Origin of the sequence: Streptomyces sp. DvalAA-43 (genome assembly GCF_900091725.1) — a bacterium.
Taxonomy (GTDB): domain Bacteria; phylum Actinomycetota; class Actinomycetes; order Streptomycetales; family Streptomycetaceae; genus Streptomyces; species Streptomyces pulveraceus.
Genome location: NZ_FMBW01000087.1, coordinates 170,463 through 225,905, shown reverse-complemented (window position 1 = coordinate 225,905; position 55,443 = coordinate 170,463). Strand labels below are relative to the sequence as shown.

The window sequence follows — 55,443 nt, the reverse complement described above, 5'->3', positions numbered from 1 at the left end:
CCCGACGCGTCACTCCCCAGCCCCGAGCCTCTGACCCCCGCGACCCCCGGAGCCCTTCATGGGACGTTATGTGATCCGGCGGCTGCTGCAGATGATCCCGGTCTTCTTCGGCACCACGCTGCTGATCTTCCTCATGGTGAATGTGATGGGCGACCCCATCGCGGGTCTCTGCGGCGACCGCCAGTGCGACCCGGCGACCGCAGCCCAACTCCGTGCGGAATTCGGCCTCGACAAGCCCGTCTGGCAGCAATACCTCACCTACATGGGCAATGTCTTCACCGGCGACTTCGGCACCGCGTTCAACGGGCAGAAGGTCACCGAGCTGATGGGCACCGCCTTCCCCATCACGATCCGGCTCACCGTCGTCGCGATCGTCTTCGAGGTCGTCATCGGCATCAGCCTCGGTGTCGTCACCGGTCTGCGCCGCGGCCGCCCCGTCGACACCACCGTGCTCATCCTGACCCTGGTCGTCATCTCCATCCCGACCTTCGTCACCGGCCTGCTGCTCCAGCTCCTCCTCGGTGTCGAGTGGGGCCTGATCAAACCCTCCGTCTCACCGGAGGCCCCCTTCGACGAACTGCTGGTCCCCGGACTCGTCCTCGCCTCGGTCTCACTGGCGTACGTCACCCGGCTCACCCGGACCTCGATCGCCGAGAACGCCCGCGCCGACTACGTCCGCACCGCCGTCGCCAAGGGGCTGCCCAGGCGCCGCGTCGTCATCCGGCACCTGCTGCGCAACTCACTGATCCCGGTCGTCACCTTCATCGGTACGGACGTGGGCGCCCTGATGGGCGGGGCGATCGTCACGGAGCGGATCTTCAACATCCACGGCGTCGGCTACCAGCTCTACCAGGGCATCCTGCGCCAGAACTCCCAGACCGTCGTCGGCTTCGTCACCATCCTGGTCCTCGTCTTCCTGGCGGCCAACCTGATCGTCGACCTGCTGTACGCCGTACTCGACCCGAGGATCCGCTATGCCTGAGCAGACACCGGACGAGGCGATCTCGTCCGCCGGAGCGGGAGGCGTGATGGACCTCGCCCTGGAAGAGGGCACGACCCTCGAAAGGCCCCCGGGCGGCCCGGACGGCGCCGGCCCCGCCGAGAAACCCCGCAGCCTGTGGTCGGACGCCTGGCGTGACCTGCGCCGCAACCCGGTCTTCATCATCTCCGCCCTGCTCATCCTCTTCCTGGTGGTCATCTCGATCTGGCCGTCCCTCATCGCCGACCAGGACCCCCTCGACTGCAACCTCGGCAAGGCCCAGGAGGGCTCCCAGCCCGGACACCCCTTCGGCTTCGACGGACAGGGCTGCGACGTCTACACCCGCACCGTCTACGGGGCCCGGAACTCGGTGACCGTCGGCGTCTGCGCCACCCTCGGCGTCACCCTGCTCGGCGGGGTGCTCGGCGGGCTCGCCGGATTCTTCGGCGGCTGGTCGGACTCGATCCTCTCCCGGCTCACCGATGTCTTCTTCGGTATCCCGGTGGTCCTCGGCGGTCTGGTCTTCCTCTCCGTGGTCACCAGCTCCACCGTCTGGCCGGTGATCGGCTTCATCGTGCTGCTGGGCTGGCCGCAGATCGCCCGCATCGCCCGCGGCTCCGTGATCACCGCCAAACAGAACGACTACGTACAGGCGGCACGGGCGCTCGGCGCCTCCAACACACGGATGCTGCTGCGCCACATCACCCCGAACGCCATCGCACCGGTGATCGTCGTCGCGACCATCGCGCTCGGTACCTACATCTCGCTGGAGGCGACCCTCTCGTTCCTCGGCGTCGGCCTGAAACCGCCCGCCGTCTCCTGGGGCATCGACATCTCCGCCGCCTCCCAGTACATCCGCAACGCCCCCCACATGCTGCTCTGGCCCGCCGGAGCCCTCGCGGTGACCGTGCTCGCCTTCATCATGCTCGGCGACGCGGTGCGCGACGCCCTCGACCCCAAGCTGCGCTGAGGAGCCCGCTGCCATGTTGCTCGAAGTGCGCGATCTGCACGTGGAGTTCCACACCCGCGACGGGGTGGCCAAGGCCGTCAACGGGGTCGACTACTCGGTCGCCGAGGGCGAGACCCTGGCCGTCCTCGGCGAGTCCGGCTCCGGCAAGTCGGTCACCGCCCAGGCCGTCATGGGCATCCTCGACATGCCCCCGGGAAGGATCAGCGGCGGCGAGATCCTCTTCAAGGACCGCGATCTGCTCAAGATGAAGAAGGAGGAGCGCCGGAGGATCCGGGGCCAGGAGATGGCCATGATCTTCCAGGACGCGCTCTCCTCCCTCAACCCCGTGCTCAGCGTGGGGGAGCAGCTCGGCGAGATGTTCGTCGTGCACCGGGGGATGTCCCACAAGGACGCGAAGGCGAAGGCCGTCGAGCTGATGGACCGGGTCCGCATCCCGGCGGCGAAGGAACGCGTCGGGAACTACCCGCACCAGTTCTCCGGCGGCATGCGCCAGCGCATCATGATCGCCATGGCGATGGCGCTGGAGCCCTCGCTGATCATCGCGGACGAACCCACCACCGCCCTCGACGTCACCGTCCAGGCCCAGGTGATGGACCTGCTCGCCGAACTCCAGCGCGAGCTGAACATGGGCCTGATCCTGATCACCCACGACCTGGGCGTGGTCGCGGACGTCGCCGACAAGATCGCCGTGATGTACGCGGGCCGGATCGTCGAATCCGCCCCGGTCCACGAGATCTACCGGGCACCCGCCCACCCGTACACCAAGGGCCTGCTCCGGTCGATCCCGCGCCTGGACCAGAAGGGCCGGGAGCTGTACGCGATCAAGGGCCTGCCGCCCAACCTGCTGCACATCCCGCCCGGCTGCGCCTTCAACCCGCGCTGCCCGATGGCCCAGGAGATCTGCCGGGGCGAGGTGCCGCCGCTGTTCGAGGTGACCGAGCACCGCGAGAGCGCCTGCTACTTCTGGAAGGAGACGCTCGATGCACGCTGACCACTCGGGGCGCAAGGAAGCGCGCGAAGAGGGGGAGAAGGCCCGCGCGCTGCTCGCCAGGGCACGGGCCGGGTCCGCGGCGGCGGGCGGCGATCCGATCCTGGAGGTCCGCGATCTGGTCAAGCACTACCCGCTGACCCAGGGCATCCTGATCAAGAAGCAGATCGGCGCCGTCAAGGCGGTCGACGGGGTCTCCTTCGACCTGGCGGCGGGCGAGACGCTCGGCATCGTGGGGGAGTCCGGCTGCGGCAAGTCGACCGTGGCCAGGATGCTGGTCCATCTGGAGCAGCCGACGGCCGGCGCGATCAAGTACAAGGGCGAGGACATCACCAAGCTGTCGGGGCGCGCCCTGAAGGCCGTGCGCCGCAACATCCAGATGGTCTTCCAGGACCCGTACACCTCGCTCAACCCCCGGATGACCGTCGGCGACATCATCGGGGAGCCGTACGAGATCCACCCCGAGGTGGCCCCGAAGGGCGAGCGGCGCCGGAAGGTCCAGGACCTGCTGGACGTGGTCGGCCTCAACCCGGAGTACATCAACCGCTATCCGCACCAGTTCTCCGGCGGCCAGCGCCAGCGCATCGGCATCGCCCGCGGCCTCGCGCTCAACCCGGAGATCATCGTCGCCGACGAGCCCGTCTCGGCCCTCGACGTCTCCGTACAGGCCCAGGTCGTCAACCTGCTGGACCGGCTCCAGGCGGAGTTCGGGCTGAGTTACGTCTTCATCGCGCACGACCTGTCGATCGTCCGGCACATCTCCGACCGGGTCGGGGTGATGTATCTGGGCCGGATCGTCGAGACCGGCTCCGACGAGCAGATCTACGAACATCCCACGCATCCGTACACCCAGGCGCTGCTCTCCGCCGTCCCCGTGCCGGACCCGACGGCCCGCGAGCACCGGGAGCGGATCATCCTGCACGGCGATGTCCCCTCGCCCGCCAACCCGCCCTCGGGCTGCCGCTTCCGCACCCGCTGCTGGAAGGCGCAGGAGCGGTGCGAACTGGAGGTGCCGCTGCTGGCGGTCCCGGCCGTCTTCCGGCTGACCGAGTCACCGGCCGGGCATGACTCGGCCTGCCACTTCGCGGAGGAGAAGCAGGTGGTACCGCCGGAGGGGCTGCTGGATGAGCGGGGGGAGCAGGGGGAGTCGGGGGGATGCGGACGGGGACAGTGGGCCGGCCCCGTCGTCCGGGACCACCCCGGCGGGCTGAGAGCCGACCGGCCCCGGGCACGTTAACGCGGGGGCAACCGGACCGTCGCACGTCCGATATACGAACCGGCCAGCATGGACGGCGTACGGCCGTGCGGGTGCCGTGTACCGGCCGGGAGGCCGTCATGTCCTCCCGGCCGGCTGCCCGTTCGAGCACCACGCCGACGAACCCCTTGTCCGGTGGGCGGGCGCGGTGGAGGATCGCTCGGGTGATACTCACTCGGGGGGCAAGGATCGCCGGTGCCGTTCTCTGCGCCGCGCTCGCGCTGATCGTCGCGGGCTGGCTCGTACGGGACCTCAGGGCGGCCGACGACATCGGGGCGCTGTGGCGCTACTGGGCCGGCTACTACGACCTGCGGCGCCCGATGATGCCCGTCACCTCGGCGTACGACGTGGTGCTGTTCGTGGTGTATCTCGTCGCCGCCGTCGCGGCCCTGCGCTCCTCTGCGGCCGCCGCGGTGCTGGTCGCGACCGGAGCGGTCACGATCGTCCTGCGGCTGCCCGGTCTCTGGAACATCGGTGAGTCCCGGATGGACGCCCGGTTCAGCGACGACCTCCGCACCCGCGCCCTGCTCTGCTTCTTCGCGGCGCTGGCGGCGGGCATCGCGCTGATCATCACCGCGGGGGCGGGCCGCAGGCCGGCGGGTGACTTCTCGGAACGCCTCCCGGCCCGGCCGGGGCAGGGCGCGGGGATAGTCGCCTTCCTCTTCCTCGGCGTGGCGGGCGTGGTCGTGGCCGCCTGGGAGATCCGTCAGGCGGTGCGGCTCCCGGAGCTCTACCCCGACTGGATCGTGGGCGGGGACCGGATCATGCAGGGGCTGATCGACCCGCCGCCCGGCTGGTTCTCGGCGGTCCTGATACTGCTCTGTCTGTTCGCGGGCGTGAGCGCCCTGCTGCGCGCCGTGCACGCGCGGCCGTTCGGCCTGATCGCCGGGGCGCTGCTGCTGGTCGGCGGGGTGCTGGGGGTGGCCCGCACGGTTCATTACGAGCTGCTGGACCACTTCGGTGATCCGCGGGTCGAGGACCAACTCACCGTGCTGACCTGGTTCTTCGAGCTGATCGCCGGAGCCGTGGTGCTGCTGGTGCTGGCCAGGCCGGGCCCGGAGGAGCCCCCCGGCCCGCCCGCGTTGGGCTACGGGCAGGGGTACGGCTATCCGCGGCCCGGCGTCTTCGGGCCGCCGCCCCCGTCCCAGCCGCCGCCCGGCTGGTGACGGGGAAGCCCCGCCCGATCAGCCGGTGAGCCCCAGCGACCGCTTCAGGAAGTCGACCTGGAGCAGCAGCAGGTTCTCCGCCACCTGCTCCTGCGGGGTCATGTGCGTCACCCCGCTGAGCGGCAGCACCTCGTGCGGGCGCCCCGCCGAGAGCAGCGCCGACGACAGCCGGAGCGAGTGCGCGACCACCACGTTGTCGTCCGCGAGGCCATGGACGATCATCATCGGCCGCACCTGCTCGGCGACCTCCGAGAGCCCCTCGTCCGTGATCACCGAGTTGTGCGCGTACACCTCCGGCTGCTCGGCCGGGTCGCCGAGGTAACGCTCGGTGTAATGGGTGTCGTACAGCCGCTGGTCGGTCACCGGGGCGCCGACCACCGCCGCGTGGAAGACCTCGGGCCGTCGCGTCACGGCCAGGGCGGCCAGATACCCGCCGAACGACCAGCCGCGGATCGCGACCTTGCCGAGGTCCAGCGGGAACCGCTCCGCGAGGGCGTGCAGGGCGTCGACCTGGTCGTCCACGGAGAGCACCAGATTGTTCTTGACCTCCTTCTCCCAGCCCGGCGAACGCCCCGGTGTGCCCCGGCCGTCCGCGACCACGACCGCGAAGCCCTGGTTGGCGAACCACTGCGACGTCAGATGCGGATTGTGGGCGGCGACCACCCGGCGGCCGTGCGGCCCGCCGTACGGGTCCATCAGGACCGGAAGCGGTCCGTCCGACTCGTCGTACCCCTCGGGGAGCAGCACGGCGCACGGAATTCGCCGTGCGCCCCCCTCGGTGAGCCGGACCCGCGCGGAGAGCACCGGCTCCTCGGCATGGCTCGCCACGGTGGCGATCGGCTTGCCGTCCCGGTACACCTCGGTCCGGGCCCCCGGCCGGTCCGGAGCGTGCGAGACCAGCACCGTCACCCCGCCCGCGCGGACCGCCGAGTGCACCCCGGCGCCCTCGGAGACCCGCTCCACACCCAGCTCGTTGACCCGGTAGACATGGGTCTCGCCGATCTCCGGCTCCGCCGCCTCCTCACCGGCCGAGGCCGACACCAGGATGTCCGACGCACCGATGTCCAGCACCTCCCGGAGCTGCAACTGTGCCCCGGTCAGCAGCCGGTCGCCGACCGCGAGGACCCGCGCCCCGCCCTCGTCCGCGATCCGCACGAGCCGTCCGTCCGGGGCCCAGGCGGGCACCCCGGGGAAGATTTCCAGCCAGACCGGGTCCTCGTCGACGTGCACCGTCCGCGTCGTACCGCTCTCCGGGTCCACCGCGAGGAAGAGGTTGCTCCGCTGGTCGCGGGACTGCACCAGCAGCAGCGGCGCCCCGTCCGACGACCAGTGCACCTGCGCCAGATAGGGGTGGCGCGCCCGGTCCCAGACCACCTCGGTACGGGTGCCGTCCAGGTCCAGGACGAAGAGCCGCACCTCGGCGTTGGGCGTCCCCGCCGCCGGGTAGGCGACCTCGGCGGGCCTGCGGTCCGGGTGCGCGGGGTCCGCGATCCACCACCGGCGCACGGGGCTGTTGTCGACCCGGGCGACCAGCAGCCGGTCCGATTCCGGCGCCCACCAGAAGCCCCGTGAACGCTGCATCTCCTCGGCCGCGATGAACTCCGCGAGACCGTACGAGACGTCCTCCCCCTCCGGCTCGGCGAGCGTCCGGTCCCCGTCGCCCTCCGCGCCCACGACGTGCAGCGCGCCCTTGGACACATAGGCGATGTGTCGTCCGTCCGGTGACGGCCTCGGGTCGATCACCGGGCCCGGGACCGGCAGCGCCCGCGCCGTGCCCGCCCGCAGCCGGGCGACGTACACCTTCCCGGAGAGGGCGAAGGCGGCCAACTCGGCCGCCGCGTCGACCGCGTAGCCGACGATCCCCGAGGACCCCTCCCGGCTGCGCTCGCGCCGGGCCCGCTCCTGCGCCGACAGCCGCTCCTCCGAACCGCCCAGCAGGGCCGCCGGATCGGCCACCACGCGCTCCTTCGGCGTTCCGTCCTTCGGCAGGTCGAGCACCCACAGCCGGCCCGTGCGGTCCGTACCGGAGCCCGAGCGCAGGAAGACCACCCGCTCCCCGTCGGGCGAAACGGTGAACGACCGGGGGGCGCCCAGGGTGAACCGCATGGTTCTGGCGTGCTGGCGTGGAAAGGAGATCGTCTGCGAAGTCATGGGGCGAACCTAGTCCCCGACCGCCCGGTCGTGCGCCCCTCGTGCTGCTGTGCCCCGATCAATGCGTTGCGACGGATAGTTATGATCCGTAGCGCTCGGTGGGTATGAACCTGCTGGCTCCATGTGTGCTGCCCGTCCCGACCGTACTGATGGAGGTGAACCGCCGTGGCACTCTCGATTTCGGCGGTGGTGCTGCTGGCGATCGTCGTCTTCCTGCTGATCCGGAAATCCGGACTGAAGGGCGGACATGCGGTGGTCTGCGCACTGCTCGGTTTCTATCTGGCCAGCTCGTCGATCGCGCCGAGCATCTCGAACCTGACCTCGAATGTGGCCGGCATGCTCGGAAGCCTCAAGTTCTGAGGCCCGGCTCGTCGACGACAGGTGTGCGGGCGGAGACCGGTGCGCCCGGCTCGTAGGGTGGACCCATGACGGACCTCCCCGCCCGGCGTCTCCTCCTGGTGCACGCGCACCCCGACGACGAGTCGATCAACAACGGCGCCACCATGGCCAAGTACGCGGCCGAGGGTGCCCAGGTCACCCTGGTGACCTGCACACTCGGTGAGGAGGGCGAGGTCATCCCGCCCTCCCTCGCCCATCTCGCCGCCGACCGGGACGACACCCTGGGCCCCTACCGCCAGGGTGAACTCGACGCCGCGATGAAGGAGCTGGCGGTCACCGACCACCGGCTCCTCGGTGGCCCCGGCCGCTTCCGCGACTCCGGAATGACGGGCGCCGAGCAGAACCACCGGCCCGGCGCCTTCTGGGCCGCCGACGTGGACGAAGCCGCCGGACACCTGGTGGACGTCATCCGCGAGGTGCGCCCGCAGGTCCTGGTCACCTACGACCCCGACGGCGGCTACGGACACCCCGACCACATCCAGGCGCACCGCGTCGCGATGCGCGCCGCGGACCTCGCCGCCGATCCCGCGTACCGCGCCGGGTCCGGCGCCCCGCACACCATCGCCAAGATCTACTGGAACCGGGTGCCGCGCACGGTCGCCGAGGCGGGCTTCGCCCGGCTGAGGGAGACGGCGCCGGACGCCTTCCCGGGCATCGCCGCCGTCGACGACGTACCGGGCGTGGTCGACGACGCCCGGATCAGCGCCGAGATCGACGGTTCGGCCCACGCCGCCGCCAAGAGCGCGGCGATGCGGGCCCACGTCACCCAGATCGCCGTGGACGGCCCCTTCTTCGCCCTCTCCAACGACCTCGGGCAGCCCGTCTTCGTCACCGAGCACTACGAGTTGGTGCGCGGCGCTTCCGGAGCCCCTCAAGGGGCCCGGGAGGACGACCTGTTCGCGGGTGTGGCGGGGGCGGAGCGATGAGCGGCGGCAAGCAGCGCGCACCGCGCCCCCCGGCCCCCTCCGGGGGCGGTGCGGCCACCGGCCTCGCCGCACCGCTCAACCCCGGGCGGATCGCCGCCTATGTGGGCCTCGCCGTCCTCGGCGCGCTCGTCGGCATCGCCGGGGCGCTCGTCCAGGCCGCCTGGTTCCCCGCCGGGCTGCTGCTCGCACTGGTGGCCGCCGCCGGGCTCTTCCACGGCGGACGCCTCGTCTTCGACACCCAGCTCGGCGCCCTGGCGCCCGCCGCAGGATGGCTGATTTCGATCGTCGTGCTGCTGGGCGGGCGTCCGGAAGGCGACTATGTCTTCGGGGACGAACTGGGCCTCACCCTCTTCATGCTGGGCGGGATGGCCGTCGCTGTGATCTGTGCCACCATGTCGCGGGCGCCCCGACCGGGCGCCGACGGCGGTCGGTCCGGCAAGTAAAGTGCCACGTCCGATCCCGTAATGCCCTGTGTCCGTTCGGTGGTCGCACAGCCGTTTCCCCCGGTCGCGGGGTGTCCGTCGGCGGCGGCCAGTATGGTGGTTGGCGCGCCGAGCCGTCCCCTGGCCTGCGGCATGGGGGAAGTACGGGCGGCGGAGCCAATCGGGAGAACCTGCTTTGAGTCGTGAAACTGACAGTTCGTCCTCCGGACCCCAGGGGCGTGGAGGAGCCGCGTACCCCTCGGGGACGCCGCCGTACGGATCCCGCCAGTATCCGTCGCTGCACCCTTCGCAGGACGCCCCGGAGGGTGCCCCGGAGCCTGCGGGACCGTCGCCGTCCGACGAGCCGAGGACCGAGACGACGCTGACGACGCGCATCCGGATCAACATCCCGGGCTCGCGTCCCATCCCGCCCGTCGTCATGCGCACGCCCGTGGGTGACGCCGACGTCGCCGATGTCGAGCGCACGGGCGGCATCCCGCGCCCCGGCTCGCCCGCGGCGGACGGTGCGCCGGCCGGGTCCGACGCCGCGTCGGCCGCCGAGGCCCGGACCGGTGCCGCGACCACGGAACCGGCCGCCGACAAGCCGGCCAGGGAGAAGAGCGGCAGCGACTGGTTCGCCCCGCGCAAGGCCCCCACGAACACCTCGGTCGCCGGTGGCGGCACGGCCGGTGGCGCGGACGGCATCAGGGGCGCCGAGGGCGCACCGCCCCGCGCCGACCTGCCGTACTTCTCGGACGGCCCGCAGCGCACGGGCGATCACGGTGCTCCCCGCCCCGACGACTTCGGCCCCGGCGGCTCCGCCGGGCCCGCGTCCGGCGACTCGCGCCCCACGCCGGACCTCGGCATCCGCACCCCCGGCCCCTCCGGGCCCACCACGGGTCCGGTCACCGGCACTTCGCCCCTGACGCCGGACCTCGGCGGACCGGGCGGCCCCGGCTCCGGGCCGATGGGTTCCGGCCCCGGCCCGGTGGCCCCGGGCGGTCCCTCGGGTACGAAGGGGGCCGGTGGCCCGGTGCCCCGGATGTCCGACGACACGGCGGTGCTGACACCGCAGTTCGCGGCCCCGGCGCCCGCCGGCCCCGGCGGCAACGTCTCCGGTGACACGCTCACCAGCGGCATCCCGGTCATTCCGCCGGAGCGGCGAGGCCCGTCCGCGTTCCCGAACGGGCCCCGCCCCGGGTCGGGCGCGGGCGGCAGCGCCGACCCGGCGTCCCGGGTCCCGGGCGACCCGATGGGCACCGGCCCGGCAGGACCCGGAGGTTCCGCCGCGGCCCCCGCCCCCCGCAGCGAACCGGCGCCCGCACCCGCGAAGAAGAAGGGCCGCTCCAAGCTGGTCCTTCTCGGCGCCGCCGCCGTCGCGCTGCTCGGTGTCGCGTACGGCGCCGGGCTGCTGATGAACCACTCCGACGTCCCCAAGGGCACCACCGTCCTCGGCGTCGACATCGGCGGCGGCACGAAGGAAGAGGGCGTCACGAAGCTGGACGCGGCCCTCGGCAAGCGTGCCGTGGCCCCCATCCAGTTGTCCGTGGACGGCAAGAAGACCCAGCTCGCGCCGGACAAGGCCGGGCTCGCCCTGGACAGCCAGGAGACCGTGCGCTCTGCGGCGGGCAGCGACTACAACCCGGTCTCCGTCATCGGCTCCCTGTTCGGCGGCAAGCGCGCCGTCGACCCGGTGATCCCGGTCGACGAGGAGAAGCTCGGCGTCGCGCTGACGGACCTGGCGGGCGTCTCCGGCTCGGCCAACGACGGCACGATCAAGTTCGAGCCGGGCAAGGCCGTCGCCGTGCCGGGGAAGTCGGGCAAGGCGCTGGACGTCAACCAGTCGATGACCTCGGTCCGCGACGCGTACCGCGCACAGGTGCAGACCGGCCGGTCGAAGGTCGTCCAGCTGCCCGTCACCACCCGCGAACCCACCATCGGCCAGGCCGAGATCGACCGGGCGATGAAGGAGTTCGCCAAGCCCGCGATGTCCGGTCTGGTCACCATCAAGGCGGGTGCCAAGCAGATCCAGTTCGGCCCGGCCAGGTCGCTGCCGCAGATCCTCTCGATGGTGCCGGTCAACGGCCGGCTGGTCGAGCACTACGACAAGAAGGCCATCGAGACCCTCTGCGACGGTGTCTTCGACGGCATCATGATCACCAAGGGTGACGGCAAGAAGCACCAGCTCAGTGCGGACGACGTGGCCCAGGCCATGCAGACCGCACTGCTCGGCAAGACCCCGGCCGAGCGGACCACCGTCATCGGCCTCGACGGCAACGGCTGACCGCCCGCCGATACGCACCACACAGCACAGCACCACACCGCCCGCCCCCGACCGGACCCCCGGCCGGGGGCGGCGCCGTGTCCCGGCCTCGCCCTCCCCGGCAGCGGAACCGCGTCCGGCCTCGCCCTCCCCGGCAGCCGGGTCATACGCCCGGCATGACATCTGTCATCCCGTTTCCACGACCCACGGCCCTGCCGGAAGCTCCCGCCCTCCGCCACGCTGGAGGCATGACGACGACAACCGCCGAGGCCACCGGGGCGAAGACCGCCGCGGTCCGCTTCCAACAGGTCAGCAAGGCATACGGAGCCGTACGCGCCGTCGACGGGCTCACCCTCGACCTGCACCCCGGCGAGACCGTGGCGCTCCTCGGCCCCAACGGCGCCGGGAAGTCCTCCACCCTCGATCTGCTGCTGGGCCTGCGTACCGCCGACTCCGGCACGGTCCAGGTCTTCGGCACCACCCCGCAGAACGCCATCGCGGCGGGCCGCGTCGGCGCGATGCTCCAGACCGGCGGCCTGATGGAGGACGTCACGGTCAGGGAACTGGTCGGCCTCGCCTGCGATCTGCACCCCAGGCCCTACCCGGTGACGGAGGTGCTCGCCCGCGCCGGCATCACACAGATCGGCGACCGGATGGTCAACAAGCTCTCCGGCGGCCAGGAACAGCGCGTCCGCTTCGCCCTGGCCACCGCGGGCGCCAACGACCTGATCGTCCTCGACGAGCCGACCACCGGCATGGACGTCACCGCCCGGCAGGCCTTCTGGGCCACCATGCGCGAGCAGGCCGAGCAGGGCCGTTCCGTCCTGTTCGCCACCCACTACCTCGAAGAGGCCGACGCGATCGCCGACCGCGTCCTCGTCCTCCACAAGGGCCGGCTGCTCGCCGACGGCACCGCCGCCGAGATCAAGGCGAAGGCCGGAGCCCGCCGGGTCTCCTTCGAGCTGGAGGGCCCGGTCGACGAAACGGCCCTGCGCGGTCTGCCGTTCCTCGCCACGCTCGACGTCAACGGCAACCGGGTCCGGATCCAGTCGCACGACGCGGACGCGACCGTCCACGCCGTCTACGGACTCGGCCTCTACCCGCGCGCACTCGAAGTCGCCGGACTCGGCCTGGAACAGGCCTTCGTCGCCATCACCGAGGCCGAGGAGGCCAGGACCGCATGAAGACCCTCATCAGACTCGAAGTGACCCGCACCCTGCGGAACAAGAAGTTCATGTTCTTCTCGGTCATCTATCCGTCGGTGATCTATCTGCTGATCTCCAACACCCAGAACACCTCCGACCGGATCCCGCACACCGATCTCACCTTCCAGGCCTTCTTCATGGTCTCGATGGCCTCCTTCGGCGCGCTGACCGCCGTCCTCATGGGCAACAGCGAACGCATCGCCAAAGAGCGCGAGAAGGGCTGGGTCCGCCAGCTACGGCTCACCGCGCTGCCCGGCCGCGGCTACGTCCTGGCGAAGATCGCCAGCGCGGCGATGGTCACCCTGCCCTGCATCGTGGTGGTCTTCCTGGTCGCCGCCGCCGTCAAGCACGTACGGGTGGAGACCTGGCAGTGGTTCGCGCTGGCCGGGGTCATCTGGGCCGGTTCGCTGGTCTTCGCCGCGCTCGGGGTCGCCATCGGCTACCTCGCCAGCGGGGACGCGGTCCGTCCGATCACCATGATCATCTACTTCGGGCTCTCCATCCTCGGTGGTCTCTGGATGCCCAGCGCGACCTTCCCGCAGTGGCTCCAGAACATCTCCGAGTGGCTGCCCACACACGCGTACGCTTCTCTCGGCCAGGCGATCGAGATGGGCGGTTCGCCGCACGCCAAGGACGTGGCCATCCTCTGCGTCTACTTCCTGGTCTTCGCGGGCGGCGCGGCCTGGCTCTACCGGAAGGACACCCTGAAGGCGTGAACGGCGTGAACGACGACGAGACGTCCGTGGGCGTCGGACGCCCGCCCACGAACCGCAAGCAGGTCTGGATCAAGCTGTTCTGGGTCGGTATCTGGCTCGCGTTCATGAGCGCCCCGGTCAAGGACCTGGCCGACGGCAACCACACCCCCTGGGCGACGGTGCTCGGCACGCTCGGCCTGCTGACCTTCGTCGGGGCCTACCTGCTCCTGGTCTTCCGCCACACGGCCAAGCCCCTGGACCGCCGTCTCGTCCACTCCACGATCGCCTTCCTCGGCGTACTCTCCGTCATCCTCACCCTGACGCTCGGCACTCCGTGGCTGGTCCTCTTCGTGTACGTGGCGGTCTCCGTCGGCGCCACCCTGCCGCTGCGGACGGCACGTTGGCTGATTCCCGTCGTCACGGCCGTCCTGGTCGGCATGGGGCTGACCGGCGACCACCCCCGCGAGGTCATCATGGCGCTGGTCTTCCCGGCGCTGCTGGGCGGGTTCTCGATGACCGGCGTACGGCAGCTGATCCGTACGACGATCGAGCTGCGCGAGGCCCGCGCCACCGTCGCCCAGCTCGCAGCCAACGAGGAGCGGCTCAGGCTCGCCCGCGATCTGCACGACCTTCTCGGCCACTCGCTCTCCCTGATCACGCTCAAGAGCGAGTTGGCCGGCCGGATGCTCCCCGACCACCCGGAACAGGCGGCGGCCCAGGTCGCGGACATCGAACAGGTCAGCCGCCAGGCCCTGATCGACGTACGGAGTGCGGTCACCGGCTACCGCCGCCCGACCCTTCCCGGTGAACTCGCGGGCGCCCGCACCGCGCTCGCCGCCGCGGGCATCAGCGCCGACGTCCCGGCCGAGGCCCCCGAGGACCTCCCCGAGAAGCCGGAGGAGGTGCTCGCCTGGGCGCTGCGGGAGGCCGTCACCAACGTCGTACGCCACAGCGGGGCCCGCCGATGCACGGTCACCCTCGCCCCGCGCCAGACCCTGGACGGCAGGGTCCTGGAGCTCACCGTCTCGGACGACGGCGTCGGCCCCTCGGGCACGAAGCCGGGCAACGGCCTCACCGGCATCGGCGAACGCCTCGCCGCGGTCGACGGCACCCTGGTCACAGCGGCGGGTCACGCCGCTTCCGGCTCGGGCTCCGGCTCCGGCTCCGGCTCGGGTAAAGGCTTCACCCTGACCTTGACCGTTCCGCTCGATTCCGGCCTAGGATCCACGGAATGAGCATGATCAGACTTCTCCTGGCCGAGGACCAGTCCATGGTGCGCGAGGCCCTCGCGGCCCTTCTCGGCCTGGAGCCCGACATCGAGGTGGTGGCCCAGGTCGCCCGTGGTGACGAGGTGCTGGCGGCCGCTCACGCGCACGACATCGACGTGGCGCTCCTGGACATCGAGATGCCGGGCATGACCGGCATCGAGGCGGCGGCGGCCCTGCGGCGCGAACTCCCGGCCGTGAAGGTCGTCGTCGTCACCACCTTCGGCCGCCCCGGCTATCTGCGCCGGGCCATGGAGTCGGGCGCCGACGCCTTCCTGGTGAAGGACGCCCCGGCCTCCCAACTGGCCGAAGCGGTACGGAAGGTGCTCGCCGGCGAGCGCGTCATCGACCCCACCCTCGCGGCAGCGGCCCTGGCCGACGGAGCGAGCCCCCTCACCGACCGCGAGCGCGACGTACTGCGCACGGCGGCGGACGGCTCCACCAACGTGGAGATCGCCGCCGCGCTCCACCTCTCCCAGGGCACGATCCGCAACTACCTCTCCACGGCCATCCAGAAAATGGCGGCCCGCAACCGCGCGGAAGCGGTCCGCATCGCGCGGGAGAAGGGCTGGCTCTAGCGGGCAGCCGGGCAGGGTGCAGCCGGGCAGGCGAAATTTTCTGGACTTGCAGGTCCATTTTTGTCGTCGCACAGTGGCACTCGCCCCGGTGCTCCGGGGCTCCGACCGGTCGGACGCGGTAGGCGGTACGCGGTCCGGCCGTGCGGGTTCCTGGTGGCGAACCAAGCGATGGAGTGGACCATGTCAACGCGCCTGGAGGGCAAGACCGCTCTGGTGACCGGAGCGACCAGCAATATCGGACGGGCCATCGCGGAGGCGTTCGCCGCCGAGGGGGCCCATGTCGTCGTCTCGGGGCGCAGCACGGAGCGTGGCCAGGAGGTCGTCGACGGCATCCGTGCCCTGGGCGGTCGTGCCGACTTCGTGCGGGCCGGCCTGGACGGCAGTGCCGCCGCCTCGCGGGCGCTGGCCCGGGAGGCGACGCGGGTGCTCGGCGGCCGTATCGACATCCTGGTCAACAATGCGGGCGTCTACCCGGGCGACACCACGGCGGACACCGATGAGGAGACCTTCGACGAGGTCTACGCGGTCAATGTGAAGGCCCCGTTCTTCCTCACCGCCGCCGTCGCGCCCGCCATGGTGGAGGCCGGTGGCGGGGCGGTCATCAATCTGGGCTCCTGGATCGCGCGCCTGGGCGTTCCGGTGGGTGCCCTCTACAGCTCCACCAAGGGGGCCATGGAGACCCTGACCCGGTCCTGGGCGGCGGAGTTCGGGCCCCGGGGCGTACGGGTGAACGCGATCTCACCGGGCGTCGTGCTCACGCCCGCACCCGGCGAGGCCCACCCCGGCGAGGTCATGATGGAGGGGACCCCCGCAGGCCGGATGGGAACCCCCGACGCCATCGCGAACGCCGCCGTCTACCTGGCCGGTGACGAGTCGGCCTTCGTGCACGGCATCACGCTCGACGTGGACGGCGGCCGCACCGCCGTCGCCGTCATCGCCGGGTGACACTCGGCACCGCTGACGTCCGTCATGGACCTGTTTCGCCCGCGCGGCGCAGGTCCGCGATCCCCAGATCCAGCGCGGCGCGCAGATGGGTGGACCGCCCCGTCGACAGCAGGATCGACACACCGCCCTGAATCGCGGCCAGCAGGGCGGCGGCCCTGGCGTCGACGTCGAGCCCGTCGGGGAGCCGGCCGGACGCCTGGAGCGACCGGATGCCCGCCGCCAGGTTCTCCTGCCAGCGGCGCATCAGCTCGACCACGATCGCCCGCGCCCCGGGGGTCGAGCGCCCGACCTGGAAGAACAGCGAACCCAGCGGGCACTCGTCTCCCTGGGCCTCGTAGCGCTTGATCACCACATCCCGCCACTGCTCCCAGGCCTCCCACGAGTCGAGACGGCTCAGATACGGCTGCTGGTCCTCCAGGACGCGGTCCGCCTCGAACTGGGCGACTGCGAGGAGCAGTTCCTCCTTGCCGTCCGGGAAGTAGTGGAACAACTGGCTCTTGCTGGCGCTGGTCCGCACCATGATGTCGTCCAGCGTGGCCGAGGCGACGCCCCTCTCCCGCAGCACCTCCGCAGCGCCCTCGACGATCCGGCGCCGCGTCGCCTTCCCCTTCGCCGTCAGCTGCCCGCGCACGATCCGCCTCCTCGTAATGGAGTGGTAATGGACTGTGCGGTCCACTGTAGTCGGGCCGCCCCCAAAGGGGCGCCGTGCGGCAACGCCTCCGTGCGCCTGGGCGCCGTTCGTCGTGGCCGTCAGGGGCGACCGCCTGGTGTGACGGCGGAGTACCGACGTCGGTGGGGCCCGGTCGCGACGACCGGGCCCCACTTCGTTGCCGGGTGCTACGGGAACGACACCACCTTCGACGGAACGGTGTCCGACCCCGACGTGGGGGAGCCGGTGCCGTTGATGACGTGTTCGTACTGGCCCTTGCCGCCCAGCGAGACGACCAGCAGATCGTGGAACCGCACCCCGGGCTTCACCGGTGCCTGGAAGCCGTGGTCCTGGCGGATCGTCGGATCGACGTTGAAGAAGCAGTAGCTGCCCAGGCCCCAGCCCTCGTGGGCGGTGACGGAGTCGTCGACCTTGTAGGCCGCGAAACCCTTGGTGCTGCCGTTCTGGATGGCCGCCTGGTTCGGGGCGTCGTACGACTTCTCGTTCTGGAAGAAGATCGTCCGGCCGTTCTCGCCCGCCCACTCCACGTCGTACTTGTTGAAGTGCTCCACGAACAGTCCGGTGGCCAGCACACGGTCGCCGTTGACCCGGAGCCCGTAGTCCGCCCGGTTGGTCTCCCAGCCGACGCCGTCACCGTGGTCCGCGCGCCAGAGCCAGGTGTGGTCGATGATCGTGTCGTTGCTGTTCACGACGAGGCTGGTGGTCGCCTTGCCGGGACCGGCACCGCCGATGCGCACGAACACGTCCTGGAGCGAGGTCGGGTTGTCGGCGTGGCCGGCGGACGATCCCTCGGGGCCGATCTCGATCAGGGTGTCCGAGTTGACCGGGCCGGCGTCGACGAGCAGACCGGCCAGTCGTACGCCGTCCACGTCGCCGACCTTGAGGGCGGTGACCCCGTTGTCCGGGATGATCGTCGCCAGCCCCAGACCGAGCACGACCGTGTCGGCGCGGTCGATCTCGATGGGCCGGTCGACGTGGTAGACGCCGGGCGTGAAGAGCAGGTGCAGGCCCTGCTGGACCGCCGCGTTGATGGTCCCGGCGCTCGCACCGGGCTTCACGACGTAGAACCGGTCCAGCGGCAGTGATTCGCCCTGCGGTGCGCCATTGCCCCACGACGTGCCGCGCGCGTTGGTGCGCTTGGCGGGGACGAACACCTTGTACGCGTCGCCGTCGAGGTAGAGGAACGGCTTCTCGCGCGAGACGGGGGTGGTGTCGAGCGTGGTGTACGGGGGCTCCGGGAAACTCTGCGCGGGCGCGCCCTCGACGCCGGAGAACGTCATGTTCCACACGGCGTTGTTCCAGCCGCCGACCGAGCTGTCCCGGGTGTACCACTGCTGCTGCGAGTACGGTGCGACCTGGCCGTCGATCCTGCTGTCGGCGATGTAGCCGCCGCTCGCCCAGCCGTATCCGGCGGGTGCGAGATTCAGCCCGCCCCTGACGTGCATCCGGCGGAACGGCGCGGCCTGGGCGACGGCCCAGCGGTCGGTGCCGTTCACCGGGTTGAGGGCCAGGTTCTCCGCCGACCGCCAGAAGTTCTGGGTCGCGTTCCCGCCGAACCACCCGGCGTCGACCGTCACATCGCCGTTGAACGTGGTGTCGTCCGGGTTCAGCCCCAGCCCGGCGATCGAGGTGTAGAAGCCGATCTGCGCATTGATGTTGTCGTACGTGCCCGGCTTGAAGAACAGCGCGTAGCGGCCGTCGCCGAACTGTGCCGACTCCTGCTTCCGGAAGACTTCGTCGACCTTGCCCTGGATGTCGGGGGTGGTGGGGTCGAAGACCATGACGTTGGGGCCGAGATCGCCACCGCCGACCACCGCCCGGGTGTCCTGACCGTGAGTGGCCGGGGCGGTCGAGGCGGTCGAGGTGGCGGGGAGGGCGGCGACGAGCAGCGCGGCGGCGGCGAGGGCGGCGAGTCCGAGGGCGCGGGCCCGGCGGCGTGGAGGTGCTGTGGGGGGAGCATGCATGAGAACACTTCTCCTGAGTCGTGGTTCCGAGTACACGACGAACGGCCGGGAGAGCGCTCTGAGAGCGCTCTCCCAGCGGGCTTCGATGGTTCCGCCGCCGTGTGGGGGACGTCAAGAGGTGTGCGCCGGCGGCTCCTCCGGATCGCCTTGCGCACAACAACTAACGTCAGGAGAAAGGCAATTGACCCGTTCTGGGGTCAGTTCGCAGGGGCCGTGAATTCAGGAATCTGATGGGCTGTGCGGTCGGCCCGTCGGCCCGTCGGCCCGTCAGCCCGTCAGCGCCTCGCTGAAGCGGGACGGGCCGGTCGGGGCGCCGATCGTGGCCGCGCCGAACGAGACGGAACCCTCGGCGATGATGCCGGTGGCATCCGTACGGAAGATCCACAGGGCGCCCCTGCTGTTGTTCTCCGTCGGGTCGCCGACCACCATCTCCGCACGGCCCCTGCCGTCGTAGTCGCCCAGTGCGAGGGCCTCGCCGAACTGGTCGCCCGCCTCGGCCGCCCCCGGGACCCCCGCCGTGTACTGGCCGAACTCCTTGGAGCCCGCGCCGCTCACGCCGTTCGGCCCGCCCTTGAACACCAGGACCCGGCCGGCGTCGGCGATGCCGTTGATCTTCTCGCCCGGCAGGCCGGTGGCGATGTCGGGGTAGCCGTCGCCGTCCGTGTCGCCCAGCGCCAGGCTGTAGCCCATCCGGTCGTGGAACTCGGCCGTGCCCGAGACGCCCTCGGTGTCCTGGTTGATCCAGACGGGCCCGCGCGTGGTGCTCTGCCCCTTCGGGCCGCCGTACGAGATGAAGAGCGCGCCGCCCTTCTTCGCCGGGGTGTCCGCCTGCGACCATTCGTCACCGCGCCCGATGACGATGTCCCCGTGGCCGTCCTTGTCCAGGTCGGCGATGCCCACGGCGGTGCCGCCGACACCGGCACCGGTCGCGTCCTTGATCTCGACCGGGGCGGCGAAACCGGTACGGCTGCCCTTGAGCAGGTACGTGTGCTGCTGCCACGGGTCGTCCGGGCCGAAGCCGAGGATCACCAGATCGCCCACGCCGTCGCCGGTCACATCACCGACGGCGATCTCCGAGGTGTCCAGCACGTCCGTGCCGTCGACCGAGAACGCGCCGGCCCTGCTCCACTGGCCGGCGCGGCTGACCGGGCCGTGCAGGACATGGCCGCCGCGCCGTACGTCGCCCACCGCGATGTCGGCGATGCCGTCACCGTCGACGTCTCCGACGTCCAGGTCGCCGGTGCCGTCGGTCTGGTCGCCGGGGACCGGCTTCAGGAGCGTGGCGGCGGCCGAAAGTCCGGATGGGCCGCCCCAGTTGACAGCCAGTACCGTGCCCTCGTCTCCGTCGGTCCGGTACGCCCAGAGGCGGCTGACGAGATCCGCGTAACCGTCACCGTCCAGGTCGGCGCTGCGCAGGTTCGTGCCGTAGCGGGCGTCCCCCGGGTTGGTGATGCCCGGACGGTCCGGCCAGGTCAGCACCTGCTTGTGGGTGGAGGACAGGCCTTCGGGGCCACCGAAGAGGACGCTCACGGCGCCCGCGCCGCCGTCCGGGTCGCCGAGGACGGCCATGGGGGCGCCCACGGCCACGTCGGGGTAGCCGTCGCCGTTGAAGTCGTCGTGCAGCCGTTTGCCGCTCGGCGCCTTCACGGTGGCGGCGGGCGGCTGCGCGGTCGGGGCGGCGGACCGCGCGGCGGCGTGGCCGACGGGTGCCGCGACGGCTCCGGCGACCAGGGCCATTCCGGTCGCGATCGCCAGGCGGCGGCGGTGGGTGAGAACAGGCACGTCGGTCAACTCCGGTGATCGGAACGTCAGTCGGGGCAGTACGGAACCGGATTCCGTACTGCCCCGTTCGACCTCGCGGTCCGGTGGATGGTTGTGCCGCACCGCCGCCGGCTGTCGGCGGTCAGGCCTTGCTGTAGGAGTCGAGGTGGGCGAAGACCACGACGTTGTCCTCGTAGTCCTTCACGGCCTTGTTGTAGGCGCCACCGCAGGTGATCAGGCGCAACTCGGCGGACGAGGTGTCGGCGTAGACCAGGTCGTCCGGGAAGTCCGCCTTGCTGAACTGCTCCACGGAGTCGACCTCGAACGTGGCGATGGAGCCGTCCGCGCGGGTGATGTCGACCTCGGATCCGGGCTGGACGGACGAGAGCTGCAGGAACACGGCGGGCCCGGTCTTCGTGTCGACGTGACCCGCCACGATCGCGGAACCGCGCTCACCGGGGCTGGCACCGTCCTTGAACCAGCCGACCAGGTTGGTGTCGTCGGGGGGCGGAGCGTCCAGCTGACCGGTGGCGCCGATGGACAGATCGGTGAACGGGGCGTCGACGCCGATGCCCGGGATCTGGAGCCGCGTCGGGACGGAACGCGACATCGAGGGGCCGACGTCGACGGCCTCCGACGACTTGACGGGGGCGGGACCGGGGGCGGGTGCGGCATGGGAGCCGACGACCTCGGGGGCGGCGGACGAGACGGCGGCACGCGCGGACGGCGGCTTTTCGTTGATCGAGGTGCCGAAGGAGTTGTAGATGAGGACCATGCCGAGCGCGGCTGTCACGGCGGGCCACATCAGGGCGCGGCCCAGTGTGGATCGTGGGGCAGTCCGGGTGGGGGTGGAGCCGGTCGACTGCGGGGCGGCCATGGGAACGTGCCTTTCGGTTGCGCGGTGTTGTGAGGGGGAGGGGGTGCGGCGGGGCCGGGTTCCGTCCGGGGCTTCCCCGGGGCTTATCCGGGCCTTATCGGGGAGGAAACGCAGCCGCCGCGACCGCCGCCCCGAAGGGCGGCGGCCGCGACAACGAAACGACCGGCTGGCGGTTCGGCCTGGTCAGGCCATCGCGCCACCCGTCGACTGACGGCGGCGCAGCTTGTACGCGCCGACGCCGACACCGCCGAGCAGCAGCGCCGAGCCGGCGGCCAGACCGCCACCGGTCATCGCCATGCCGCCGCCACCGGTGTGCACGCCACCGTGGGGGCGGCCACCCTCGTGGCCGCCGCGTCCACCGCGGTCGCCGCCGCGGTCGCCGCCACGGTCGCCACCGCCGTAGCCGCCGCGGTCGCCGCCGCGGTCGCCTTCGTCGCTGGGGCCGTTCTCGCCGGTGATGACGGAGGCCATGAAGCCGCCGCCGGTGTGGACACCGCCACGCCGGTCGTGGTCGCCGCGTCCGCCGCGGTCGTGGCCGCGGTCGCCGCCGCGTCCGCCGCGGTCGCCGCCGCCGTAGCCGCCACGGTCTCCACCGCGGTCGCCTTCGTCGCTGGGGCCGTTCTCGCCGGTGACGACGGAGGCCATGAAGCCGCCGCCGGTGTGGATGCCACCGCGCGGACCCTCGTGGTCGCCGCGTCCGCCGCGGTCGCCGCCGCGGTCGCCGCCGCGTCCACCGCGGTCTCCGCCGCGGTCGCCGCCACGGTCTCCACCGCGGTCTCCACCGCGGTCGCCGCCACGGTCTCCACCGCGGTCTCCACCGCGGTCGCCGCCGCGGTCGTCCTTTCCGTGGTCGTCGCCGCGCGAGGACGAGTAACCGTTGTCGTGGCCCGAGTCGCCGGACGTGACCATGGCGTAGGCGGACGGGCCGGTGATGGCAAGGACCGCTGTGACAGCGGCCGAAGCGAACAGTGTGCGGGCAGAGCGCATCTGAACACATTCCTTCCGCCGCAACTGCGAAGAGTGACCGGCTGTCGACTCAATGTGGCGCAGTGGCGACGTGATCCACCGTCAGTCGGAATGTGGATCCGCGCCATCGGGGAGCGCCGCATTGGAGCTACACCGTGGGCCCTTCGGGTGGAGTGGCGCCGATAATCACCCGTTGGACTGCACGCAGCGACGCGCGAGGTTTGGGCGGCGGGGCCCCACCCGTTTGCTGACCTCTCAACGCGGCGACGAGCCCGTCGGCCGCCTGGTGACGGTCCCTCGGCCCCCGTGAACACCCTTACTGGAAGGCTGAGTTGGGGCGGGTTCGCGCGGAGTCCGGTCGGACGGGGCGAACCCCGACGCCCGCCGGACTCCCCGCGCGGATGTCCCCGGAACCGCACCGCTGACCCCCGGGACACGGCGACGCGCCGCCCGTGACCTGCTTGCCTTCCGGTGCCCTGGTGTGCGCGGGGCGAGCCCGCCCGCCCCGGCCGTAAACCGGTTGTCGGGGTTCCGGCCCCTCTGCTCTACTCGTCCGCGGAATTCGACCGACGAACCGACGAAGGGGCGCGTCATGCGAGGAACTCTCATGTTCATTCAGGCGGAAATTGTCACCGATCTTGAAGACATGGAGTTCCGTGCACACGCTGAACCTGGGAATCCTGGCGCATGTCGACGCCGGTAAGACGAGCCTGACCGAGCGGCTGCTCCACACCGCCGGTGTCATCGACGAGATCGGCAGCGTCGACGACGGCAGCACCCGGACCGATTCCCTGGCACTCGAACGACAACGCGGCATCACGATCAAGTCCGCCGTCGTCTCGTTCGCCATCGACGACATGACGGTCAATCTGATCGACACTCCCGGTCACCCGGATTTCATCGCCGAGGTGGAACGGGTGCTCGGTGTGCTCGACGGCGCCGTGCTGGTCGTTTCCGCCGTGGAGGGCGTACAGGCGCAGACCCGCGTGCTGATGCGGACACTGCGACGCCTGCGCATTCCGACGCTCCTCCTCGTGAACAAGGTCGACCGCAGCGGTGCGCGGCCCGAGTCCGTACTGCGGGACATCGCCGGGAAACTGACCCCGGCCGTGATCGCCATGGGGTCCGTCGACGCACCGGGCGGCCGGGGCACCCGCTGCACGCCGTACACCGGTGCCGACCCCGGCTTCACCGACCGGCTGGCCGAGCTGCTCGCCGACCACGACGACGCGCTCCTGGACGTGTACGTCGAGAACGCCGCGCCGCTCCCGTACGACAGGCTGCGCGAAGAGCTGGCGGCGCAGACCGGGCGGGCGCTGGTGCATCCGGTGTACTTCGGCTCCGCGATCACCGGCGTGGGGATGGACGCCCTGATCGACGGGGTCAGGGAGCTGCTGCCCGCGAGCGGGGGCGATGACACCGGGCCGGTCGCGGGCACCGTCTTCAAGGTGGAGCGCGGACCGGGCGGCGAGAAGACGGCGTACGTCCGGATGTTCTCGGGCACGGTACGGGTCCGCGACCGGCTGCCGTTCGGGCGGGGCGAGGGGCGGGCCGAGGGCAGAGTGGCCGGGATCGGCGTCTTCGACCAGGGCTCGGCCGTCCGTGGGGCGGCGGTCGGCGCGGGCCGGATCGCGATGCTCCGGGGGCTCGACGGCATCCGGATCGGCGACCCGGTCGGCGAACCTGACGCGGCCCCACCGGACCGCTGGTTCGCCCCGCCGACGCTGGAATCGGTCGTGGTCCCCAGCCCTCCGGCGAGCAGGGGCGAGCTGCATGCCGCACTCGCGCAACTCGCCGAACAGGACCCGCTGATCGATCTGCGTCAGGACGACATCCGTAAAGAGGTGTCCGTCTCGCTCTACGGCGAAGTGCAGAAGGAAGTCATCCAGGCGACGCTGGCCGACGAATTCGGAATCGGCGTCACCTTCCGCGAGACCACCCCCATGTGTCTGGAACGGCCGAACGGCAGCGGAGCGGCGTACGAGATCATCGATCAGGGCGGGAACCCCTTTCTGGCGACCGTCGGCCTCAGGATCGACCCCGCCCCGGTCGGCAGCGGTATCGCCCACCGGCTGGAGGTGGAGCTCGGATCGATGCCCTTCGCCCTGATGAGAGCGGTGGAGGAGACCGTGGCGGAGACCCTTCGGCAGGGAATCCACGGCTGGCAGGTCACCGACTGCGTCGTCACCATGACGCACTCCGGTTACTGGTCCCCGGTGAGCACCGCGGGCGACTTCCGGAATCTGACCCCGCTGGTCCTGATGAGCGCGCTGAAGCGGGCCGGAACCACGGTGCACGAGCCGATCCACCGGTTCCGCCTGGAACTCCCCGCGGACCTGATCGGCCCGGCCCTCCCGGTCCTCGCGCGGCTGCGGGCCGTCCCGGGGACATCGGCCGTGCACGGTTCCGTAGGTGTGCTGGAGGGCGAGATCCCGGCGGCCCGCGTCCACGGACTCCAGCGGCAGCTGCCGGGCCTGACGCGTGGCGAAGGGGTGCTGGAATCCGAGTTCGACCGCTACCGGGCGGTCGTCGGCACACCCCCGGACCGGCCGCGCACCGACCGCGACCCGCTCCACCGCAAGGAGTACCTGCTGCGCACGGTACGCAGGGTCGTCTGAGAGGGGCCCGCGGGCGGGGCGGCCTTCAGAGCGTCCGGCAGCAGCCGGGGCCGGACGCTCTCAGTTCAGCAAGGAGCGGGCCGCCCGCGCCCGGTGCCGGATCGCCTCCGCCGCCTCGGGCTCGATCCCGGCGATCACGTCCGCGTACTCCTCCATCTCCGCCGCCCCGCGCAGGAACTGCCCGCTCTGTACGAGCAGCTGCGCGCGCTCGTAGCGCAGCCTGGCGGGGTGCGAGGGGAGCAGCAGCGACAGGTCCACCGCCCACAGCGCCACATCCGTGTGCTCCGGACGGGTCGCCGCCCAGGCCCTGATGTTGTTCAGGATCCGCAGCACGATCTCCAGCGGCCGCGTGGGCACCAGCATCGATTCCTCCAGCGGCTCCCCGGTGGCCCCCGCCACCAGCAGCTCCGCGTCCTGCCCGGTCATCGGTCGGCCGCCGTCGAAGGGGTCGGCCAGCACCCGCTCGGCCGGATCGCCGAAACCGACGACGAAATGACCCGGCAGCGCCACCCCGTAGACCGGAGCGCCCGCCCGCCGCGCGACCTCGATCCACACCACGGACAGCAGGATCGGCAGTCCGCGACGCCTGCGCAGCACCTGGTGGAGCAGCGACGACTCCAGCCGCTGGTAGTCCGCCGAGGAGCCCGCGAAGCCGCACCGCTCACCGAGCAGTTCGGCCAGCGCCGAGGCCCAGGCCCGGCCGCCCCGCACCCCGTACGGAAGCCGGCCCGCCAGCTCGTCCAGCTCGATCTGCGCCGCGTCGATCCCGTTCGGGTCCAGCGCCGGATCGGCCATCGCGCCCAGCAGCAGACAGAGCAGCGCGAGGTCCGGGCGCTCGGCGCGCGCCTCCTCGGCGAACTGACGGCGCAGCTCGTCCCGGTCCGGGCGTTCCGGCCGCTCAGCGGGTTCAGGATTCATCGGGCCCGTCCGTCTCCGTCACGCCGGCCGGAAGTGGTGGTACAGGTGGTGGACCGCGAACCCCATGCCCTCGTAGAGCGCCCGCGCCCCCTCGTTGTCCGCCTCCACCTGGAGCCAGGCCGCCGAGGCGCCCTCCTCCAGGGCCCGGCGGGCGAGCGCGGCCATCACGGCGGTGGCGAGCCCGCGGCGCCGGTACGCCGGATCGACCTCGACGGCCATGAACCCGGCCCAGCGCCCGTCCACCACGCACCGCCCGATCGCGGCGGGCGCCGCGTCCCCGCCGTCACCGGGCACCGAGGCGAACCACACCGAGGGGCCGCCGCGCAGCACCGCCAGGACGTGCGGGCCCGGGGTGTCGAAGCGCTGGTAGCGGGAGAGCCACGTCTCGTCCAGGTCCCGGCTCAGCCGCACCCGGGACGCCTCCGCGTCCAGGTCGCCGACCGGGGCGAGCCCGGCGGTGCGCACCTCCGCCGTCACCTCGCGGTGCCAGCCGCGCTCCGTCAGCTCCGCGCAGAGCAGCTCCTGGGTGCCCTCGGCGCCGGTCGCGGTCTGGATGTACGCGGGCAGGTCCCGTTCCGCGTACCACTGCCGGACGCGCGCGAGCGCCTTGTCGAGCGGGAGGCCGGGATCGCCGAGCGGCAGCACGGAGTTGGCGCGGCGGGTGAAGCCCCGTGCGGCACGCAGCCGCCAGTTGCCCAGCGGCTCGCTCTCCACCGGCTGCCAGGCACGGGCACAGACGGGTACGAGCTCGTCGAAGGAGGCCGCCGGGCCACGCCGCCGGGCCGGAGCGGCCGGTACCACCTTGCCCGCCACCAGCGCGGCCTCCGCGATACGGACGGGTTCACCGTTCTTCGGTGTGATCGAGAGCACACCATCGTCCCACGATGTGAGAACTCCGACCGTGTCGGTGAACGTCGCTCTTTGCGGGCCGGTCTCGCACACACGCCGGACTGATACCCGTTTGCCCACGTCAGCCGGTGTGATCCGGACCTTGAGCTGTCCGCCGATGGTGAATTCCACAGCTCTCTACGCCCCTCCTGTTCGGTTCGTGCCCCGGAACGGAGATACTAGGGGTGGGCATCGACGACGCCGCGCTCCCGCGCGAGAGCCAACGCCCTACCGAGGAGGAACGACAGCGTGACCTACGTCATCGCGCAGCCTTGTGTCGACGTAAAGGACAAGGCCTGCATCGAGGAGTGCCCCGTCGACTGCATCTACGAGGGCCAGCGGTCCTTGTACATCCACCCGGACGAATGCGTCGACTGCGGAGCCTGTGAGCCGGTGTGCCCGGTCGAGGCCATCTTCTACGAGGACGACACCCCGGAGGAGTGGAAGGACTACTACAAGGCGAACGTCGAGTTCTTCGACGACCTCGGGTCGCCCGGTGGTGCCTCCAAGCTGGGCCTGATCGAGCGCGACCACGCGTTCATCGCCGCGCTGCCGCCGCAGAACCAGTAGTCGGCGGCCCGCACGTGCGCCGCCCCGGTCCCGTACGGCTCGTCACCGTGCGGGACCGAGGCGTTTCCGCGCCCGGGTGACGAGCGGCCCGAGCGCCCCGTACGCCCTTCGCCGCTCCGTGCGTCCCGCGTGACCCCCGTACGAGAAAGCAGAGATCCGTGTCCGCAGTCTCCTCCCGTCTCCCGGTCTTCCCCTGGGACAAGCTCGCGCCCTACAAGTCGACGGCCGAGGCCCACCCCGACGGCATCGTGGACCTGTCCGTCGGCACGCCCGTCGACCCGGTGCCCGAGCTGATCCGGCGGGCGCTCGTCGCCGCGTCGGACAGCCCCGGCTATCCGACGGTGTGGGGGACCGCCGAGCTGCGTGACGCGATCACCGGATGGGTGGAGCGGCGGCTCGGCGCGGCCGGGGTGACCCACGAGAACGTCCTGCCGGTCGTCGGCTCCAAGGAGCTGGTGGCCTGGCTGCCGACCCAGCTCGGCCTCGGCGCGGGCGACAAGGTGGCGTACCCGCGCCTCGCCTACCCGACGTACGAGGTGGGCGCCCGGCTCTGCGGCGCCGAGCCCGTCGTCTACGACGACCCGACGGAGCTGGACCCGGCCGGTCTCAAGCTGCTCTGGCTCAACTCGCCCTCCAATCCGACCGGCCGCGTCCTGTCCAAGGACGAGCTGATCCGGATCGTCGCCTGGGCCCGCGAGCACGGCGTACTGGTCTTCAGCGACGAGTGCTACCTGGAGCTGGGCTGGGAGGCCGAACCGGTCTCCGTGCTGCACCCGGACGTCTGTGGCGGTACGTACGGGGGCATCGTCGCCGTCCACTCGCTCTCCAAGCGCTCCAACCTCGCCGGATACCGCGCGGCCTTCATCGCGGGCGATGCGGCGGTGCTGAGCGAGCTGCTGCTGATCCGCAAGCACGGCGGCATGATGACGCCGGCCCCGGTCCAGGCGGCGACGGTCGCTGCGCTCGGCGACGACGAGCACGTCGCCGAGCAGCGGGCCCGGTACGCGGCGCGGCGCGCGGCCCTGCGCACCGCGCTGGAGTCGCACGGCTTCCGCGTCGAGCACAGCGAGGCCAGCCTCTACCTGTGGGCGACGCGCGACGAACCGTGCTGGGAGACCGTGGCCTACCTGGCGGAGCTCGGCATCCTGGTGGCCCCGGGCGACTTCTACGGACCGGCCGGGGACCGCTTCGTACGGGTCGCGTTCACGGCGACCGACGAGCGGGTGGCGGCGGCCGTCAAGCGGCTGTCGCGGTAGGAGCGGCAGCACCACACACGCGCGGGGCCCCGGGAGTGCGCACTCCCGGGGCCCCGCGCGTGTGTGGTGCTGCCGGCCCGGGGGCCGGGACGGGTCAGCCGAGCGGCAGGCCCTGGGTGGGCAGGCCGCCCTTGGTCGCGGCACCGGCGGCCTCGCCGAGGACCTGGCCCGCGCTGCCCGCGGCGCTGCCCGCGGTCTTCTGCACGGTGGGGGCGGCTTCGGCACCGGCCTTGCCGACGGTCTTGGTCGCGGCCGGGAGGGCCGTCCCGACGATCTTGCCGCCGGTCTCGCCCGCGACCTGGGTGCCCTGCTGGGAGGCGCTGTCGACCGTCTTGCCGAGACCGGCGCCGTCGACGCTGGTCAGACCGCCGAGCTCCGGGGCCTGCGGGAGCTGCGCGGCACCCGCGACTCCGGCCGCGCCGACCACGGGGGCCGCACCTGCGGCGATCAGCAGCGCGGCACGGGCGATCCGGCGGGTCAGGGGGAGGGACATGATGCTCCTTCGACGGTATGAGGAAGAGGTCTGTCCGTTGATCGGACGCAATGACAACCGTCGAAAGGGCGGGGGAGGTTGCGGTGGACCGAGGTAAAGAGTCGGTAATGCGTCACATGATCTGCAAGGGAGGAATCCGGGCGCACGCGACATTCCCGGGAGGCCGGGTGAACCGTCACTTCCCTTCGGCCGCAAGGGAACCGAGGGGTCGGCGCAAGCCGGTGGGAGGGGTAGTGCGAAGGGGGCGCACGAACGGGGCGGGATGACACTCCCGGGCGACCGCGCGAACTAGTGCGCGAGCCGGATCCGGACGTCGGTGGTGCCCGAATCCTTGTGCTCCGTACGCCAGCCCGACCCTGCCTCCCACACCCGGCCCGCATACGAGACCTCGCCCAGGCGGAGCGCCTCAGACTGCGCGACCGCCCAGTGCGCGAGCTCCCAGCCGCGCTGCGCCGTGCCACCGTCCCCGGCCGTCCGGGGCGCGGACACCGGGACCGCGACCGTGCCGGACGCCGCCGGACCGGCCGCACCGGCCCCGGGTGTCCTGCCCGTCGCGGGCAGCACGTCCTTGCCGAAGGCGCGCACCAGCTCCGTCCGCACCTTCGCCGGGTCGGCGGCCACGGCCGTCACCCGCGGCGGCGCGCAGTTCAGCGAGGCGGGCGCACGACCGGTCAGCGCCGCCGCCAGCAGGGCCGCGTCCGGCTCGTGCTTCGCGTAGGCCTGCGGGAAGGCGCTGCGCTGGACCCGCTGCGCGGCGACCGTCAGCGGCAGCCGCGAGTAGCCGGGGACCTCGGCCAGATGACGGTAGAACTCCCCGGCGGAGTACACCGGGTCCAGGATCTGCTTCTCGGTGCCCCAGCCCTGCGAGGGGCGCTGCTGGAACAGCCCCAGCGAATCCCGGTCGCCGTGCTCGATGTTGCGCAGCCCGGACTCCTGGAGAGCGGTCGCCAGCGCGATCGTCACGGCGCGCTCCGGCATCCCGCGCGAGGTGCCGACCGCGGAGATCGTCGCGGCGTTGACGGCCTGCTCCGGGCTCATCCAGTACGTACGGCCCGTGCCGGACGAACCGTCGGCCGACTCCACGACGCACCCCGCGACGACCTTGTCGCCTGTTATGTACTGAAGGGTCAGATAGCTGCCGAGCGCGGCGAGCACGACAAGGGCGACAGCGATACGCAGGAGGCGGCTGCGGCTGGTGTGTCGGCGGGCGGGGGAGACGGTCCGGGGCACGGGCCCACCGTACTGGAGTGTTCCGCCGGGGCCGAGGGCCCAGGGGCCCTTCGTCCGGATCATCCGGACCCGCGGCGTCCGGACCGCCCCGGTCCGGCCCGATCCTGGCGGGCGAGCCGGGTCCCTTAGGGTCGGTGCCATGCCCGAAACCACACTTGACCTCTCCCTGGACGGCCCGGCGCTCACCGCACGGCTCGTCGACTTCCCGTCGGTCAGCGGTCAGGAGAAGGAGCTGGCGGACGCGATCGAGTCGGCCCTCCGCACCCTCCCGCACCTGACCGTCGACCGGCACGGCAACAACGTCGTGGCCCGGACGGACCTCGGCCGCGCCGAGCGGGTGGTACTCGCCGGGCACATCGACACCGTGCCGATCGCCGACAACGTGCCGTCCCGTCTCGACGAGAACGGGGTGCTGTGGGGCTGCGGCACCTCCGACATGAAGTCGGGCGTCGCCGTCCAGCTGAGGATCGCCGCGACCGTGCCCGAGCCCAACCGCGACCTGACCTTCGTCTTCTACGACAACGAGGAGGTCGCCGCACACCTCAACGGGCTCGGCCACATCGCCGAGGCCCACCCCGACTGGCTGGCGGGCGACTTCGCGGTCCTGCTGGAGGGCTCCGACGCCGAGGTCGAGGGCGGCTGCCAGGGCACCCTGCGGGTCTTCCTGCGCACCGAGGGGGAGCGGGCCCACTCCGCGCGGGGCTGGATGGGGTCCAACGCCATCCACGGCGCCGCCCCGATCCTGGCCCGCCTCGCCGCGTACGAACCGCGCCGCCCGGTCATCGACGGTCTCGAATACCACGAGGGCCTGAACGCGGTACGGATCGAGGGGGGCGTCGCCAACAACGTCATCCCGGACGCCTGCACCGTCGTGGTCAACTTCCGGTACGCGCCCGACCGGACCGCCGAGGAGGCCCTGGCCCACGTCCACGAGGTCTTCGCGGACTGCGGCGTCGCCGAATTCGTCGTCGACGACCACTCGGGCGCGGCCATGCCCGGCCTCTCCCACCCGGCGGCCCAGGCGTTCATGGCGGCGGTGGGCGGCACCGCCCGGCCCAAGTTCGGCTGGACGGACGTCTCCCGCTTCGGCTCCCTCGGCGTCCCCGCGGTGAACTACGGACCGGGCGACCCGCTCTTCGCCCACAAGCGCGACGAGCACGTGGCGGTCGAGCGGATCACCCACTGCGAGGAGCGGCTCCGCTCCTGGCTCACCGCCTGACCCACGGCATTCCCCCGCCCGTAACCTCCGTGGATCTACCCTGACCTGACACGGATGACCAGAGATCCTCCAGGATCTCCCGGTCATCGACCGTCGTCGGAGGGAGCAGGTCATGGGCAACCCCGAGGGAGCACGCGTCCCTGAGGAACAGCGGCTCGGACCGGTACTGCGCCGCAGGGAACAGGTGCAGCCCGGCACCACCGACCAGCGGCTGCTGGACACCGAGGGCGACTCCGAGTGGGTGCACACCGACCCCTGGCGGGTGATGCGCATCCAGTCCGAGTTCGTCGAGGGCTTCGGCGCGCTGGCCGAACTGCCGAGCGCGATCAGCGTCTTCGGCTCGGCCCGCACCCCGGCCGGCGGACCCGAGTACGAGGCGGGCGTACGGATCGGAAAGGCCCTGGTCGAGGCCGGCTTCGCGGTGATCACCGGAGGCGGGCCGGGGGCGATGGAGGCGGCGAACAAGGGAGCGCGGGAGGCGAAGGGCGTCTCGGTCGGTCTCGGCATCGAGCTGCCCTTCGAGTCCGGCCTCAACCCGCACGTCGACATCGGCGTCAACTTCCGCTACTTCTTCGTCCGCAAGACGATGTTCGTGAAGTACGCGCAGGGCTTCGTCGTGCTGCCCGGCGGCCTCGGCACGCTGGACGAGCTCTTCGAGGCCCTCACCCTCGTCCAGACGGGCAAGGTCACCCGCTTCCCGATCGTGCTGTTCGGCACCGCCTACTGGAGCGGTCTCGTGGACTGGCTGCGGGACACGGTGGTGGCGCAGGGGAAGGCGTCCGAGCACGACCTGTTGCTCTTCCACGTCACCGACGACGTGGACGAGGCGGTCGACCTCGTGACGAAGGAGGTCGGCCGGTAGGGGGCGTCCGGGGAGCGGGGCCCGCATCCGGGCCCCGCCCCCGCCCTCGCCCGATCCGGCCCCCGCCTAAGCCAGCCCGCGCCGCGCCACGGCCGGCTCCCGGTGCCCCGCGATGGACGCCACCATGTCCAGCACCTGACGGGTCTCGGCCACCTCGTGCACCCGGTACACCTGTGCCCCCAGCCACGCCGACACGGCCGTGGTCGCCAGCGTGCCGATCACCCGCTCCTTCACCGGCCGGTCGAGTGTCTCGCCGACGAAGTCCTTGTTGGACAGCGACACCAGCACCGGCCAGCCGGTCTCCGTCATCTCGCCGAGCCGGCGCGTCGCCTCCAGGGAGTGCCGGGTGTTCTTCCCGAAGTCGTGACCGGGGTCGATCATGATCCCGTCGGGCCGCACCCCGAGCGCGACCGCGCGCTCGGCCAGCCCCACCGTCACCCGCAGGATGTCCGCCATCACGTCGTCGTACGCGACCCGGTGCGGCCGGGTGCGCGGCTCGGCGCCGCCCGCGTGCGTGCACACCAGCCCGGCCCCGTACCGGGCGGCGACCTCCGCGAGCTTCGGGTCCACGCCGCCCCACGCGTCGTTCAGCACGTCCGCGCCGGCCTCGCAGACCGCCTCGCCGACGTCGTGGCGCCAGGTGTCGACGCTGATCACGACGTCCGGGTGGCGGCGGCGCACCTCCGCGACGAACCCCACCGTGCGACGCGCCTCCTCCTCGGCGGTCACCTCCTCGCCGGGGCCCGCCTTCACGCCCCCGATGTCGACGATCGCCGCACCGTCCGCGATCGCCTGCTCGACCCGGGCGAGCGCCGGTTCGTCCCGGAAGGTCGCGCCCTGGTCGTAGAAGGAGTCCGGGGTACGGTTCACGATCGCCATGATCACCGGCTCGTGCGCACCGAATTCGCGCCGCCCCAGCCTGAGCGCACCGCTTCGCATCCCGCGTTTCTCCTCTGGATAGATGGCCCGTGCGGACAGATGGCCCGTGGGACGCCAGCGACCCTAGTCCTTCTCCCGTCCTCAGCCCGCCGGGCACCGGCTGTCGGTGCCGCATGGCACGATCGGACCCGGACAGGTTTCCGCTTCCGGGGAGATGCGCGTGTTCTGGTTCTTGCTGGTGACGATGGTCGTGGTGGTGGCCGTGGTCACCCTCGCGGTGGTCGGTGGGGGGAAGAGCGCCATCCTGCAGGACGTGGCGCCCGAGCAGCTGATCGATCCGCTGCCCGCGACACGACCGGTCGGCCGCGCGGATCTCGACGCGCTGCGGCTGCCGGTGGCCGTGCGCGGCTACCGCATGATGGACGTCGACGAGGCGCTCGACCGGCTCGGTGCCGAGCTCGCCGAGCGGGACGCGCGGATCGCGGAGCTGGAATCGGCGCTGGCCGGTGCGCAGGCGACCGCGGTCGGCGGCCCCGGCCTCATCGAGGAGCCGCCCGAGGACCGCCCGCAGGCGCCGTGGGAGGCACCCGGACCGGACCCGGAGCCGACGGAGCACCCCGGAGAGGAGCCCCGGCGATGAGCGGCGGCGCGGAAGCGGCCCCGGACGGCGGCCTGCGCTGCCCGTGGGGGCTCTCCACCGAGGACTACCTCACGTACCACGACACCGAATGGGGCCGCCCCGTCCACGGCGACGACGCCCTCTTCGAACGGCTCTGCCTGGAGGCCTTCCAGTCGGGTCTCTCCTGGCTGACGATCCTGCGCCGCCGGGAGGGCTTCCGCTCCGCCTTCGCCGGGTTCAGGATCCCCGCGGTAGCCGAGTTCACCGACGCCGACAAGGAGCGCCTCCTCGCCGACGCCGGCATCATCCGCAACCGCGCGAAGATCGAGGCGACCCTCGCCAACGCCAAGGTGCTGGCCGGCTGGAGCGCCGGTGAGCTGGACGAGCTGATCTGGTCCCACGCCCCCGACCCGGCCGGCCGCCCCGTCCCGCGCACCCTCGGCGACGTCCCGGCGGTCACCCCGGAGTCCACGGCGCTGGCCAAGGAGCTCAAGAAGCGCGGTGTGCGCTTTGTCGGGCCCACGACGGCCTACGCCCTGATGCAGGCCTGCGGCCTGGTCGACGACCACCTGGCCGACTGCGTGGCGCGCGGCACCGGGGCGTAGACCCGGCGGCTACCGGCCGAGGTACTTCGGCTTCTCCTTGTTCAGGAACGCCTGTACCGCGATCGTGTGGTCCTCGGACGCGCCCGCCCTGGTCTGGAGCTCGTCCTCCTTCTCCAGCGCCTCGTTCAGTGTGTGACCGGCGCCGTGGGCCAGGGACTCCTTGAGCGCGGCGTACGCCACCGTGGGGCCGGCCGCCAGGGCGCGGGCCACGGCGGCGGCCTCGGTGGCCAGGTCGGCGGCGGGCACCAGCTTGTTCACGATGCCCAGGTCAAGGGCGTCCCGCGCGGAGATCGAGCGCGGGAAGAGCAGCAGGTCGGCGGCGCGGCTCTGGCCGATCAGGCGCGGCAGCGTCCAGGAGACGCCCGAGTCCGCGGTGAGGGCCACCCCGGCGAAGGAGGTGTTGAACGAGGCGGTGTCGGCGACCACCCGGTAGTCGCAGGCGAGCGCGAAGCCGAAACCGGCACCGGCCGCGACCCCGTTCACCCCGGCGACGACCGGCTTGGGCATCCCGGTGATGGCCCGCACGATCGGGTTGTAGTGCTCCCGCACCGTGCTCAGCGCATTGCCGCCGCCCGACTCGCGGGCACTTTCGAGCTTGGCGACATGCTCCTTCAGATCCTGGCCGACGCAGAACGCCCGCCCGGTCGCGGTGAGCAGCACGGCGCGTACGGCGGGGTCGGCCGCCGCGGACTCCAGCGCGTCACGGAGCGCCACCTTGGCCGCCGTGTTCATGGCGTTCATCGCGTCGGGACGGTTGATCGTGATCGTCGCGAGTCCGTCGCTCACTTCGTGGAGCACGCTGTCCGCCGTGTGGTCGGCCATCTCGTTGTCCCCTTCGCACCTCGGGCCCTGCCTGTCCAGGCAAGCATGGCCGACTCCGGCGGGAGCCGACATGTGACCTGCGTCTAATAATTGAGCCCCGCAGCAGGGGTGAGGGCGGCGGAGTATCGCAGGCCGATCGCCGAATTGGGTGGTTTTGAGAGAGCGCGTTGCGCAAGCGATGCAGACCGATGTTGGTCATTGGGGTCTGTGATGCGGGATAATGGCCTGGAAGCAATGTGTTCGATGCCGGTGACACAGCGCCTGTCATGGGGCCGCCGGTTGCGATGAGCTGGTTTCAGGAAGGGGAACGAGCATGGCGGCCATGAAGCCGCGGACGGGCGACGGCCCGCTCGAGGTGACAAAGGAGGGGCGGGGCATCGTCATGCGCGTTCCGCTCGAAGGCGGCGGTCGGCTTGTCGTGGAGCTGACTCCGGACGAGGCCGACGCACTCGGCGATGCCCTCAAGAAGGTCGTCGGCTGAGCAGAGGCGCCCACACTTCATCACTGCCCCGGCACGCCTGAGCGTGCCGGGGCAGTGATGCGTTCACAGGTGTTCGCGCCGGGGCTCGCCCCGGGGGGCACGGGCTGGCCCGGCCCCGTATCCGCGGGCGTCAGCCCCTGCGCACCGCGCACAGCAGACCATCGCCCACCGGCAACAGCGTCGCCATCAGCTCCTGGCTCTCGCGCACCGCACGCAGCAGCTCCCGCAGCCGCAGCACCTCCGCGGGCTGCGCCGCGGAGTCGACCGTACGGCCGTCCGCGAAGACGCCCTCGAAGCAGACCAGGCCGCCGGGGCGCAGCAGGCGCAACGATTCAGCGAGACAGTCCAGGCTCTCCAGCCGGTCGCCGTCGCAGAACACGAGGTCGTACCCGCCGTCCGCGAGCCGCGGCAGGACGTCCAGGGCACGGCCGGGAATGAAGCGGGCCCGATTGGCGGCGTACCCCGCGGCCCGGAAGGCCTCGCGGGCGAACTGCTGGCGTTCGGGCTCCGGGTCGACCGTGGTCAGTACGCCGTCGGGCCGCATCCCATGCAGCAGATAGAGCCCGGACACGCCGGTCCCGGTGCCGATTTCGGCCACCGCTTTGGCGTCCGTCGTGGCAGCGAGCAAGCGCAGCGCGGCGCCGGTACCTGGCGACACCGAGCGGAGCCCTGCGTCCCGGGCCCGGTCCCGGGCCCAGTGCAGTGCTTCGTCCTCGGCGACAAAGGCGTCGGCGAACGCCCAGCTCGTCTGCCGGTTGGCGGTAATGACCCTCTCCTGTCCCCGTAGTTGGCGCAACGGTGACTGTATCCGCTGCACCCGGGAACCCGCAGATGGGACCGGGCGTTATGAAGGGGCAGGGGAAAGCCGGTGGAAGCGGCCCGCGGATCGGGTCCCGTATTCCACCGGGTGGCGGTTCCCGGGGCGATCCCCGGCCCCAGCAGGAAAAAGGCTTATCCGGAGCTAACGGGCGAGGTGGCTATGGTAGGGGCTCCACTGGACACCACCAGAGCCGATAGGGGAGGTGCGGCTGCGCCTGTGGATCGGGGAGGAGTGCTGCGGCTGCGGCGCTTTCTCAGGTCGGCGGGTGAGCCGAAATCCGTGACCAACATTGCTGACCGTTCTTCCAACGATTCCGCAACGACTGCGACCTTCGCCTCAGACGCGGACTCCCAGGCGTGGACGCCACCCTCATGGGAAGAGATCGTCAGCACGCACAGCGGCCGGGTCTACCGCCTCGCCTACCGGCTGACGGGCAACCAGCACGACGCCGAGGACCTCACCCAGGAGGTCTTCGTCCGGGTGTTCCGGTCGCTGTCGACCTACACACCGGGCACGTTCGAGGGCTGGCTGCACCGCATCACGACCAACCTGTTCCTGGACATGGTCCGCCGTAAGCAGCGGATCCGTTTCGACTCCCTCGGCGACGACGCCGCCGAGCGGCTGCCGAGCCGTGAGCCGTCCCCGCAGCAGGTCTTCAACGACACCCACTTCGACGCGGACGTGCAGCAGGCGCTGGACACCCTCGCGCCCGAGTTCCGTGCCGCCGTCGTGCTCTGCGACATCGAGGGTCTTTCGTACGAGGAGATCGCCGCGACGCTGGGCGTGAAGCTCGGCACCGTGCGCAGCCGTATCCACCGCGGCCGCTCGCACCTGCGCAAGGCGCTGCGGCACCGCTCGCCCGAGGCCCGCGCCGAGCAGCGCTCGCTGGCGGGCGCGGTCCTGGCGGGGGAGGGCGGAACGGCGTGAGCGGCACAGGTCCGACCCCCGCGGAACAACACCTGGGGGACCGCCTCGCCGCGCTTGTCGACGGCGAGCTGAAACACGACGCCCGTGAGCGGGTCCTCGCCCACCTGGCGACCTGCGCCAAGTGCAAGGCCGAGGCCGCGGCTCAGCGGCGCCTGAAGAGCGTCTTCGCCCAGTCCGCCCCGCCGTCGCCGTCCGAGGGCTTCCTCGCCCGGCTGCAGGGCCTTCCCGGGGGGCCGGGTGGTGACGACGACCGCCAGGACAGACCATTCGGCGGCTCCGGGCGCTTCGCCGACGGGCTCTTCCCCGTGATCCAGCCGTCCGGCAGCCGCACCGACGCACCGGGGGACCGGCCGGTCGGCGGCTTCGGCTTCCTCCCGGCACCGCACGGCTCGACCGCCGTACTGCCGGGCACCCCCTCCCGTTCCGGCTTCCGGATCCATGAGGTGGGCCGCGAGGCGGAGCGGTCGCCCTGGCGCGGCCGGAGATTCGCCTTCGCCGCGGCGAGCGCCGTCTCGCTGGCGGCCATCGCGCTCGGCGGCGCCCTGCCGACGGGCGCGGGCATCAGCTCCGCGGCCCGCACCACGGGCGGCGGAAACGCGGTGACGCCGCTCGACGCCCCTTCACGCGGCGAGAGCGGCGGCTCGGCCGGCCGCCGCGGCGGGGGCAGCCATGGCACGTTCAGCGCGCGGGGAGCGGGCGAGCGCTCGATCGCCACCACCCCCTCGGCCGTGCCGGGCGGCACACCGGTGGCGCCCTCCGGTACGCCCGCGGTGCTCTCCACCACGAGCCTCGTGGGAAACCCCTTCGCCGCCCAGGTGCTGACCAGTGTGTCCGCGCCACCACTGATACGTCCGACCGGCACCACCCCGCTCTTCGCCGAGGTGTTCGGGCGGCTCGCCGCACAGTCCCCGACGCCTTCCGCATCACCGTCCGGGACACAGCCGTCGGCACCACCCTGGGCACGGTCGTCGGCCTCGGGGCTTCCCACCCCCGCCGATCGTGGTCTGCCGCTTTCCTCCCGGCGCTGACCGGGGTCTGCGCAAGTATTCGCAAACCTGGTTGAATTCCGGGAGCAGTTCCGGGAGGGACGCCCTAGTCAGGGCGTGCAGAGGCCAGTTGCGGCAGTTGCGGGGAGAGCATGGAAGACGGTAAGTCCACCGGGCCGAAGGCGAAGTGGTGGAGCCGGCCCACACCGGGACGCACCACCCGCACAGCGCCGGACGAGCCGTCCCCCGTCGAGGACACTGCGCCCGCGGCCGACCCGACGGCCACGGCCACGGCGGTCGCCGATGACGGCGAGAGCCGTACGACGGCACCGGAGGCGCAGCCGGTGGACGCGCTGCCCCGGCCCCCGGCAGCCGTACCACCGGCCCGGCCCATGACGCCGCTGCACGAGCCCGATCAGTACAGCACCCCGCCCTACGGCGGACCCGGCCCCTGGGCGCCCGCACCCCCCGTACAGCGGCCGGTTCCGACCCCGGCGCACGGCACCCCCGTACCCCCGCCGTACGCGGGGACGAACGGCGCGGGCATCCCCGCACCGCCCGCCCCCACCGCGCCTGCCCCCACGCCGCCCTCGGCCGCCCCCGCGCAGCCCGCCGCCGGCTTCGCACCCCCGCCCCACGTGCCCCAGCCCCAGCAGCCCCAGCCCCAGCCGCAGTCCCCGGCTCCGTCGGCGCAGTGGCTCCAGTACGACCCCTGGGGCGCGCCCCGGCAGCCGCTCACCAACCCGGGCCCGCCGCTCGGGGCCGAGACCGGCCGCAGGAAGAGCCGGCGCGGCTCCCTCCTCATCGGCGCGGTCCTGCTCGCCCTGGTGGCGGGCGGCATCGGCGGCGGCATCGGGGCCTACATCGAGCGCAACGGTGGCCTCACCCGGGTCGAGCTCCCGCAGACCGGCCGCAGCACCGGCGGCCGTGCCCCCGACAGCGTCGCCGGTATCGCCGCCAGCGCCCTGCCCAGCGTGGTCACCCTCCATGTCACCGGCGCCACCGAGTCCGGCACCGGCACCGGCTTCGTCCTCGACCGCTCCGGCCACATCCTCACCAACAACCACGTCGTCGCCCCGGCCGGCCGGGCCGGTGAGATCACCGTGACCTTCAGCGGTGGGGAGACCGCGCGCGGCGAGGTCGTCGGCAAGGACAGCGGCTACGACCTGGCCGTGGTCAAGGTCACCGGCGTCTCCGGCCTCAAGCCGCTGCCGCTGGGCAACTCCGACAATGTGCAGGTCGGCGACCCCGTGGTGGCCATCGGCGCCCCCTTCGACCTGTCCAACACCGTGACCTCCGGCATCATCAGCGCCAAGGACCGGCCGATCACCGCGGGCGGCGAGAAGGGCGACGGCAGCGACATCAGTTATGTCGACGCGCTGCAGACCGACGCGCCGATCAACCCGGGCAACTCCGGCGGTCCGCTCGTCGACACCGACGCCCATGTCATAGGCATCAACAGCGCCATCCGTGCCGCCGACAGCGGTGCGTCCGAGGAGGGCGGACAGGCCGGTTCCATCGGCCTCGGCTTCGCCATCCCCATCAACCAGGGCAAGCGGGTCGCCGAGGAGCTGATCAACACCGGGAAGGCCACCCACCCGGTGATCGGTGTCACGCTCGACATGAAGTACACCGGGGACGGTGCCCGGGTCGAGTCGAAGGGCGCGGCCGGCAAGCCCGCGGTGACGCCGGGCGGTCCCGGGGCCAAGGCAGGGATCAGGCCCGGGGACGTCATCACCGAGGTCGACGGCCGACGGGTGCACAGCGGCGAGGAGCTGATCGTCAAGATCCGCGCGCATCGCCCTGGCGACCGTCTGGACCTCGCGCTGACCCGCGGTGGTAAAGACCTGTCCATCTCTTTGACACTCGGCTCGGCAAGCGGCACGTGACAGCCCCGGCACGCTACCGCGCGGGCAGTTTCGACGGGTACCGTGGGCCGGGTCCGGACCTCGACCGACACGGTCTCGGAGAACACGAGGAGCAACAGGGTGTTCAATGACATAGGCGTACTCGAGCTGGCGACGCTCGCCATCCTGGGCGTGCTGATCTTCGGCCCGGACAAGCTGCCCAAGGTCATCCAGGACGCCTCGCGCTTCATCCGCAAGATCCGTGAGTTCTCGGAGAGTGCCAAGGAGGACATCCGCACGGAGCTCGGCCCGGAGTTCAAGGACTTCGAGTTCGAGGACCTCAACCCCAAGACGTTCGTCCGCAAGCAGCTCATGGACGGCAATGACGACCTGGGGCTGAAGGAGATCCGCGAGAGCTTCGACCTCCGCAAGGATCTGTCCGAGGTCGCCGACGCGGTGAACGGCCGGGAGAGCAAGGAAGTGGAGCCCGCTGACTCCCGGAGCAGCGTGTCGAGCGGCTCGGCGATCACCGCCGCCAACGGCTCGGCCGGTGCCCCGGATCTGCTCAAGAAGCGTGACCAGCCCGGCAAGGACGACCGGCCGCCGTTCGACGCCGACGCCACCTGACCCCTGCCAATCCCGGCTCGTCCGGACGCTATGGCTATTCTCCATCTGTCCGGTTGTGAGTACGCCCGTCGGGGGGCGGGCCGCTCCGGACCCAACGGATCGAGGAGGCGGCCGGACAGATGGAGACCACGAGTCGGGTGGGCGCGGAAGATGCGCCGGGCACAGTCACCGAGGAGGGGGTGCCGACGGCCCGGCGGCGTATGGTCGACGGCTATCTGGCGGCCACGTTTCCCTGGTACGGACTGGACGAGGCCTTCACCGGGCCGCGCCGGCTGATGCAGGTGGGCACCGCTGCGGACGGCACGGTGCAGCACGGTTCGATCGGCCACGGTGACGAACCGTCGACCCGGGCCGACACGGGCGCCGAGAAGCAACGGTTCGCCATCGTCGTGTCGATGGCGAGCAGCCCCGTGCGGCGCAGCGGCGACGGCACGGGCGTGCTGGACGCGACCACGGTGTCCTCCGCGGCCTGGCTGGCCGGGTCCGGTCTGCTCGCCTGCACCCGGCCCCCGCAGATGGACCACGCGCTGCGCGACGACTGGCTGGACCAGCAGACGGAGACGGCGTTCGAACTCGCCGACGACCTGGACGGCCCCGCGTGGTCGGTGCTCTCGCTGCCGGTGGACGGCGTCCCCGTGCCGTTCCACTACCGCGAGTCCGAATACGGCTGGGTGCTGGCCGGATCGGCGCAGGGCGGGGTGTACATCGGGGCGTACGGGCGCGGGATGAGCGCCTACGGGCTGGGGTTCTCCGTGATCGGCGACATCACTACGTACGCCTAGCGGCCGGACGTACGCGGCACGACGTACGCGGCACATGGAGCGGTGACCGGCCGGGGCCGGTCACCGCCCGCCGTCTCAGAACTTGTTGCGCGGGGTGATGCCCAGCGACATGCCCGACAGACCGCGCTGACGGCCGCCCAGCTTGTCCGCGATGGTGCGCAGCGCCTTGCCGGCCGGGGAGTCGGGGTCGGACAGGACGACCGGCTTGCCCTCGTCGCCGCCCTCGCGCAGCCGTACGTCGATCGGGATGGAGCCCAGCACCGGCACCTCCGCGCCGACCGTCTTCGTCAGCCCCTCGGCGACCCGCGCGCCGCCGCCCGAGCCGAAGACGTCGACCATCTCGTCGCAGTGCGGGCACGGCATGCCCGACATGTTCTCGACGACACCGACGATCTTCTGGTGGGTCTGCACGGCGATCGAACCGGCCCGCTCGGCGACCTCGGCCGCGGCCTGCTGCGGGGTCGTGACGACCAGGATCTCGGCGTTCGGCACGAGCTGCGCCACCGAGATCGCGATGTCGCCGGTGCCCGGCGGCAGGTCGAGCAGGAGGACGTCGAGGTCGCCCCAGTACACATCGGCGAGGAACTGCTGGAGGGCGCGGTGGAGCATCGGTCCGCGCCACACCACCGGGGCGTTGCCCGGGGTGAACATGCCGATGGAGATGACCTTCACGCCGTGCGAGGACGGCGGCATGATCATGTTCTCGACCTGGGTGGGCTTGCCGTCCGCGCCGAGCATCCGGGGCACGCTGTGCCCGTAGATGTCCGCGTCCACGACGCCGACCTTGAGGCCGTCGGCCGCCATCGCGGCCGCCAGGTTCACCGTGACCGACGACTTGCCGACGCCGCCCTTGCCGGACGCGACCGCGTAGACGCGGGTCAGCGAGCCGGGCTTGGCGAACGGGACCTCGCGCTCCGCCGTGCCGCCGCGCAGCGAGGACGCGAGTTCCTTGCGCTGTTCGTCGCTCATCACGTCGAGCGTGACGTCGACCCGCGAGACGCCCTCGACGCGGGCGACCGCGTCCGTCACGTTCTTGGTGATCGTCTCGCGCATCGGACAGCCCGAGACCGTGAGGTAGACCGTGACAGCGACCGCACCGTCAGCATCGATCTCGACCGATTTCACCATGCCGAGTTCGGTGATCGGGCGGTGGATCTCCGGGTCGTTCACTGTCGCCAGTGCCTCAAGCACCGCGTCTTCCGTAGCCATACCTCGATAGTACGGGTGCGAGCGGCGCTTCTTGAGGGGTGGCTACGTGTGAGTAGCATCCGTCAGCGGTCCTCGTCGCGCTCGGCCGGGGCCAGCGGGAGCCGGTCGTCGAGGTCCCTGGCGAGATCCTCCAGTTCGGAGCGGATCCAGTCGCGGGTGGCGACCTCGCCGAGCCCCATCCGCAGCGACGCGATCTCCCGGGTGAGGTACTCGGTGTCGGCGATGGAGCGCTCGTTCTGCTTGCGGTCCTGTTCGTGGGTGACCCGGTCGCGGTCGTCCTGCCGGTTCTGCGCGAGCAGGATCAGCGGGGCCGCGTACGAGGCCTGGAGCGACAGCATCAGCGTCAGGAAGATGAACGGGTACTGGTCGAACCGCAGGTGCACGGGGGCGAAGACGTTCCACAGCACCCAGACGATGATGACCAGCGTCATCCAGACGATGAACCGCCCGGTGCCCAGGAAGCGGGCGATCCGTTCGGAGAACCGGCCGAACGCCTCGGGATCGTAGTCGGGCAGCAGCCGTCGGCGCGGGCGCTTGGGCTGGTCCAGCCGGGAACGGGGCGGGCGAGCGATGCCCGAGGCCCCCGCCGGCGGTGTCTTCGAGCGCTCCTCAGCCGCCATGGACGCCCCCCTCCTCGCTGTGGAAGTCCGTCTCCCGCCAGTCCTCGGGCAGCAGGTGGTCGAGGACGTCGTCGACCGTCACCGCGCCGAGCAGCGACCCGCTCTCGTCCACCACGGGCACCGAGACCAGGTTGTACGCGGCCAGATAGCTCGTCACGGCCGACAGCGGGGTGTCCGGCGCGAGGGGCACCAGATCGCTGTCGACGATCGAGCTGACCAGGGCGTACGGCGGATCCCGCAGCAGCCGCTGGAAGTGCGCGGTGCCCAGGTACTTCCCGGTGGGCGTCTCGTCGGGCGACCGGCACACGTACACCTGGGCGGCGAGCGCCGGGGAGAGGTCCGCCTGCCGGACCCGGGCGAGCGCGTCGGCGACCGTGGCGTCCGGCCGGAGGATGATCGGCTCGGTGGTCATCAGGCCGCCCGCGGTCCGCTCCTCGTACGACATCAGGCGCCGCACGTCGGCCGCGTCGTCCGGCCGCATCAGCGTCAGCAGCCGCTCCTTGTCCTCCTCGGGCAGCTCGGACAGCAGGTCGGCCGCGTCGTCCGGGTCCATCGCCTCCAGGACGTCGGCGGCGCGCTCCTCCTTGAGCTTGCCGATGATCTCCACCTGGTCGTCCTCGGGCAGCTCCTCCAGGACGTCGGCGAGCCGGTCGTCGTCGAGTGCGGCGGCGACCTCGGCCCGCCGCTTCGGCGACAGATGGTGCAGCGCGTTGGCCACGTCCGTCGGGCGCAGCCGCTCGAAGGTGGCGACCAGGGACTCGGCGCCCTGCCCCTCCTCCTCCAGCGAGAACCCGCTGACCGCCGACCACTCGACCGTCAGGGTCTCGCCCTTGCGGCGCAGCGCCCCGCCCTTGCCCTTGCGTACGAAGTACTTGTCGATCTCCCAGTCGCGGCGGGCCGGGAGCTGCTGGACGGAGACGTCGAGGACGGTGACCTCCTCGCCGGTCTCCACGAGGCGGACCCGCCGGTCGAGGAACTCGCCGAACACCAGGCGTTCGGTGGGCCGCTGCTCGAAGCGCCGCATGTTGACCACGCCGGTGGTGATGACCTGGCCGGACTCGATCCCGGTGACCCGGGTCATCGGGAGGAAGATCCGGCGGCGGCTGAGCACCTCGACGACGAGTCCGAGCAGCCGGGGCGGCCTGCCGCCGACCCGGAGCATCGCGACCAGATCACGGACGCGGCCCACCTGGTCGCCGTTGGGGTCGAAGACCGGTACGTCGGCGAGGTGCGAGACGAACACCCGGGGGGCGCCTGCCGCCATCGTGCGCCTCCTTCTTCCGTGTACGACTTCTCCGACTGGTCCGTTTGGCAGTCAATCAACCGTTATGACGGGATCAGGCTAGCCCGTACCGCTCCGGGCCGCCCCGGCGGAGCCGTCCGTACGGCTCCCTGCCGGAAGGCGGATCCGGCACAGGTACGCTGCCGTCTGCCACCCACCGCGATGCAGATGAGAGGCAGTGCGTCCGTGACCTCCTCCGTTCCCCCCGTCCGGGCCCGACGCCGGACCGCCCTCGCAGCCCTGCTCTGTGCGGGGCTGGCCGCAGCCCTCACGGCCTGCGGCGAGGATCCGGATCAGGGGACCAACGGTGTCGGCAAGCTGGACGCCATGGAGATCGAGAAGAGGGCGCAGCGGGCGGCGGACTCCGCCGACGCGGTGCGCCTCGCCGGGACGCTGGTCAGCAAGGGCGGCACGTACAAGCTCAACATGCAGCTCAAGGAGGACGGCGGCACCGGCTCCGTCGTCTCGAAGGACAGCACCTTCGAGCTGCTGCGGATCGGTGACGCGCTCTATCTGAAGGCGGACTCCGGGTTCTGGAGCCACGAGGAGAAGCCCGGCACCGACGGCGGGGCGGGCGGCGCGGCCGCCGACAAGCTCCAGAACAAGTACGTCAAGGTCCCCCAGGACGACCCCACGTACAAGCAGCTGCGCGGCTTCACGGACAAGAAGTTCCTGCTGGACGGATTGCTCACGCTGCACGGCACCCTCGACAAGGGGGACCGGGCGGAGGTCGGGACGAAGAGGACCATCCAGATCCAGGGCGGCGACGGCCAGGGCGGCACGCTCGACGTCTCGCTGGAGGGCAAGGCGTATCCGCTGCGCTTCGCGCGCGGCGGCGGCGGGGGGACCGTCACCCTGTCGGACTGGGGCACGAACTTCCCGCTGGAGGCCCCGGCACAGGTGGACACGGTCGACTACGGGAAGCAGCTGCCCAGGACCGCGTCCTGACGGCGGGCCGGGGCGGAGGAGGCCCAGCCCCGGTCAGCCCTTGCGCCCCCGCTTCAGCAGGCGCGGCAGCCCCGCGGGCACCGGCCGCCGGGTGGTCGCGGGAGTCGGCAGCGGCGCCGCGGCCAGGGAGCCGTCCGGCAGCTCCGTACGGAACTCGCCGGGCACCAGCCGCAGCACCCGGCACTCGCGCGCCCAGCGCTCCGTCATCAGCTCGGCGTCCGGCGCGTTCAGACGCTTGCCCTTGAGCTCGGCGACGGCGGCCTCCCACGCCTCGGAGTGCGGCACGAGCTCCGTCACGGCGGCCGTCCAGGCGATCAGCCGGCCGCCCTTGTCCTTGCTGCGCACGGTCACCTCGGCGGACGAGCCGTCGGCGAGCCCGGCCGGGAGCGGCTGCTCGCCGGGGCCGTCCCCGACCAGATGCGCCGCGCCCTCGTGCCAGACGTGCCACAGCGCACGCGCGGGGCCGGTGCCCCGCACCCAGATGAGACCGGACTTCTTCGTGGCCTCCTCGACGAGGGCCCGGCCCAGCAGCACGTCAGTAGCAGTCATACCCGAACTCTATGGGACCCGCGGGAGACGGGGTCAGAGCCAGCCGTTGCGCTTGAGCGTGCGGTGGATGGAGAAGCAGACCACCCCGATGACGCCCAGCACCATCGGGTAGCCGTACGTCCAGCGCAGCTCGGGCATGTGCTTGAAGTTCATGCCGTAGACGCCGCAGATCATCGTCGGCACCGCGATGATGGCCGCCCAGGACGTGATCTTGCGCATGTCCTCGTTCTGCGCGACGGTCGCCTGCGCCAGGCTGGCCTGGAGGATCGAGTTCAGCAGTTCGTCGAAGCCGATGACCTCCTCGTGCACCCGCGCCAGGTGGTCGGCGACGTCACGGAAGTACTTCTGGATGTCCGGGTCGATCAGCCGCATGGGCCGTTCGCTCAGCAGCTGCATCGGCCGCAGCAGCGGCGACACCGCCCGCTTGAACTCCAGGACCTCGCGCTTCAGCTGGTAGATCCGGCCCGCGTCCGAGCCGCGCGGGCTGCCCTTCGCCGGGGTGGAGAAGACCTCGATCTCCACCTCGTCGATGTCGTCCTGGACGGCACCGGCCACCGCGATGTAGCCGTCGACGACGTGGTCGGCGATGGAGTGCAGGACCGCGGAGGGGCCCTTGGCGAGCAGTTCGGGGTCGTCCTGCAGCCGGTGCCGCAGCGCGCGCAGCGACCCGTGGCCGCCGTGCCGCACGGTGATGACGAAGTCCCGGCCGGTGAAGCACATCACCTCGCCGGTCTCGACCACCTCGCTGGTGGGGGTGAGTTCGGTGTGCTCGACGTAGTGGATGGTCTTGAAGACGGTGAAGAGCGTGTCGTCGTACCGCTCCAGCTTGGGTCGCTGGTGGGCGTGGACGGCGTCCTCCACGGCGAGCGGGTGCAGCCCGAACTCCCGGGCGATACCGGCGAATTCCTCCTCGGTCGGCTCGTGCAGGCCGATCCAGGCGAAGCCGCCCTCCTCGCGTACCTGGAGCATCGCCTCGTGCGGGGTGCGGCAGGTGCCGCTCTCCAGGCGGCGCCCGTCGCGGTAGACCGCGCAGTCGACGACCGCGCTGGAGGCGGAGGGGTCACGGGTGGCGTCGTAGGTGCTGTGCAGGGCGTTGCTCTTGCGCAGGGACGGGCGCACGGCGGCGCGCAGGTCGCGGATCATCGACATGGCTGGCTCCTTCACGGAGGGCCGTCGGCGGGCACGTGGAACAGCCCGGAATGAGGACGTGTGCTCACGTCCGCAAAGCGGGCGGCACCGCGGCGGCGCGATGACGGCGTTCGCTACAGACAGGCTTCGCTACAGACAGGCATAGGGACGTGCTCTTCCGTCGTGCGCAATGCCATGGGCCTTGACCGAGAAGGCTTCAGATCACCGAGAACGGTGGAGGGCGGAAGAGCGGTTGGTACTGCACGGTCGACTTCGATCCATTGCAGCCCCACCTCCTCCAGCCGGTCCCCCTTGGGGGATGACGTGTCGTCGGGGCTGAGAGCGACGCTTCTGCGTGCTGCCCCGACCAGCGGCCAAGACTATCAGCCGACTGACGGCCAATCTCTTACTTTGCCCGTTCCATACGCGCCCTATGCTCGCGGGATGGGAGAAATTCTTGCTCTGGTCGAGGCCCGGCTGCTGACGGCCCTCGGTGAACCGGACGCTCGCGCGGCGGTGACGTTCCTCGGTACGGACCGGATCGAGGTGCTGCGCTTCACCGACGGCGATGTGGTGCGCTACGCCACCCTCGGCATGTCGGCGCAGCCGATGGCCGACCCGACCGCGGCCCTGGCGGACCCGGTGAAGGGCCCCCGCGCCGAACTGGTCCTCTCCGTGCGCGCCGGGCTCGCCGACACCGACAAGGTGCTGCGCCCGCTCGCGGTGCTGGCGGCCTCCCCGCAGGTCGAGGGCGTGATCGTGGCGCCCGGCGCCTCGCTGGAGATCGGTGAACCGCTCTGGCCCGGGGCACCGTTCAGCTCCGTGCTGGTCGCCGAGCCGGGCGGACTGGTGGAGGACCTGGAGATGGACGCGCCGATGGAGCCGGTGCGGTTCCTGCCGCTGCTGCCGATGACGCACAACGAGGCCGCGTGGAAGCGGGTCAGGGGGGCGCAGGAGCTCCAGGAGCGGTGGCTCTCGCACGGCACGGACCTGCGCGACCCGCTGCGCGGCTCCGTACCCCTGGACTGATCCGTGCCCCTGGACCGAGCCGTACGCCGGTCCGGTCCGGCACGGTCCGGCACACGGAAGCCCCGCCGCGCGGCCGGGAGGGGGGAGCCGCGGGCGGGGCGGTGCGGGGTGGGCGCAGAGGTCAGTCGGCGAAGACCGCCACGCTGTCCTCGGTGGCGTGCCTCGGCTCCAGCTCCTCCGCCTCGTGGGTCAGCGCCGCACGCCGGATCCAGACGACGACCGCACCGGCCACGGCCGTGACCGCGGCGACCACGAACGGGATGTGGATGTTGCTCCACTCCTCGATCTTCGGGGCCAGGAACGGGGCGGCGGCCGCGGCGAACCAGCGGACGAAGTTGTACCCGGCGCTCGCCACCGGGCGCGGCGCGTCCGAGACACCGAGCGCCAGCTCCGTGTAGACGGTGTTGTTCATGCCGATGAAGGCGCCGGAGACGATCGTGCAGACGATGGCGGTGGTGTGGTCGCCGTACCCCAGCACCAGCAGGTCGACGGCGAGCAGCACCAGCGAGGCGTCGAGCACCTTCAGCGAACCGAAGCGCTTCTGGAGCCGCGGGGCGACGAGCACCGAGAAGACCGCGAGCAGCAGGCCCCAGGCGAAGAACACCGCGCCCGACTTGTACGGCGTCATGTTCAGCACGAACGGGGTGAACGCCAGGATCGTGAAGAACGAGTAGTTGTAGAAGAACGCCGAGGTCGCGACCGAGGCCAGACCGCCGTGGCCGAGCGCCTTGATCGGGTCGAGCAGCGAGGTCTTCGTGGCGGGCCTGGGCTGTTCCTTCAGGAACGCCGTGATGCAGATGAAGCCGATGGCCATCAGCGCGGCCGTGCCGAAGAACGGGTAGCGCCAGCTGGCGTCACCGAGCAGGGCGCCGACCAGCGGCCCGCAGGCCATGCCGAGGCCGAGCGCCGACTCGTAGAGCAGGATCGCCGCCGAGCTGCCGCCCGCCGCCGCGCCGACGATCACGGCCAGCGCGGTCGACACGAAGAGCGCGTTGCCCAGCCCCCAGCCGGCCCGGAAGCCGACGAGTTCGCCGACCGAGGACGAGGTGCCGGAGAGCGCGGCGAAGACCACGACGAGCGCGAGGCCGGCCAGCAGCGTCTTGCGGCCGCCGATCCGGCTGGACACGAAGCCGGTGACGAGCATCGCCACGGCGGTGATCAGGAAGTACGAGGTGAAGAGCAGGGACACCTGGCTCGGTGTCGCCTCCAGGCCCTTGGCGATGGACGGCAGAATCGGGTCCACCAGGCCGATTCCCATGAATGCGACGACCGAGGCGCCCGCCGTGGCCCAGACGGCCTTCGGCTGGCGCAGGATGCTGCCCGCGCCCTGATCGAACGGATCCTCTCCCTGCATGGTTCTTCTCGCTCTCCACTAGATAGTTGCGATATACATAGAATAAGTTAGCGAACCTAATTAGTGCAAGTTACATCTAATTTCGCTGGTGAGAGCCGCGCTGCGGACGGGTGATCTTCCTTGACGCGGCGACGGTCCTGGAGGACCGTTGGTCGCTATGAGGGGCGAACCCAGTTGCCCGAAGTGCGGAGGCCGGGTCAGGGCGCCCGGTCTGTTCGCCGACACCTGGCAGTGCGCCGTGCACGGCAGCGTCCAGCCGCTGCAGCCGGTGGTCCCGCCCAGTGTGGAAGCGCTGGGGGTGGTGGTGAGCCGCGCCCAGGTCCCGGTGTGGATGCCCTGGCCGCTCCCGGTGGGCTGGCTGTTCACCGGAGTGGCGAGCGCGGGCGACGACCGCAGCGGAGGCCGGGCCACCGCCGTCGCCTGCTCGGGCCCCGGCCCCGTCGGCGGCATCGGCGAACTGCTCCTCGTCACCGAGGAGCTCGGCGTCGGACTCGGTGCGCGCTACGCCGGGATCGAGGGCCCCGACCCCGGCCCCTACCTGGACGTCGACGGCCCGCCGGACGTCAAGATGCTCGCCGCCGGACGCCCCACCCCGCTGTGGAACGTCAAGGGGGTCCCCGCCGACCGGGCCGTCTTCGCGGGCGAGGCGTGCGGCCTCTGGCTCTGGGCGATCGTCTGGCCCGAGCAGTCCGGACTCCTGATGTACGACGAGCTGGTGCTCGCCGATCTGCGCGAGGCCGGGGGAGAGATGGACCTCGTGCCGTGCGGGGCGCTCACCCCGCGCCTGCTCGACTGAGGATCCGGCCGGCCCCGGGGCCCCCGGGGCCCTTGTGCCCGGCCGGGCAGCGCTCGAATGCCGGTTATCCTGTGGACGTCCCCCTTGTCCGGCCCGAGCACTGGAGTACGCGTCGTGCGCATCGACCTGCACACCCACTCCACCGCGTCGGACGGCACGGACACCCCCGCCGAGCTGGTGCGCAACGCCGCCGCCGCGGGCCTGGACGTCGTCGCGCTCACCGACCACGACACCGTGCGCGGCCACGCGGCGGCGATCGACGCCCTCCCGGAGGGCCTCACCCTCGTCACCGGCGCCGAGCTCTCCTGCCGGATCGACGGCGTGGGCCTGCACATGCTGGCGTACCTCTTCGACCCCGACGAGCCCGAGCTGGCCCGCGCCCGCGAACTCGTCCGCGACGACCGGGTGCCGCGCGCCCGGACCATGGTGCGCAAACTCCAGGACCTCGGCGTGCCCGTCGAGTGGGAGCAGGTCGCCAGGATCGCCGGGGACGGGTCGGTCGGCAGGCCGCACATCGCCACCGCGCTGGTCGAGCTCGGCGTCGTCGAGACCGTCTCCGACGCCTTCACGCCCGAGTGGCTCGCGGACGGCGGACGCGCCTACGCCGAGAAGTACGAGCTCGATCCCTTCGACGCGATCCGGCTGGTCAAGGCCGCCGGCGGCGTCACCGTCTTCGCCCACCCGGCCGCCGTCAAGCGCGGCGAGGTGGTGCCCGAGTCGTCGATGGCGCGGCTCGCCGCCGCCGGCCTCGACGGCATCGAGGTCGACCACATGGACCACGACGAGCCGACCAGGGCCGGGCTGCGCGGGCTCGCCCGCGACCTGGGCCTGCTGACGACCGGGTCCAGCGATTACCACGGCAGCCGCAAGACCGTCGGGCTCGGCGAGTGCACCACCGACCCCGAGATCTACGGCGAGATCACCCGGCGCGCCACGGGAGCCTTCCCGGTGCCGGGAGCGGGCGGACCCCGCCCCGCGTAACGACGCACACGACAGGGCCGGAGCACGGACCCCGTACGCGTACCGCCGCCCGTCACACCCCCGCTTTCCGATTCCGCGCACCCGGCCCGCCGTCATGGCTCCGCGGTGCGCTCCTTCAGGCCGTTCCCCTCTTCTCGTTCTCTCTTCTCGCAAGGCTCACTGTGTTCGACGTCGCTGTCTTCGGATCCCTTTTTCTCACGCTTTTTGTGATTATGGATCCCCCCGGGATCACCCCGATCTTCCTCGCGCTCACCGCCGGCCGCCCCGCCAAGATGCAGCGCAGAATGGCGCTCCAGGCGGTCGCCGTCGCCTTCGGTGTGATTGCCGTCTTCGGCCTGCTCGGCCAGCAGATCCTCGACTACCTGCATGTCTCCGTGCCCGCCCTGATGATCGCGGGCGGACTGCTCCTGCTGCTGATCGCGCTCGACCTGCTGACCGGCAAGACCGACGAGCCGACGCAGACCAAGGACGTCAATGTGGCGCTCGTACCGCTGGGCATGCCGCTGCTCGCCGGGCCCGGTGCGATCGTCTCGGTGATCCTGGCGGTGCAGCACGCCGACAGTGTGGGCAGCCAGATCTCGGTCTGGTCGGCGATCATCGCCATGCACGTCGTGCTGTGGCTGACCATGCGCTACTCGCTGCTGATCATCCGGGTCATCAAGGACGGCGGCGTCGTGCTGGTGACCAGGCTCGCCGGAATGATGCTGTCCGCCATCGCCGTACAGCAGATCATCAACGGTGTCACCCAGGTCATCCAGAACGCCTGACGGCCCCGCGGACACCACAGCGCCCCCGTACGGAACTTCCGTGCGGGGGCGCTTCGTCTTTGTGCGTCGTACTGCGTTACGAAGCCGAGGTCTCGGCCGGGCGGATATAGATGCGCTGGCCCATGGCTGCGGCCTGCTGCACGATCCGGTTGACGGAGGCGGCGTCCACGACGGTGCTGTCCACGGCGGTACCGTCGACATCGTCGAGTCGCATGATCTCGAAGCGCATAAGGCTTCCCTTCGTCTGATCCTCCTGCTGGAGAACTACGGGGAGGACGGGTGATCCGTCCGCAAGGATGAGAGCACCGGACATCCCTGTCCCGTGCTCCACAGGAGGTACAACGGCTTGCTTCAGGCAAACATTCCCTACGCTAAGGAAATTTTTTGGATGTCTAAGTATCAACAGGTCACCGAGCACCCTGGGGCGACGAGGCCCACGACGAGGCCCGAATGAACGAGGCAGAGATCCACGAACGCCTGGACCGCACCAATGAGCTGCTCCAGCGCATGCTCGCCGAGGTCTCGAAGACCCCTTCGACCCACGCGATCTTCGTGGACGCGGGCTATGTGTACGCCGCGGCCGGACTGCTCGTCACCGGCACCGAGGACCGCCGCTCCTTCGACCTCGACGCGGAAGGGCTGATCGAGGCCTTCATCGACAAGGCCCGGACGATCTTCGCGGACAGCAGGCTGCTGCGCGTGTACTGGTACGACGGAGCCAGACGGCGCATCCACACCGTCGAGCAGCAGTCCATCGCCGAACTCCCCGACGTCAAGGTCAGACTCGGCAACCTCAACGCCAACAACCAGCAGAAGGGCGTCGACTCACTCATCCGCACCGACCTCGAATCCCTCGCCCGGCACCGCGCGATCAGCGACGCCGCGCTCGTGGGCGGCGACGAGGACCTGGTGTCGGCCGTCGAGGCGGCGCAGGGGTACGGGGCCCGGGTGCACCTCTGGGGCATCGAGGCGGGTGAGGGGCGCAACCAGGCCGAACCGCTGCTCTGGGAGGTCGACAGCCAGCGCACCTTCGACCTGGACTTCTGCCGCCCGTACGTCACCAGACGCCCCGTCACCACCTACGAGGACGACACCCCCGCGCCCGCGCGCGAGGACGTCCGCTTCGTCGGTGCGCAGATCGCCGCGGCCTGGCTGGCCGCCCGGGGCCGTGAGTCCCTCGCCGACCTGCTGCCCGGCCATCCGTATCTGCCGGGCTCCGTCGACCAGGACCTGCTGGTCGAGGCGGAACGGCTGCTCCAGCACTCGCTGCGCGGCCACGCGCACCTGCGCCGCGCGCTGCGCGACGGCTTCTGGCAGCACCTCCAGTCGCAGTACTAGGGCCTTTCGTTTGGATCAGGCCGGATCAGGGAGCGGGGTCCGGCCTGATCCAAACGAAAGGCCCTGGCCCCCGGCGGCCGCCGTCTACAGGCTGTCCCAGAACGCGGCCAGGGCGGCCGCCGTTTTCTTAGGGCGGTCCGTGTTGGGGGAGTGCTCGGCACCGGCGATCCGGGTGCGGTGCGCGCCCAGCCGCCGCGCCATCTCGTCGAGCAGCGGCACCGGCCAGGTGTCGTCGCGCTCGCCGGAGAGCACATGGACCGGCAGCGGTACGGCGGCGAGCTCGGCCACCCGGTCCGGCTCGGTCACCAGCTGGCGGCCGGTGGCGATCAGCTGGGCGGGCCGGTGGCGCAGCCAGCGGCGGCGCAGCGCCTCGCCGTCCGTCGCCGTGTCCTCGGGCGGGTCCAGGGCGCGCATCGCCTCCCACACCCTGGCCATGCTCAGCGTCGCGAGCGCGTCGCTGAGCACCTTCACCTTGAGCTGCTGGGCTTCGACGACCTCGGCGGGCCCGGACGACATGAGCGTCAGCGAACGGAACGGCGCGTCGTCGAGCAGTACGGCGGCGCGGGCGATCTGCCCGCCGAGCGAATGGCCCAGCAGATGCACGGTACCCACGTCGAGAGCGGTGGCCTGGGCGAGCACATCGAGGGCCAACTCGCCCTGTGCGTAAGTCTCCTGACGGTCCGTCCCCTCGGTCTCGTACTGCCCGCGGCCGTCCACGGCGACGGTCCGGTACCCGGCGGCCGAAAGCGGTTCGAGGAGCGCCATGAAGTCCTCCTTGCTGCCCATGTACCCGGGCAGCAGAAGGGCGGTGGCGCGCACGGCGCCGGGCGGCGAGGCGTCCAGCACGGCGAAGTCGCCGCGTGAGGTGCGCAGCTGGCGGGCGTGGGCGCAGGGGGGCGGGGTGAAGGTGTGCGGCCGGCTCATGGGACGAGGTTATGCCGTGCGGGGCGGGCGGGCAGAGGGGAGGCGCCCGAACGCCGGACGGGCCCGAGGATGTCCTCGGGCCCGTCCGGCGTATCGGTCTCCTGAGCGGTGGCCGCTCAGCCTTCGGTCTTGGCGGCGGCCGCGCGCGGCGCCCGGCGCCTGCGCGGCTTGGCCTCGCCCTCGGCGGCCGGGGCCTCGGCCACGGTCTCCGTCTTCGGCTTGGCGGCCGCACGGGTGCGGCGGCGCGGCTTGGTCTCCGGGACGGGCTCGGCGATGGGCGCGATCTGGAAGTCGACCTCGTCCTCGACCGGCTTGACGACGCGGGTGCGGCGGCGCGGCTTGGTGACCGTCCGGGTCTCGGCCACCGGCTCGGCGATGGGCGCGATCTGGAAGTCGACCTCGTCCTCGACCGGCTTGACCACGCGGGCCCGGCGGCGGCGCGGCTTGGTCTCGGCCGCGGGCGCCTCCTCGGCCGGGGCCTTGTCGGCCTTCGGCTCGACGGTGACCTCGACCACGGCCTCCACCGTGCTCAGCACGGCCTCGGCCGCGGCTTCCGGGGCGCCGACGCGGGTACGGCGACGGCGGCGCGGTGTGCGCGGCTCCGACGGGGCGTCGGTGGCCTCG

At 71.6% G+C, this 55,443-nt stretch carries 55 protein-coding genes (1 of these 55 cut by a window edge); 33 read left to right on the top strand and 22 right to left on the bottom strand.

The genetic code is table 11. The features are described from left to right. Window positions 1-58: 58 nt before the first annotated feature. The 5 genes from GA0115234_RS35885 (at window position 59) to GA0115234_RS35865 (ending at window position 5,358) form a co-directional block, all read left to right on the top strand. Window positions 59-982 (top strand): ABC transporter permease, encoded by a 924-nt coding sequence (locus GA0115234_RS35885; protein WP_093550078.1) that lies wholly within the window; start codon window positions 59-61, stop codon window positions 980-982. Further along, the gene (locus GA0115234_RS35880; RefSeq protein ID WP_093550076.1) at window positions 975-1,949 is read left to right on the top strand and encodes an ABC transporter permease; all 975 of its coding nucleotides are present in this window, start codon (window positions 975-977) and stop codon (window positions 1,947-1,949) included. Before GA0115234_RS35885 ends, GA0115234_RS35880 begins: the two co-directional genes overlap by 8 nt. Window positions 1,950-1,962: 13 nt before the next feature. Then, window positions 1,963-2,940 carry an ABC transporter ATP-binding protein gene (locus GA0115234_RS35875; RefSeq protein WP_093550074.1) on the top strand — a complete coding sequence of 326 codons (978 nt, stop codon included), beginning with the start codon at window positions 1,963-1,965 and terminating at the stop codon, window positions 2,938-2,940. Beyond that, window positions 2,930-4,174 (top strand): ABC transporter ATP-binding protein, encoded by a 1,245-nt coding sequence (locus tag GA0115234_RS35870; RefSeq protein ID WP_237542001.1) that lies wholly within the window; start codon window positions 2,930-2,932, stop codon window positions 4,172-4,174. Before GA0115234_RS35875 ends, GA0115234_RS35870 begins: the two co-directional genes overlap by 11 nt. A gap of 182 nt (window positions 4,175-4,356) precedes the next feature. Beyond that, entirely contained in the window at window positions 4,357-5,358 is a 1,002-nt protein-coding gene (locus tag GA0115234_RS35865; protein WP_093550072.1) for a hypothetical protein, read from the top strand. Between the two features lie 18 nt (window positions 5,359-5,376). Here the strand turns inward: GA0115234_RS35865 and GA0115234_RS35860 are convergent, their stop codons facing one another. Then, window positions 5,377-7,509 (bottom strand): S9 family peptidase, encoded by a 2,133-nt coding sequence (locus tag GA0115234_RS35860; RefSeq protein ID WP_093550070.1) that lies wholly within the window; start codon window positions 7,507-7,509, stop codon window positions 5,377-5,379. A gap of 165 nt (window positions 7,510-7,674) precedes the next feature. On the opposite strand from GA0115234_RS35860, the gene GA0115234_RS35855 reads away from it, so the two are divergent. The 9 genes from GA0115234_RS35855 to GA0115234_RS35810 all read left to right on the top strand — a co-directional run bounded on the left by GA0115234_RS35855 (window position 7,675) and on the right by GA0115234_RS35810 (window position 16,207). Beyond that, entirely contained in the window at window positions 7,675-7,869 is a 195-nt protein-coding gene (locus GA0115234_RS35855; RefSeq protein WP_093550068.1) for a hypothetical protein, read from the top strand. A 65-nt stretch (window positions 7,870-7,934) separates the two neighbouring features. Continuing rightward, a complete protein-coding gene (mshB, locus tag GA0115234_RS35850; RefSeq protein ID WP_093550066.1) occupies window positions 7,935-8,834 on the top strand; it encodes an N-acetyl-1-D-myo-inositol-2-amino-2-deoxy-alpha-D-glucopyranoside deacetylase in 900 nt (299 codons plus the stop codon). After that, window positions 8,831-9,277, top strand: a complete 447-nt coding sequence (locus tag GA0115234_RS35845) for a DUF6113 family protein (RefSeq protein ID WP_237542000.1) — start codon at window positions 8,831-8,833, stop codon at window positions 9,275-9,277. The genes mshB and GA0115234_RS35845 overlap by 4 nt, the downstream gene beginning before the upstream one ends. 175 nt (window positions 9,278-9,452) lie before the next feature. Next, on the top strand, window positions 9,453-11,540 hold the full coding sequence (locus GA0115234_RS35835; RefSeq protein WP_176729368.1) for a peptidoglycan binding domain-containing protein: 2,088 nt from the start codon (window positions 9,453-9,455) through the stop codon (window positions 11,538-11,540). Between the two features lie 227 nt (window positions 11,541-11,767). Next, window positions 11,768-12,703: an ABC transporter ATP-binding protein gene (locus GA0115234_RS35830; RefSeq protein WP_093550062.1), complete on the top strand. Its 936-nt coding sequence runs from the start codon at window positions 11,768-11,770 to the stop codon at window positions 12,701-12,703. Beyond that, window positions 12,700-13,440, top strand: coding sequence for an ABC transporter permease (locus GA0115234_RS35825; RefSeq protein WP_093550060.1), 741 nt, complete (start codon window positions 12,700-12,702; stop codon window positions 13,438-13,440). Before GA0115234_RS35830 ends, GA0115234_RS35825 begins: the two co-directional genes overlap by 4 nt. A 5-nt stretch (window positions 13,441-13,445) precedes the next feature. Continuing rightward, window positions 13,446-14,654 carry a sensor histidine kinase gene (locus GA0115234_RS35820; protein ID WP_093550445.1) on the top strand — a complete coding sequence of 403 codons (1,209 nt, stop codon included), beginning with the start codon at window positions 13,446-13,448 and terminating at the stop codon, window positions 14,652-14,654. After that, window positions 14,651-15,262, top strand: a complete 612-nt coding sequence (locus GA0115234_RS35815; protein ID WP_093550058.1) for a response regulator transcription factor — start codon at window positions 14,651-14,653, stop codon at window positions 15,260-15,262. The genes GA0115234_RS35820 and GA0115234_RS35815 overlap by 4 nt, the downstream gene beginning before the upstream one ends. A 180-nt stretch (window positions 15,263-15,442) precedes the next feature. Then, a complete protein-coding gene (locus tag GA0115234_RS35810; RefSeq protein WP_093550056.1) occupies window positions 15,443-16,207 on the top strand; it encodes an SDR family NAD(P)-dependent oxidoreductase in 765 nt (254 codons plus the stop codon). Window positions 16,208-16,229: 22 nt separating this feature from the next. On the opposite strand, the gene GA0115234_RS35805 is transcribed toward GA0115234_RS35810, so the two are convergent. The 5 genes from GA0115234_RS35805 to GA0115234_RS35785 all read right to left on the bottom strand — a co-directional run bounded on the left by GA0115234_RS35805 (window position 16,230) and on the right by GA0115234_RS35785 (window position 22,466). Then, window positions 16,230-16,838 carry a TetR/AcrR family transcriptional regulator gene (locus GA0115234_RS35805; protein WP_093550054.1) on the bottom strand — a complete coding sequence of 203 codons (609 nt, stop codon included), beginning with the start codon at window positions 16,836-16,838 and terminating at the stop codon, window positions 16,230-16,232. Between the two features lie 206 nt (window positions 16,839-17,044). Beyond that, complete coding sequence (locus GA0115234_RS35800; protein ID WP_093550052.1) at window positions 17,045-18,841, bottom strand: coagulation factor 5/8 type domain-containing protein; 1,797 nt, start codon at window positions 18,839-18,841, stop codon at window positions 17,045-17,047. Window positions 18,842-19,108: 267 nt separating this feature from the next. Next, a complete protein-coding gene (locus GA0115234_RS35795) occupies window positions 19,109-20,623 on the bottom strand; it encodes an FG-GAP-like repeat-containing protein (RefSeq protein WP_141718527.1) in 1,515 nt (504 codons plus the stop codon). Between the two features lie 121 nt (window positions 20,624-20,744). Then, entirely contained in the window at window positions 20,745-21,479 is a 735-nt protein-coding gene (locus tag GA0115234_RS35790) for a class F sortase (RefSeq protein WP_093550048.1), read from the bottom strand. Between the two features lie 183 nt (window positions 21,480-21,662). Continuing rightward, the gene (locus tag GA0115234_RS35785) at window positions 21,663-22,466 is read right to left on the bottom strand and encodes a hypothetical protein (protein WP_093550046.1); all 804 of its coding nucleotides are present in this window, start codon (window positions 22,464-22,466) and stop codon (window positions 21,663-21,665) included. A gap of 635 nt (window positions 22,467-23,101) precedes the next feature. On the opposite strand from GA0115234_RS35785, the gene GA0115234_RS35780 reads away from it, so the two are divergent. Then, entirely contained in the window at window positions 23,102-25,063 is a 1,962-nt protein-coding gene (locus tag GA0115234_RS35780) for an elongation factor G (protein ID WP_093550044.1), read from the top strand. 60 nt (window positions 25,064-25,123) lie between these two features. Here GA0115234_RS35780 and GA0115234_RS35775 read toward each other — a convergent pair whose 3' ends face one another. Both GA0115234_RS35775 and GA0115234_RS35770 read right to left on the bottom strand, forming a co-directional pair. Beyond that, a complete protein-coding gene (locus tag GA0115234_RS35775) occupies window positions 25,124-25,981 on the bottom strand; it encodes a transglutaminase family protein (RefSeq protein WP_093550042.1) in 858 nt (285 codons plus the stop codon). 18 nt (window positions 25,982-25,999) lie between these two features. Continuing rightward, window positions 26,000-27,001 (bottom strand): GNAT family N-acetyltransferase, encoded by a 1,002-nt coding sequence (locus tag GA0115234_RS35770; protein WP_093550040.1) that lies wholly within the window; start codon window positions 26,999-27,001, stop codon window positions 26,000-26,002. Window positions 27,002-27,118: 117 nt separating this feature from the next. Here GA0115234_RS35770 and fdxA point away from each other — a divergent pair, with 117 nt between their 5' ends. Together fdxA and dapC are read left to right on the top strand one after the other, a co-directional pair. Beyond that, complete coding sequence (gene fdxA / locus GA0115234_RS35765) at window positions 27,119-27,439, top strand: ferredoxin (protein WP_018956287.1); 321 nt, start codon at window positions 27,119-27,121, stop codon at window positions 27,437-27,439. A gap of 158 nt (window positions 27,440-27,597) precedes the next feature. After that, on the top strand, window positions 27,598-28,695 hold the full coding sequence (dapC, locus tag GA0115234_RS35760; RefSeq protein ID WP_093550038.1) for a succinyldiaminopimelate transaminase: 1,098 nt from the start codon (window positions 27,598-27,600) through the stop codon (window positions 28,693-28,695). Between the two features lie 94 nt (window positions 28,696-28,789). Here dapC and GA0115234_RS35755 read toward each other — a convergent pair whose 3' ends face one another. Together GA0115234_RS35755 and GA0115234_RS35750 are read right to left on the bottom strand one after the other, a co-directional pair. Next, window positions 28,790-29,188, bottom strand: coding sequence for an ATP-binding protein (locus tag GA0115234_RS35755; protein WP_093550036.1), 399 nt, complete (start codon window positions 29,186-29,188; stop codon window positions 28,790-28,792). A gap of 288 nt (window positions 29,189-29,476) precedes the next feature. Next, on the bottom strand, window positions 29,477-30,418 hold the full coding sequence (locus GA0115234_RS35750; protein ID WP_256088896.1) for a hypothetical protein: 942 nt from the start codon (window positions 30,416-30,418) through the stop codon (window positions 29,477-29,479). 139 nt (window positions 30,419-30,557) lie between these two features. Between GA0115234_RS35750 and dapE the strand changes: the two genes are divergently transcribed. Both dapE and GA0115234_RS35740 read left to right on the top strand, forming a co-directional pair. Then, window positions 30,558-31,637, top strand: coding sequence for a succinyl-diaminopimelate desuccinylase (gene dapE, locus GA0115234_RS35745; RefSeq protein ID WP_093550034.1), 1,080 nt, complete (start codon window positions 30,558-30,560; stop codon window positions 31,635-31,637). 112 nt (window positions 31,638-31,749) lie between these two features. Continuing rightward, window positions 31,750-32,499 (top strand): LOG family protein, encoded by a 750-nt coding sequence (locus GA0115234_RS35740; protein ID WP_093550032.1) that lies wholly within the window; start codon window positions 31,750-31,752, stop codon window positions 32,497-32,499. A 66-nt stretch (window positions 32,500-32,565) separates the two neighbouring features. Here the strand turns inward: GA0115234_RS35740 and folP are convergent, their stop codons facing one another. Next, window positions 32,566-33,438: a dihydropteroate synthase gene (folP, locus tag GA0115234_RS35735; protein WP_093550030.1), complete on the bottom strand. Its 873-nt coding sequence runs from the start codon at window positions 33,436-33,438 to the stop codon at window positions 32,566-32,568. Window positions 33,439-33,598: 160 nt separating this feature from the next. Here folP and GA0115234_RS35730 point away from each other — a divergent pair, with 160 nt between their 5' ends. Together GA0115234_RS35730 and GA0115234_RS35725 are read left to right on the top strand one after the other, a co-directional pair. Continuing rightward, entirely contained in the window at window positions 33,599-34,018 is a 420-nt protein-coding gene (locus GA0115234_RS35730) for a hypothetical protein (RefSeq protein ID WP_093550441.1), read from the top strand. Beyond that, window positions 34,015-34,602: a DNA-3-methyladenine glycosylase I gene (locus GA0115234_RS35725; RefSeq protein ID WP_093550028.1), complete on the top strand. Its 588-nt coding sequence runs from the start codon at window positions 34,015-34,017 to the stop codon at window positions 34,600-34,602. The genes GA0115234_RS35730 and GA0115234_RS35725 overlap by 4 nt, the downstream gene beginning before the upstream one ends. 9 nt (window positions 34,603-34,611) lie before the next feature. Here the strand turns inward: GA0115234_RS35725 and GA0115234_RS35720 are convergent, their stop codons facing one another. After that, window positions 34,612-35,424 (bottom strand): 2-cyclohexenylcarbonyl CoA isomerase, encoded by an 813-nt coding sequence (locus GA0115234_RS35720; protein ID WP_093550026.1) that lies wholly within the window; start codon window positions 35,422-35,424, stop codon window positions 34,612-34,614. 313 nt (window positions 35,425-35,737) lie between these two features. Between GA0115234_RS35720 and GA0115234_RS35715 the strand changes: the two genes are divergently transcribed. Then, entirely contained in the window at window positions 35,738-35,905 is a 168-nt protein-coding gene (locus GA0115234_RS35715) for a DUF3117 domain-containing protein (RefSeq protein ID WP_003966491.1), read from the top strand. Window positions 35,906-36,035: 130 nt separating this feature from the next. Here GA0115234_RS35715 and GA0115234_RS35710 read toward each other — a convergent pair whose 3' ends face one another. After that, window positions 36,036-36,701: an O-methyltransferase gene (locus GA0115234_RS35710; RefSeq protein WP_093550024.1), complete on the bottom strand. Its 666-nt coding sequence runs from the start codon at window positions 36,699-36,701 to the stop codon at window positions 36,036-36,038. A gap of 183 nt (window positions 36,702-36,884) precedes the next feature. Here GA0115234_RS35710 and sigE point away from each other — a divergent pair, with 183 nt between their 5' ends. The 5 genes from sigE to GA0115234_RS35685 all read left to right on the top strand — a co-directional run bounded on the left by sigE (window position 36,885) and on the right by GA0115234_RS35685 (window position 41,894). Beyond that, complete coding sequence (sigE, locus tag GA0115234_RS35705) at window positions 36,885-37,652, top strand: RNA polymerase sigma factor SigE (RefSeq protein ID WP_202554517.1); 768 nt, start codon at window positions 36,885-36,887, stop codon at window positions 37,650-37,652. After that, window positions 37,649-38,680, top strand: a complete 1,032-nt coding sequence (locus GA0115234_RS35700; RefSeq protein WP_093550022.1) for a zf-HC2 domain-containing protein — start codon at window positions 37,649-37,651, stop codon at window positions 38,678-38,680. The genes sigE and GA0115234_RS35700 overlap by 4 nt, the downstream gene beginning before the upstream one ends. A 110-nt stretch (window positions 38,681-38,790) precedes the next feature. Then, on the top strand, window positions 38,791-40,527 hold the full coding sequence (locus tag GA0115234_RS35695; protein ID WP_093550020.1) for a S1C family serine protease: 1,737 nt from the start codon (window positions 38,791-38,793) through the stop codon (window positions 40,525-40,527). A gap of 99 nt (window positions 40,528-40,626) precedes the next feature. Further along, window positions 40,627-41,112: a sec-independent translocase gene (locus tag GA0115234_RS35690; RefSeq protein WP_093550018.1), complete on the top strand. Its 486-nt coding sequence runs from the start codon at window positions 40,627-40,629 to the stop codon at window positions 41,110-41,112. 119 nt (window positions 41,113-41,231) lie between these two features. Continuing rightward, window positions 41,232-41,894: a hypothetical protein gene (locus GA0115234_RS35685; RefSeq protein WP_093550016.1), complete on the top strand. Its 663-nt coding sequence runs from the start codon at window positions 41,232-41,234 to the stop codon at window positions 41,892-41,894. Between the two features lie 75 nt (window positions 41,895-41,969). Here the strand turns inward: GA0115234_RS35685 and GA0115234_RS35680 are convergent, their stop codons facing one another. From GA0115234_RS35680 to GA0115234_RS35670, 3 genes are all read right to left on the bottom strand, one after another. Then, window positions 41,970-43,103, bottom strand: a complete 1,134-nt coding sequence (locus tag GA0115234_RS35680; RefSeq protein WP_093550014.1) for an Mrp/NBP35 family ATP-binding protein — start codon at window positions 43,101-43,103, stop codon at window positions 41,970-41,972. A gap of 62 nt (window positions 43,104-43,165) precedes the next feature. Further along, window positions 43,166-43,723, bottom strand: a complete 558-nt coding sequence (locus GA0115234_RS35675; protein WP_093550012.1) for a DUF1003 domain-containing protein — start codon at window positions 43,721-43,723, stop codon at window positions 43,166-43,168. Then, entirely contained in the window at window positions 43,713-44,987 is a 1,275-nt protein-coding gene (locus GA0115234_RS35670; RefSeq protein ID WP_093550010.1) for a magnesium transporter MgtE N-terminal domain-containing protein, read from the bottom strand. Before GA0115234_RS35670 ends, GA0115234_RS35675 begins: the two co-directional genes overlap by 11 nt. 204 nt (window positions 44,988-45,191) lie before the next feature. Here GA0115234_RS35670 and GA0115234_RS35665 point away from each other — a divergent pair, with 204 nt between their 5' ends. Continuing rightward, on the top strand, window positions 45,192-45,953 hold the full coding sequence (locus tag GA0115234_RS35665; protein ID WP_093550008.1) for a hypothetical protein: 762 nt from the start codon (window positions 45,192-45,194) through the stop codon (window positions 45,951-45,953). A 33-nt stretch (window positions 45,954-45,986) separates the two neighbouring features. Here the strand turns inward: GA0115234_RS35665 and GA0115234_RS35660 are convergent, their stop codons facing one another. After that, window positions 45,987-46,502, bottom strand: coding sequence for a hypothetical protein (locus tag GA0115234_RS35660; protein ID WP_093550006.1), 516 nt, complete (start codon window positions 46,500-46,502; stop codon window positions 45,987-45,989). A 33-nt stretch (window positions 46,503-46,535) separates the two neighbouring features. Beyond that, window positions 46,536-47,651, bottom strand: a complete 1,116-nt coding sequence (locus GA0115234_RS35655) for a magnesium and cobalt transport protein CorA (protein ID WP_093550004.1) — start codon at window positions 47,649-47,651, stop codon at window positions 46,536-46,538. A gap of 423 nt (window positions 47,652-48,074) precedes the next feature. Here GA0115234_RS35655 and GA0115234_RS35650 point away from each other — a divergent pair, with 423 nt between their 5' ends. Next, entirely contained in the window at window positions 48,075-48,659 is a 585-nt protein-coding gene (locus tag GA0115234_RS35650; RefSeq protein WP_093550002.1) for a suppressor of fused domain protein, read from the top strand. Between the two features lie 121 nt (window positions 48,660-48,780). Here GA0115234_RS35650 and GA0115234_RS35645 read toward each other — a convergent pair whose 3' ends face one another. Further along, window positions 48,781-50,013, bottom strand: a complete 1,233-nt coding sequence (locus tag GA0115234_RS35645) for an MFS transporter (protein WP_093550000.1) — start codon at window positions 50,011-50,013, stop codon at window positions 48,781-48,783. 157 nt (window positions 50,014-50,170) lie between these two features. Here GA0115234_RS35645 and GA0115234_RS35640 point away from each other — a divergent pair, with 157 nt between their 5' ends. From GA0115234_RS35640 to GA0115234_RS35630, 3 genes are all read left to right on the top strand, one after another. Further along, the gene (locus tag GA0115234_RS35640) at window positions 50,171-50,809 is read left to right on the top strand and encodes a DUF6758 family protein (RefSeq protein WP_093549998.1); all 639 of its coding nucleotides are present in this window, start codon (window positions 50,171-50,173) and stop codon (window positions 50,807-50,809) included. A 114-nt stretch (window positions 50,810-50,923) separates the two neighbouring features. Next, the gene (locus GA0115234_RS35635; RefSeq protein ID WP_093549996.1) at window positions 50,924-51,790 is read left to right on the top strand and encodes a PHP domain-containing protein; all 867 of its coding nucleotides are present in this window, start codon (window positions 50,924-50,926) and stop codon (window positions 51,788-51,790) included. 161 nt (window positions 51,791-51,951) lie between these two features. Next, window positions 51,952-52,557, top strand: a complete 606-nt coding sequence (locus tag GA0115234_RS35630; protein ID WP_093549994.1) for a MarC family protein — start codon at window positions 51,952-51,954, stop codon at window positions 52,555-52,557. A gap of 76 nt (window positions 52,558-52,633) precedes the next feature. Here GA0115234_RS35630 and GA0115234_RS42655 read toward each other — a convergent pair whose 3' ends face one another. Then, a complete protein-coding gene (locus GA0115234_RS42655; protein ID WP_093549992.1) occupies window positions 52,634-52,786 on the bottom strand; it encodes a hypothetical protein in 153 nt (50 codons plus the stop codon). Window positions 52,787-53,007: 221 nt separating this feature from the next. Here GA0115234_RS42655 and GA0115234_RS35620 point away from each other — a divergent pair, with 221 nt between their 5' ends. Beyond that, a complete protein-coding gene (locus tag GA0115234_RS35620) occupies window positions 53,008-53,895 on the top strand; it encodes an NYN domain-containing protein (RefSeq protein ID WP_093549990.1) in 888 nt (295 codons plus the stop codon). A gap of 84 nt (window positions 53,896-53,979) precedes the next feature. Here GA0115234_RS35620 and GA0115234_RS35615 read toward each other — a convergent pair whose 3' ends face one another. Both GA0115234_RS35615 and GA0115234_RS35610 read right to left on the bottom strand, forming a co-directional pair. After that, window positions 53,980-54,819: an alpha/beta fold hydrolase gene (locus GA0115234_RS35615; RefSeq protein ID WP_093549988.1), complete on the bottom strand. Its 840-nt coding sequence runs from the start codon at window positions 54,817-54,819 to the stop codon at window positions 53,980-53,982. A gap of 116 nt (window positions 54,820-54,935) precedes the next feature. Further along, a protein-coding gene (locus tag GA0115234_RS35610) for a DEAD/DEAH box helicase (RefSeq protein WP_093549986.1) crosses the window boundary here: on the bottom strand, window positions 54,936-55,443 show its final stretch. The gene runs 1,340 nt beyond the window's last position; 508 of the gene's 1,848 nt are visible here — the last part of the coding sequence; its start codon lies off the right edge, out of view; its stop codon occupies window positions 54,936-54,938.

Bases quoted from the DNA above. Each gene is read 5' to 3' on its own strand.
- GA0115234_RS35785 (WP_093550046.1), bottom strand. From the start codon at position 22,466: ATGCGCTCTGCCCGCACACTGTTCGCTTCGGCCGCTGTCACAGCGGTC.
- GA0115234_RS42655 (WP_093549992.1), bottom strand. From the start codon at position 52,786: ATGCGCTTCGAGATCATGCGACTCGACGATGTCGACGGTACCGCCGTG.
- GA0115234_RS35675 (WP_093550012.1), bottom strand. From the start codon at position 43,723: ATGGCGGCTGAGGAGCGCTCGAAGACACCGCCGGCGGGGGCCTCGGGC.
- GA0115234_RS35660 (WP_093550006.1), bottom strand. From the start codon at position 46,502: ATGACTGCTACTGACGTGCTGCTGGGCCGGGCCCTCGTCGAGGAGGCC.
- GA0115234_RS35725 (WP_093550028.1), top strand. From the start codon at position 34,015: ATGAGCGGCGGCGCGGAAGCGGCCCCGGACGGCGGCCTGCGCTGCCCG.
- GA0115234_RS35680 (WP_093550014.1), bottom strand. From the start codon at position 43,103: ATGGCTACGGAAGACGCGGTGCTTGAGGCACTGGCGACAGTGAACGAC.
- GA0115234_RS35830 (WP_093550062.1), top strand. From the start codon at position 11,768: ATGACGACGACAACCGCCGAGGCCACCGGGGCGAAGACCGCCGCGGTC.
- GA0115234_RS35650 (WP_093550002.1), top strand. From the start codon at position 48,075: ATGGGAGAAATTCTTGCTCTGGTCGAGGCCCGGCTGCTGACGGCCCTC.
- GA0115234_RS35620 (WP_093549990.1), top strand. From the start codon at position 53,008: ATGAACGAGGCAGAGATCCACGAACGCCTGGACCGCACCAATGAGCTG.
- folP (WP_093550030.1), bottom strand. From the start codon at position 33,438: ATGCGAAGCGGTGCGCTCAGGCTGGGGCGGCGCGAATTCGGTGCGCAC.
- GA0115234_RS35655 (WP_093550004.1), bottom strand. From the start codon at position 47,651: ATGTCGATGATCCGCGACCTGCGCGCCGCCGTGCGCCCGTCCCTGCGC.
- GA0115234_RS35615 (WP_093549988.1), bottom strand. From the start codon at position 54,819: ATGAGCCGGCCGCACACCTTCACCCCGCCCCCCTGCGCCCACGCCCGC.
- GA0115234_RS35845 (WP_237542000.1), top strand. From the start codon at position 8,831: ATGAGCGGCGGCAAGCAGCGCGCACCGCGCCCCCCGGCCCCCTCCGGG.
- GA0115234_RS35815 (WP_093550058.1), top strand. From the start codon at position 14,651: ATGAGCATGATCAGACTTCTCCTGGCCGAGGACCAGTCCATGGTGCGC.
- mshB (WP_093550066.1), top strand. From the start codon at position 7,935: ATGACGGACCTCCCCGCCCGGCGTCTCCTCCTGGTGCACGCGCACCCC.
- GA0115234_RS35640 (WP_093549998.1), top strand. From the start codon at position 50,171: ATGAGGGGCGAACCCAGTTGCCCGAAGTGCGGAGGCCGGGTCAGGGCG.
- GA0115234_RS35685 (WP_093550016.1), top strand. From the start codon at position 41,232: ATGGAGACCACGAGTCGGGTGGGCGCGGAAGATGCGCCGGGCACAGTC.
- GA0115234_RS35875 (WP_093550074.1), top strand. From the start codon at position 1,963: ATGTTGCTCGAAGTGCGCGATCTGCACGTGGAGTTCCACACCCGCGAC.
- GA0115234_RS35740 (WP_093550032.1), top strand. From the start codon at position 31,750: ATGGGCAACCCCGAGGGAGCACGCGTCCCTGAGGAACAGCGGCTCGGA.
- sigE (WP_202554517.1), top strand. From the start codon at position 36,885: ATGGTAGGGGCTCCACTGGACACCACCAGAGCCGATAGGGGAGGTGCG.
- dapE (WP_093550034.1), top strand. From the start codon at position 30,558: ATGCCCGAAACCACACTTGACCTCTCCCTGGACGGCCCGGCGCTCACC.
- GA0115234_RS35870 (WP_237542001.1), top strand. From the start codon at position 2,930: ATGCACGCTGACCACTCGGGGCGCAAGGAAGCGCGCGAAGAGGGGGAG.
- GA0115234_RS35790 (WP_093550048.1), bottom strand. From the start codon at position 21,479: ATGGCCGCCCCGCAGTCGACCGGCTCCACCCCCACCCGGACTGCCCCA.
- GA0115234_RS35775 (WP_093550042.1), bottom strand. From the start codon at position 25,981: ATGAATCCTGAACCCGCTGAGCGGCCGGAACGCCCGGACCGGGACGAG.
- GA0115234_RS35670 (WP_093550010.1), bottom strand. From the start codon at position 44,987: ATGGCGGCAGGCGCCCCCCGGGTGTTCGTCTCGCACCTCGCCGACGTA.
- GA0115234_RS35645 (WP_093550000.1), bottom strand. From the start codon at position 50,013: ATGCAGGGAGAGGATCCGTTCGATCAGGGCGCGGGCAGCATCCTGCGC.
- GA0115234_RS35715 (WP_003966491.1), top strand. From the start codon at position 35,738: ATGGCGGCCATGAAGCCGCGGACGGGCGACGGCCCGCTCGAGGTGACA.
- GA0115234_RS35755 (WP_093550036.1), bottom strand. From the start codon at position 29,188: ATGTCCCTCCCCCTGACCCGCCGGATCGCCCGTGCCGCGCTGCTGATC.
- GA0115234_RS35885 (WP_093550078.1), top strand. From the start codon at position 59: ATGGGACGTTATGTGATCCGGCGGCTGCTGCAGATGATCCCGGTCTTC.
- GA0115234_RS35825 (WP_093550060.1), top strand. From the start codon at position 12,700: ATGAAGACCCTCATCAGACTCGAAGTGACCCGCACCCTGCGGAACAAG.
- GA0115234_RS35800 (WP_093550052.1), bottom strand. From the start codon at position 18,841: ATGCATGCTCCCCCCACAGCACCTCCACGCCGCCGGGCCCGCGCCCTC.
- GA0115234_RS35880 (WP_093550076.1), top strand. From the start codon at position 975: ATGCCTGAGCAGACACCGGACGAGGCGATCTCGTCCGCCGGAGCGGGA.
- GA0115234_RS35810 (WP_093550056.1), top strand. From the start codon at position 15,443: ATGTCAACGCGCCTGGAGGGCAAGACCGCTCTGGTGACCGGAGCGACC.
- GA0115234_RS35860 (WP_093550070.1), bottom strand. From the start codon at position 7,509: ATGACTTCGCAGACGATCTCCTTTCCACGCCAGCACGCCAGAACCATG.
- GA0115234_RS35695 (WP_093550020.1), top strand. From the start codon at position 38,791: ATGGAAGACGGTAAGTCCACCGGGCCGAAGGCGAAGTGGTGGAGCCGG.
- GA0115234_RS35720 (WP_093550026.1), bottom strand. From the start codon at position 35,424: ATGGCCGACCACACGGCGGACAGCGTGCTCCACGAAGTGAGCGACGGA.